The 41,317-nt window shown below is 64.1% G+C and carries 42 protein-coding genes; 7 read left to right on the top strand and 35 right to left on the bottom strand.

The features are described 5' to 3' along the window. Together ACSSV4_RS20280 and ACSSV4_RS20285 are read right to left on the bottom strand one after the other, a co-directional pair. The coding region (locus tag ACSSV4_RS20280; protein WP_133357806.1) for a GTP-binding protein at window positions 1–87 on the bottom strand (87 nt) is incomplete at its 3' end. 139 nt (window positions 88–226) lie between these two features. Beyond that, window positions 227–898: a hypothetical protein gene (locus ACSSV4_RS20285; protein WP_454276902.1), complete on the bottom strand. Its 672-nt coding sequence runs from the start codon at window positions 896–898 to the stop codon at window positions 227–229. A 120-nt stretch (window positions 899–1,018) separates the two neighbouring features. On the opposite strand from ACSSV4_RS20285, the gene ACSSV4_RS20290 reads away from it, so the two are divergent. After that, a complete protein-coding gene (locus ACSSV4_RS20290) occupies window positions 1,019–2,389 on the top strand; it encodes a cytochrome P450 (RefSeq protein ID WP_454276903.1) in 1,371 nt (456 codons plus the stop codon). A gap of 258 nt (window positions 2,390–2,647) precedes the next feature. Here the strand turns inward: ACSSV4_RS20290 and ACSSV4_RS20295 are convergent, their stop codons facing one another. After that, on the bottom strand, window positions 2,648–3,523 hold the full coding sequence (locus ACSSV4_RS20295) for a 3-hydroxybutyryl-CoA dehydrogenase (RefSeq protein WP_454276904.1): 876 nt from the start codon (window positions 3,521–3,523) through the stop codon (window positions 2,648–2,650). Window positions 3,524–3,685: 162 nt separating this feature from the next. On the opposite strand from ACSSV4_RS20295, the gene ACSSV4_RS20300 reads away from it, so the two are divergent. Beyond that, window positions 3,686–4,519, top strand: a complete 834-nt coding sequence (locus ACSSV4_RS20300; protein WP_454276905.1) for a DUF6473 family protein — start codon at window positions 3,686–3,688, stop codon at window positions 4,517–4,519. A gap of 49 nt (window positions 4,520–4,568) precedes the next feature. On the opposite strand, the gene ACSSV4_RS20305 is transcribed toward ACSSV4_RS20300, so the two are convergent. The 6 genes from ACSSV4_RS20305 to ACSSV4_RS20330 all read right to left on the bottom strand — a co-directional run bounded on the left by ACSSV4_RS20305 (window position 4,569) and on the right by ACSSV4_RS20330 (window position 8,838). Continuing rightward, the gene (locus ACSSV4_RS20305; protein ID WP_454276906.1) at window positions 4,569–5,495 is read right to left on the bottom strand and encodes an electron transfer flavoprotein subunit alpha/FixB family protein; all 927 of its coding nucleotides are present in this window, start codon (window positions 5,493–5,495) and stop codon (window positions 4,569–4,571) included. Then, window positions 5,495–6,253 carry an electron transfer flavoprotein subunit beta/FixA family protein gene (locus ACSSV4_RS20310; RefSeq protein WP_454276907.1) on the bottom strand — a complete coding sequence of 253 codons (759 nt, stop codon included), beginning with the start codon at window positions 6,251–6,253 and terminating at the stop codon, window positions 5,495–5,497. The genes ACSSV4_RS20305 and ACSSV4_RS20310 overlap by 1 nt, the downstream gene beginning before the upstream one ends. 168 nt (window positions 6,254–6,421) lie before the next feature. Next, on the bottom strand, window positions 6,422–6,994 hold the full coding sequence (locus ACSSV4_RS20315; protein WP_454276908.1) for a cob(I)yrinic acid a,c-diamide adenosyltransferase: 573 nt from the start codon (window positions 6,992–6,994) through the stop codon (window positions 6,422–6,424). A gap of 4 nt (window positions 6,995–6,998) precedes the next feature. Continuing rightward, on the bottom strand, window positions 6,999–7,205 hold the full coding sequence (locus ACSSV4_RS20320) for a twin transmembrane helix small protein (protein ID WP_050664271.1): 207 nt from the start codon (window positions 7,203–7,205) through the stop codon (window positions 6,999–7,001). 98 nt (window positions 7,206–7,303) lie between these two features. Beyond that, complete coding sequence (locus ACSSV4_RS20325) at window positions 7,304–8,134, bottom strand: SDR family NAD(P)-dependent oxidoreductase (protein WP_454276909.1); 831 nt, start codon at window positions 8,132–8,134, stop codon at window positions 7,304–7,306. A 38-nt stretch (window positions 8,135–8,172) separates the two neighbouring features. Beyond that, window positions 8,173–8,838 (bottom strand): SH3 domain-containing protein, encoded by a 666-nt coding sequence (locus ACSSV4_RS20330; protein WP_454276910.1) that lies wholly within the window; start codon window positions 8,836–8,838, stop codon window positions 8,173–8,175. Window positions 8,839–8,995: 157 nt separating this feature from the next. Between ACSSV4_RS20330 and parC the strand changes: the two genes are divergently transcribed. Beyond that, the gene (gene parC / locus ACSSV4_RS20335; RefSeq protein WP_454276911.1) at window positions 8,996–11,302 is read left to right on the top strand and encodes a DNA topoisomerase IV subunit A; all 2,307 of its coding nucleotides are present in this window, start codon (window positions 8,996–8,998) and stop codon (window positions 11,300–11,302) included. A gap of 51 nt (window positions 11,303–11,353) precedes the next feature. On the opposite strand, the gene ACSSV4_RS20340 is transcribed toward parC, so the two are convergent. Genes ACSSV4_RS20340 through ACSSV4_RS20370 form a run of 7 tightly spaced genes read right to left on the bottom strand, consistent with a single transcriptional unit; the run spans window position 11,354 to window position 16,787 of the window. Beyond that, a complete protein-coding gene (locus ACSSV4_RS20340) occupies window positions 11,354–12,241 on the bottom strand; it encodes a lysophospholipid acyltransferase family protein (RefSeq protein ID WP_454276912.1) in 888 nt (295 codons plus the stop codon). 52 nt (window positions 12,242–12,293) lie between these two features. Beyond that, a complete protein-coding gene (locus ACSSV4_RS20345) occupies window positions 12,294–12,572 on the bottom strand; it encodes an HPr family phosphocarrier protein (protein ID WP_454276913.1) in 279 nt (92 codons plus the stop codon). A gap of 14 nt (window positions 12,573–12,586) precedes the next feature. Continuing rightward, on the bottom strand, window positions 12,587–12,979 hold the full coding sequence (locus ACSSV4_RS20350; RefSeq protein ID WP_454276914.1) for a PTS sugar transporter subunit IIA: 393 nt from the start codon (window positions 12,977–12,979) through the stop codon (window positions 12,587–12,589). Window positions 12,980–12,986: 7 nt separating this feature from the next. Further along, a complete protein-coding gene (gene rapZ, locus ACSSV4_RS20355; RefSeq protein ID WP_454276915.1) occupies window positions 12,987–13,928 on the bottom strand; it encodes an RNase adapter RapZ in 942 nt (313 codons plus the stop codon). A gap of 3 nt (window positions 13,929–13,931) precedes the next feature. Next, window positions 13,932–14,369, bottom strand: coding sequence for an HPr kinase/phosphorylase (locus tag ACSSV4_RS20360; RefSeq protein WP_454276916.1), 438 nt, complete (start codon window positions 14,367–14,369; stop codon window positions 13,932–13,934). Between the two features lie 4 nt (window positions 14,370–14,373). Next, entirely contained in the window at window positions 14,374–16,086 is a 1,713-nt protein-coding gene (locus ACSSV4_RS20365; protein ID WP_454276917.1) for a sensor histidine kinase, read from the bottom strand. Then, entirely contained in the window at window positions 16,086–16,787 is a 702-nt protein-coding gene (locus tag ACSSV4_RS20370) for a response regulator transcription factor (protein ID WP_454276918.1), read from the bottom strand. Before ACSSV4_RS20370 ends, ACSSV4_RS20365 begins: the two co-directional genes overlap by 1 nt. A gap of 367 nt (window positions 16,788–17,154) precedes the next feature. Here ACSSV4_RS20370 and ACSSV4_RS20375 point away from each other — a divergent pair, with 367 nt between their 5' ends. Next, on the top strand, window positions 17,155–18,753 hold the full coding sequence (locus ACSSV4_RS20375) for a phosphoenolpyruvate carboxykinase (protein WP_454276919.1): 1,599 nt from the start codon (window positions 17,155–17,157) through the stop codon (window positions 18,751–18,753). A 274-nt stretch (window positions 18,754–19,027) separates the two neighbouring features. Here ACSSV4_RS20375 and ACSSV4_RS20380 read toward each other — a convergent pair whose 3' ends face one another. From ACSSV4_RS20380 to ACSSV4_RS20390, 3 genes are all read right to left on the bottom strand, one after another. Beyond that, window positions 19,028–19,387 carry a hypothetical protein gene (locus ACSSV4_RS20380; protein ID WP_454276920.1) on the bottom strand — a complete coding sequence of 120 codons (360 nt, stop codon included), beginning with the start codon at window positions 19,385–19,387 and terminating at the stop codon, window positions 19,028–19,030. Continuing rightward, entirely contained in the window at window positions 19,380–20,120 is a 741-nt protein-coding gene (locus ACSSV4_RS20385) for a hypothetical protein (RefSeq protein WP_454276921.1), read from the bottom strand. Before ACSSV4_RS20385 ends, ACSSV4_RS20380 begins: the two co-directional genes overlap by 8 nt. Window positions 20,121–20,993: 873 nt before the next feature. Continuing rightward, window positions 20,994–21,767, bottom strand: coding sequence for a sulfite exporter TauE/SafE family protein (locus ACSSV4_RS20390; RefSeq protein WP_454276922.1), 774 nt, complete (start codon window positions 21,765–21,767; stop codon window positions 20,994–20,996). Window positions 21,768–21,912: 145 nt separating this feature from the next. Here ACSSV4_RS20390 and ACSSV4_RS20395 point away from each other — a divergent pair, with 145 nt between their 5' ends. Then, a complete protein-coding gene (locus ACSSV4_RS20395) occupies window positions 21,913–23,601 on the top strand; it encodes an acyl-CoA dehydrogenase family protein (RefSeq protein ID WP_454276923.1) in 1,689 nt (562 codons plus the stop codon). A 333-nt stretch (window positions 23,602–23,934) separates the two neighbouring features. On the opposite strand, the gene ACSSV4_RS20400 is transcribed toward ACSSV4_RS20395, so the two are convergent. From ACSSV4_RS20400 to ACSSV4_RS20460, 13 genes are all read right to left on the bottom strand, one after another. Continuing rightward, window positions 23,935–24,312 carry a hypothetical protein gene (locus ACSSV4_RS20400; RefSeq protein ID WP_454276924.1) on the bottom strand — a complete coding sequence of 126 codons (378 nt, stop codon included), beginning with the start codon at window positions 24,310–24,312 and terminating at the stop codon, window positions 23,935–23,937. Window positions 24,313–24,720: 408 nt separating this feature from the next. After that, complete coding sequence (locus ACSSV4_RS20405; protein WP_454276925.1) at window positions 24,721–25,182, bottom strand: M23 family metallopeptidase; 462 nt, start codon at window positions 25,180–25,182, stop codon at window positions 24,721–24,723. 394 nt (window positions 25,183–25,576) lie between these two features. Continuing rightward, window positions 25,577–26,416 (bottom strand): DUF6544 family protein, encoded by an 840-nt coding sequence (locus ACSSV4_RS20410; protein ID WP_454276926.1) that lies wholly within the window; start codon window positions 26,414–26,416, stop codon window positions 25,577–25,579. Between the two features lie 612 nt (window positions 26,417–27,028). Beyond that, window positions 27,029–27,730, bottom strand: a complete 702-nt coding sequence (locus ACSSV4_RS20415; RefSeq protein ID WP_454276927.1) for a VIT1/CCC1 transporter family protein — start codon at window positions 27,728–27,730, stop codon at window positions 27,029–27,031. Further along, entirely contained in the window at window positions 27,727–29,643 is a 1,917-nt protein-coding gene (locus tag ACSSV4_RS20420; RefSeq protein ID WP_454276928.1) for a heavy metal translocating P-type ATPase, read from the bottom strand. The genes ACSSV4_RS20415 and ACSSV4_RS20420 overlap by 4 nt, the downstream gene beginning before the upstream one ends. A gap of 10 nt (window positions 29,644–29,653) precedes the next feature. After that, window positions 29,654–30,622: an FAD:protein FMN transferase gene (locus tag ACSSV4_RS20425; RefSeq protein ID WP_454276929.1), complete on the bottom strand. Its 969-nt coding sequence runs from the start codon at window positions 30,620–30,622 to the stop codon at window positions 29,654–29,656. Beyond that, a complete protein-coding gene (locus tag ACSSV4_RS20430) occupies window positions 30,603–32,810 on the bottom strand; it encodes a PepSY domain-containing protein (RefSeq protein ID WP_454276930.1) in 2,208 nt (735 codons plus the stop codon). Before ACSSV4_RS20430 ends, ACSSV4_RS20425 begins: the two co-directional genes overlap by 20 nt. Window positions 32,811–32,821: 11 nt before the next feature. Further along, on the bottom strand, window positions 32,822–33,292 hold the full coding sequence (locus ACSSV4_RS20435; protein WP_454276931.1) for a DUF2271 domain-containing protein: 471 nt from the start codon (window positions 33,290–33,292) through the stop codon (window positions 32,822–32,824). A 37-nt stretch (window positions 33,293–33,329) separates the two neighbouring features. Further along, window positions 33,330–33,707, bottom strand: coding sequence for a hypothetical protein (locus ACSSV4_RS20440; RefSeq protein ID WP_454276932.1), 378 nt, complete (start codon window positions 33,705–33,707; stop codon window positions 33,330–33,332). 182 nt (window positions 33,708–33,889) lie between these two features. Continuing rightward, window positions 33,890–35,281 (bottom strand): ferredoxin reductase family protein, encoded by a 1,392-nt coding sequence (locus ACSSV4_RS20445; protein WP_454276933.1) that lies wholly within the window; start codon window positions 35,279–35,281, stop codon window positions 33,890–33,892. Further along, a complete protein-coding gene (locus ACSSV4_RS20450; protein ID WP_454276934.1) occupies window positions 35,238–35,564 on the bottom strand; it encodes a PepSY domain-containing protein in 327 nt (108 codons plus the stop codon). Before ACSSV4_RS20450 ends, ACSSV4_RS20445 begins: the two co-directional genes overlap by 44 nt. 149 nt (window positions 35,565–35,713) lie before the next feature. Next, window positions 35,714–36,268, bottom strand: a complete 555-nt coding sequence (locus ACSSV4_RS20455; protein WP_454276935.1) for a hypothetical protein — start codon at window positions 36,266–36,268, stop codon at window positions 35,714–35,716. Between the two features lie 2 nt (window positions 36,269–36,270). Beyond that, the gene (locus ACSSV4_RS20460; RefSeq protein WP_454276936.1) at window positions 36,271–37,644 is read right to left on the bottom strand and encodes an ethylbenzene dehydrogenase-related protein; all 1,374 of its coding nucleotides are present in this window, start codon (window positions 37,642–37,644) and stop codon (window positions 36,271–36,273) included. A gap of 255 nt (window positions 37,645–37,899) precedes the next feature. Between ACSSV4_RS20460 and ACSSV4_RS20465 the strand changes: the two genes are divergently transcribed. After that, window positions 37,900–38,559, top strand: coding sequence for a response regulator transcription factor (locus tag ACSSV4_RS20465; protein WP_454276941.1), 660 nt, complete (start codon window positions 37,900–37,902; stop codon window positions 38,557–38,559). Beyond that, entirely contained in the window at window positions 38,556–39,920 is a 1,365-nt protein-coding gene (locus ACSSV4_RS20470; protein WP_454276937.1) for an ATP-binding protein, read from the top strand. The genes ACSSV4_RS20465 and ACSSV4_RS20470 overlap by 4 nt, the downstream gene beginning before the upstream one ends. Window positions 39,921–39,934: 14 nt before the next feature. Here the strand turns inward: ACSSV4_RS20470 and ACSSV4_RS20475 are convergent, their stop codons facing one another. The 3 genes from ACSSV4_RS20475 to ACSSV4_RS20485 form a co-directional block, all read right to left on the bottom strand. Next, entirely contained in the window at window positions 39,935–40,447 is a 513-nt protein-coding gene (locus ACSSV4_RS20475) for a transglutaminase N-terminal domain-containing protein (RefSeq protein ID WP_454276938.1), read from the bottom strand. After that, the gene (locus ACSSV4_RS20480; protein WP_454276939.1) at window positions 40,353–40,886 is read right to left on the bottom strand and encodes a hypothetical protein; all 534 of its coding nucleotides are present in this window, start codon (window positions 40,884–40,886) and stop codon (window positions 40,353–40,355) included. Before ACSSV4_RS20480 ends, ACSSV4_RS20475 begins: the two co-directional genes overlap by 95 nt. A gap of 85 nt (window positions 40,887–40,971) precedes the next feature. Next, window positions 40,972–41,142 carry a hypothetical protein gene (locus tag ACSSV4_RS20485; protein ID WP_454276940.1) on the bottom strand — a complete coding sequence of 57 codons (171 nt, stop codon included), beginning with the start codon at window positions 41,140–41,142 and terminating at the stop codon, window positions 40,972–40,974. Window positions 41,143–41,317: the final 175 nt, after the last annotated feature.

Consider the following 41,317-nt stretch of genomic DNA (forward strand, 5'->3'; position numbering starts at 1 on the left):
CGTCAGCGTCGTCTTGCCGTGGTCCACATGCCCGATCGTGCCGATGTTCACATGCGGCTTCGTGCGGTCAAACTTTTCCTTTGCCATGGTCGTGGGCGCCTTGTCAGTTGGGGGGCCACCGCGGCCCGTTTGTCACTCCGCGCGCCGTTTATTGAGTTCGCGCGGGAAAATCAAGCCAAACCTCGCAGGGACGCGCGCGGCTGCCGCTCATCGGCCTGTCCACGTTTCATTCGACCGCGTCCTCGGCCGTGTCGGACGACCCGTCCGGTGGCGGATCCTGCGGGTCGGCCCCCTCCTCCTCTGTCGGAGGAGCGGCGCTCAGCGCCTTCTCCGCCTCGGTCTTCTCATGCGCCGGCCTGCCATCCGCCTCGAACCAGCCAAACTCGTCATTCTGGCGCGCCATCCAGTTCTGGATCTGCTTGGCGGCGTTGCGGCTCAGATTCTCGAGCTGGATCTCCTTGCTCTGCGTCAACCCGGAACTAAGGAAGGTCTGCGGCGAAATCGTCTCCACCACGGTCACCATATGGGGCTTTTCGTTGAGCTTCTTTCCGGCGGCATCGTCCCAGACGGTGACATGCAGGATCAGCGCGGATTTCGGCGCGGCGACCAGCGGGATGCCCGGAATCGCCAGCACATAGCCCTCGATACTGATGCCGAGATGGTAATACCTGCTGCCCTCGTAACGCGAAAAGCGATCCTCGATCGCCTTTGTCATACCGGCGATCCATTCCTCGGCACTCGCCTCGCGCGAGGCCGGGCCCTTGGTCAGGTTGGGGGCGACCACGACGTTATGCCCAAGACGGAAATTTCCCAGATAGGCCGGGGCCTCGTCGAGATCGTTGGCATTGGTGCAGGCCGTTGCGACAAGCAGGCCGAGCAGGGCCAGGAAACGCGTCATCCGAGATCACCTGAAGTAAGATTTGGTTCGGGCCCGCATATCCCACCCGCCCGGCAGGTGCAACGATTTGCCCAACGGCAGCCGAAACCTATATCAGAGGCGTGCCCCGAGGATCTGCCCATGCCGTCTCCCGACCCATTCGAAGACCGTGCCGCGCCGGTGCGCGTGCCGCTCGTCACAGAGCCGCTCGGCGTGTTGGGCTCGCTGCGCGCGGCGCGCGCCAACGTGCTGTCGATCATCCCCGAGATCGCGACCCGACAGCCGATGGTCTCGGGCCGCACCGGCAAGCGCTGGCACATGGTGACGGACCCGGATGCGATCCGCCGGATGCTGCTGGAGAACCTCGACAATTACCCCAAGTCGCTGGTCACCAAGAACCTGCTGCGCCCGGCCATCGGCGAGTCGCTCTTCATCGCCGAGGGCGCGCATTGGCGTTGGCAGCGGCGCACTGCGGCCCCCGTGTTCTCGCATCGCAACGTGATGAACCTCGCCCCCGTCATGACCGCCGCCGCCGAACGCAGCGCCGCGCGTGTCGCCGCGACCGGCCCGCGGGCCATCGACATGGCCGCCGATATGGTGCGCACCACCTTCGACGTGATCGCCGATGTGACCTTTTCGGGCGACGGCGGGTTCGATCTCGACAGGGTGCATCGCGGCATCGACGCCTATATCGCCGAGGCGGGCCGGCTCTCGCTCTTCGACATCCTCGGCCTGCCCGACTGGGTGCCGCGCCCGGCGCGGGTGATGTCGGGCGGCGCGATGGCCGAGATGAAGCGCATGGCCGACGCGGCGGTCGAGGCGCGCCGCGCGCGCGGCCCCCGCGAGATGCCCGACCTGCTCGACCTGCTGCTCGACGGCGAGGACCCCGAGACCCGGCGCCGGATGAGCACGCCGGAACTGCGCGACAACCTGCTGACCTTCATCGTGGCGGGCCACGAGACGACCGCCCTCGCGCTCGGCTGGTCGCTCTACCTCTGCGCCTATGACCCTTGCGTGCAGGACCGCGCCCGCGCCGAGGCGCAAGCGGTGCTAGAGGGCCGCGCGGCCACCGGCGCGGACGTGGCCCACCTGCCACGCGTCCGCCAGATCATCGACGAGGCGCTGCGGCTTTATCCGCCTGCGGGCATGGTGTCGCGCACGGCGCAGGCGGCGGATACGCTCTGCGGGCGTGCGATCGGCCCCGGCGACACGGTGATGATCCCGATCTACGCGCTGCACCGCAACCACCTGCTCTGGGAGGCCCCCGATGCCTTCTGCCCGGAGCGATTTGCCGACCGCAAAGGCATCCCGCGCTACGCCTACCTGCCCTTCGGCGACGGGCCGCGCATCTGCATCGGCGCGAGCTTTGCGCTGCAAGAGGCGGTGATCGTGCTCGCCACGCTGCTCGCGCGCTTCCGCTTCACGCCCGTGCCGGGGCGCGACCCAAAGCCGGTGATGATCCTGACGCTGCGCCCTCAGGGTGGCGTGTGGCTGATGGCCGAGGCGGTGTGAGTGGCGGCAGGGGTGGCCTGAAGCGGTCGTTGACGATTTCAGAGACAAGCCGCGCGGTGCCCGACCGCCGGGTGGGCGCTGCGTCCTTTCAGGAAGGCACTTTATCTCAGCCCAATACGTCCACGTTTTCAAGAATTTGATACGTCGCAAAAGCGCCCGCCCGGTGGGGCGGTCGGGCGCTGCGCGGCGGTGCCTACGGCACCTTGATTCCGCGCATTGGTACGAGAGGCGAACGACCCCTTCAGTCCACCCCTGCCCTCACCGCGTCGGCACCGGCTCCTCGCCGCGATAGTCGTAGAACCCGCGTCCGGTTTTGCGCCCCAGCCAGCCCGCCTCGACATACTTGGTCAACAGCGGACAGGGCCGGTATTTCGTGTCCGCCAGCCCGTCATGCAGCACGTTCATGATCGCCAGACAGGTATCGAGTCCGATGAAATCCGCCAGTTCCAGCGGCCCCATCGGATGGTTGGCCCCCAGCTTCAGCGACTGGTCGATGGACTGCACGTTGCCTACCCCCTCATAGAGCGTATAGACCGCCTCGTTGATCATCGGCATCAGGATGCGGTTGACGATGAAGGCCGGGAAATCCTCGGCGCTGGCCGCCGTCTTGCCCAGTTTGTCCACCACCGCGCGGCAGGCGGCGAAGGTCTCCTTGTCGGTGGCGATGCCCCGGATCAGTTCCACCAGCTGCATCACCGGCACCGGGTTCATGAAATGAAACCCCATGAATTTCTCGGGCCGGTCGGTGCGGCTCGCCAGCCGGGTGATCGAGATCGACGAGGTGTTCGAGGTCAGGATCGTCTGCGGCGCGAGATGCGGCAGCAACTCGTCGAAAATCGCCTGTTTCACGGCCTCGCGCTCGGTCGCGGCCTCGATGATCAGGTCGCTCTGGCCCAGATCGGTCAGGGTCTGCGTCGTGGTGATCCGCGCCAGCGCCGCCTCGAGTTCGTCCTGGGTTATCTTTTCCCGGCTCACCTGCCGATCAAGGTTCTTGCGGATCGTCGCCATCGCCTTGTCGAGCGCCTCGCGGCTGATATCGTTCAGCGCCACCTCATAGCCCGCCAGCGCCATGACATGCGCGATCCCGTTGCCCATCTGCCCCGCACCGACAACGCCGATTGTCCTGATATCCATTGCCCGATCCTCGTGGTTTTGCCGCGCCAGCATAGGCCCCGGCAGGGCCGGGCCGCAAGGGTCGTGGGTATCTAAACTTATCCACGAATGCGACCTTTAAGGGAATGGAAACGGGAATCGGACAATCCTGCCTCAGGGTGATGTAAACAGGGGGTGGGATCCATGGTATTCGAACGCTTGGGGCGCGCGCCCCTTGACTATAGGCCTGTCCGATACGGCACGTCGAAACTGACATTCCGCGGACCGGCGCGCGACCTTTCGAGCGCGTATATCGCCTGTCTGGGCGGCACTGAAACGCATGGCCGGTTCCTCGACCGGCCTTGGCCCGCGCGGCTTGAGGCCGCGCTTGGCCTGCCTTGCGTCAATCTCGGCCTGCCCAATGCCGGGCCGGACGTGTTTCTGCGAGACAAGGGCCTGCTCGATCTTGCGCGCGGGGCCTCGGCCGTCATCTTGCAGGTGCCCTGCGCGATGAACCTCTCGAACCCCTATTACGACGTGCATCCGCGCCGCAATGACCGGTTTCTCCGCGCCAGCACCCGGCTGCGTCGGCTGTATCCTGAGGTGGATTTCACCGAATTCCACTTCACCCGCCACATGATGTGGCGGCTCGCCTCTCTCGCGCCCGAGCGGTTTGCGCTCCTGCGCACCAGCGTGCAGGATGTCTGGGTCGACAGGATGCAACGCCTGATGGCCAGTATCGGCCGTCCCGTCTTTCTGTTGTGGCTGGCCAATCACGCCCCCGGGCCAGACCCGAACTCCACAGAGATCCACGACGACCCGGCCTTCGTGAGCCTCGCGATGATCCGCGCCATCCGTCCCCGCGCCACCCATCTGGCGCAGGTCGTGATCAGCAAGACCGCCCGCGACCAGGGCACGCGCGGCATGCGGTTCTCTCCGATGGAGGAAAGTGCCGCCGCCGACCTGCCCGGCCCGCTCGCCCATGCCGAGGCGGCGCAGGCCTTGCTGCCCGCCCTGCGCGCGCTGACCGAGGCATGAAAAAACCCGCGCCGGTCGGGCGCGGGCCTTGGTCCGGTTCTCAACTGCCTCAGAGCTTTTCGGTCAGTTCCGGCAGCGCGGTGAAGAGGTCGGCCACCAGCCCGTAATCGGCGACCTGAAAGATCGGCGCCTCTTCGTCCTTGTTGATCGCGACGATGATCTTGCTGTCCTTCATCCCCGCCAGATGCTGGATCGCACCCGAGATGCCGACCGCGACATAGAGATCGGGGGCCACCACCTTGCCGGTCTGCCCGACCTGCCAGTCATTCGGCGCATAGCCCGAATCGACCGCAGCACGGCTTGCGCCCACGGCAGCGCCCAGCTTGTCGGCCAGTTTCTCGATCAGCGCGAAATCGTCCTTGGAGCCAACGCCGCGACCGCCAGAGACAACCACGCCCGCCGAGGTCAGTTCCGGGCGATCGCTTGCCGCCACCTTGTCCTCGACCCATTCGCTCAGGCCCGGATTATCCGCCGCCGAGATGGTCTCGACCGGGGCCGCCGCCTGTTCGCCCGCCGCATCAAACGTCGAGGTGCGGAAGCTGATGACCTTCTTGGCATCGCGCGATTTCACCGTCTGGATCGCATTGCCCGCATAGATCGGGCGCTCGAACGTATCGGCATCCACCACGCCCGAGGCGTCCGAGATCACCATCACATCCAGAAGGGCGGCGACCCGCGGCAGCACGTTCTTGGCGTCGGTCGTGGCAGGCGCCACGATATGCGAGTAATCGCCAGCCAGCGACACGATCAGCGCCGCCGTCGGCTCCGCCAGGCGATGCCCGAGCGAGGCATCCTCGGCCACCAGTACCTTGGCGACACCGGCGATCTTGGCCGCCGCCTCGCCCGCCGCCGCAGCAGACGCCCCGGCGCAGAGCACCGTCACATCGCCCAGTTTCGCAGAGGCGGTCACCGCCTTCGAGGTCGCGTCGAGATTGAGTTCACCATCGGTGACTTCGGCAAGAAGAAGTACAGACATCACACGGCCCCCGCTTCCTTGAGTTTCGCAACAAGCTCATCGACCGAGCCCACGATTTCGCCGGCCTTGCGGGCCTCGGGCTCTGCCGTGCCGGTGATGTCCAGACGCGGTGTGACGTCCACGCCGTAATCGGCGGCGGTCTTCTCATCGAGGGGCTTTTTCTTCGCCTTCATGATGTTGGGCAGGCTCGCATAACGCGGCTCGTTGAGGCGCAGATCGACCGTGACGATGGCGGGCATGCCCACCTTGATCGTCTGCAAGCCGCCATCGACCTCGCGGGTCACCAGCGCGCTGTCGCCCTCGATCTCCAGTTTTGAGGCAAACGTCGCCTGCGACCAGCCCAGAAGCGCCGAGAGCATCTGCCCGGTAGCGTTCATGTCATTGTCGATTGCCTGCTTGCCGCAAAGCACGAGGCCCGGCTGCTCTTCCTCGACGATCTTGGCGAGGATCTTGGCCACGCTCAGCGGCTCGATATCCTGATGCACATCGTCGGCGGCGACCACGAGGATCGCGCGATCCGCGCCCATGGCCAATGCGGTGCGCAGCGTTTCCTGCGCCTGCTTCACGCCGATGGAGACGGCGATCACCTCGTCGGCCTTGCCCGCCTCTTTCAGGCGAATCGCCTCTTCGACGGCGATCTCGTCGAACGGGTTCATCGACATCTTCACATTGGCAAGATCGACACCGCTTCCGTCCGCCTTGACGCGAACCTTCACGTTATAGTCGATCACGCGTTTGACAGGCACTAGAACCTTCATTGGCATGGTCTCCCTTAAAGTGGTGAAGAGCCGGTCCGACTCCTCGTCTCAATCATCTCGCGCGTTGATACCGGGTCAGGACGCGACAAAACAGGGTAAAATCGTCACGTCAGCGCCCGGCGACGTCGCGTTTCGGGCTTTTCACGACAGGATCGTTGCAGGAGTGTTTCAGCGGTTCGCGCCCGGAACCCACAGCACATCGTCCTTGCCGCCGTCATTGGCCATGCGCGCGGCGACAAAGAACCAGTCGCTCAGCCGGTTGAGATAACGCACGGCCGCCTCGTTGACATGCTCCAGCGCCGACAGCTCCACCGTCAGTCGCTCGGCCCGGCGCGACACGGTACGGCAGAGATGCAGATGCGCCGACAGCGCACTGCCACCGGGCAGGATGAAACTGCGCAGCGGCTCCAGATGCTTGTTCATCGCGTCGATCTCGGCCTCCAGCCGATCGACCTGCGCGGGCACCATGCGCAGGACCGGATATTCGGCCTCCGCGTCCTTTTCCATATCCGGGCGGCACAGATCGGCCCCCAGATCGAACAGATCGTTCTGAATCCGCGCCAGCGCCGCGTCGGTCTCGCCCGTGGCGTGCAACCGCGCAAGGCCGAGCGTGGCGTTCAGCTCATCCACCGTGCCATAGGCCGTTACCCGCGCCGAATGCTTGGCCACCCGTGTGCCATTGCCCAGCGCGGTCTCGCCCGCGTCCCCGGTGCGCGTGTAAATCTTGTTGAGAACCACCATCGGCTCAGCCTCCCTGTCTGCGGAAATAGACGAAAATCAGAATGAGAACGATGGCCACGAATTGCGCGATCAGCCGCCACCGCATGTATTTGTTGGACCGCTTGGCATTCTCCACACCCTCCTTGCCGAAGGTGGCAATGCCGCGAATAAGGATGATCGCCACGACGGCACAGCCCGCAGCCACCAGCAGGAATAACGGGTCTTTCCACATAAGGCGTCCTTTCCGAGTCGGTCACGTGGGGCACATCTAGGCGGCAGCAGTGCAAAAGCGAAAGGGAAAATGTGCCGCAGCGCCCGCCGGGGTCGCGCTCAGCCCTTGGAAATCACCCAATCAAGCGCGCGGGTCGGCAGGATGCGGCGCAGCGTGCCGGCGAAATAGGTGGGCGTGGTGACATAATAGCGGGCGCGCGGGCGCGGCGCCTCGACCGCATGGATCAGCTTTTTCGTCACCGCATCGGGCAAAAGCTCGAACTTGTCCTTCTTGCGCTGACTGTAAAGACGCGGCCGCAGCTTGTCGCGATAGTCAGCCATGCGCACCGAATTCTCCCAGTCGATCCAGCGTTCGAACGGCGCGCGGGCATTCTCGCGGATCTTCGTCTTCACCGGGCCGGGCTCGATCAGGCTGACATGGATGCCGGTGCCGCGCATCTCGACGCGCAGCGTGTCGGTCAGCCCCTCGATGGCGAATTTCGTGCTGACATAGGCCCCGCGCCAGCCAATCGCCACCAGCCCCAGAACCGACGAATTCTGCACGATCCGGCCATGGCCCTGCCTCCGCATCGCCGGGATCACCTGCCGCGTCAGATCGTGCCAGCCAAAGACATTGGCCTCGAAAATCTCGCGCAGCGCGCCGCGCGGCAGATCCTCGACCAGCCCGGGGCAGGCATAGGCTCCGTTGTTGAACAGCGCATCGAGCCGCCCGCCGGTGGCCTCCAACACCTCGGCCACACCCGCCGCGATGCTCGCCTCGTCGGCATAGTCGATGCGCGGGGCGTCGAACCCCTCGCCGCGCAGCCGGTCGCAATCGGCCTGCGCGCGGCACGCGGCAAACACCCGCCAGCCGCGCGCCCGCAGCCCGTGCGCCGCGTCATATCCGATGCCCGACGAGCATCCGGTGATCAGGATCGTTTTCTCGCTCATGGCGAGGTTTGTGACCGGTCCCCGCCCGCAACGCAAGCCTAGTCGGACGCCACCGTCAACAGCCGGTCCGCCATCCAGCCGATGCGCCCCGTCTCGGGCACCCGCAGCTTGATCCAGCCGGTGCCCGGATCGCGCAGCACGATCACCTCGGTACCGCGCGCAAGACTGGTGATCGCGCCAAAGGCGGTGCCGGGCCCGGTGCGCAGGTTGACGGAATTGCCCGCAACGCGGCGCGTCTCGACCACCGGCGCAAAGGGCTGCGCCGGGTCGTCGGGGGGTGTCCCGCTCAACGGCACCCCGCTGCGCGCCGCCGCCACGGTCGGCACCGTGATCTCGGAGATTTCGGGAATTTCGGCTTTGGCCGGTTTGACCGCGGCGGAGGGCCGGGACACATCGCCCTCCGCCGCCGAGGCGAGTGTTACGTCCACCCGCTTTCCCGTTGTCAGGCCCGTTGTCAGACCCATTGTCAGGCCCAGATCGACCAAGGAGGTGACTGTGCGCGTCGCCCGGGGTTCGGGCCGCGCCGCATCATCCTGCGCGATCTCGATCACGTTCACCCGCAGCGGGCGTGCCTTCGGTCTCTGATTGTCGAGCGTCGCCCGCATCTGAATGGAGTTGGCCGAGGGACGATACTCCGCCCCGCCACTCATCTCGTAGAATGACCATCCCAGAAAAACGAAGCTCAGCAAAATAAAGCGCCACATCGCGCACCCCCCTACACATACATAACTGAAAAACCTGGCAGCGGTTCCATGATACCCGATTCGCACGGTGCGGCGACGGGGAAAATCGGGAAAGTTTGCGCGCCCCTGCCCCGATCCCCGCTTTACGGTGCATCCCGGCGGCGATATCACCACATCCATGAGTGATTTGATCGACGACCCCAACATGATGCCCGAAGCGACGTCAGAGCCGCTGCGCCGCGCCATCGGCGACCGCTATCTGACCTATGCGCTCTCGACGATCATGCACCGCGCCCTGCCCGATGCCCGCGACGGTCTCAAACCCGTGCACCGCCGCATCCTTTACGCGATGCGCGAACTCAGGCTCTCCAGCTCCGGCGGCTTCCGCAAATCCGCCAAGATCTCGGGCGACGTGATGGGCAACTATCACCCGCATGGCGATGCCGCGATCTATGACGCGATGGCCCGCCTCGCGCAGGATTTCGCGGTGCGCTACCCGCTGGTGGACGGGCAGGGCAATTTCGGCAATATCGACGGCGATAACCCGGCCGCCTCGCGCTACACCGAGGCGCGGATGACCGTGTTTGCCGAGGCGCTGCTCGACGGCCTCGCCGAGGATGCGGTCGATTATCGCGACAATTACGACGGCACCCTGCGCGAACCCATCGTGCTGCCCGCCGCCTTTCCCAACCTGCTGGCCAATGGCTCCTCGGGCATCGCCGTGGGCATGGCCACCAATATCCCGCCGCATAACATCGCCGAACTGATCGACGCCTGTATCCATCTGATCAAGACGCCCGACGCGCGCGACGACACGTTGCTGAACTACATCCCCGGCCCCGATTTTCCCACCGGCGGCGTCATCGTCGAGCCGCCCGAGAGCATCGCGCAGGCCTACCGCACCGGGCGCGGCGCGTTCCGCCTGCGCTGCAAATGGGAGGTCGAGGATCTGGGCCGCGGCGGCTGGCAGATCGTCGTCACCGAGATCCCCTATCAGGTGCAGAAATCCAAGCTGATCGAACGCATCGCCGAACTGATCCAGACCCGCAAGATCCCCGTGCTCGCCGATGTCCGCGACGAAAGCACCGATGACGTGCGCCTGATCCTCGAGCCGCGCTCCAGGAATGTCGATCCAGAGGTCCTGATGGGGCTTATGTACCGCAATTCCGATCTGGAACTGCGTTTTTCGCTCAACATGAACGTGCTGGTCGACGGGGTCACGCCGCGCGTCTGCTCGCTCAAGGAAGTGCTGCGCGCCTTCCTCGATTTCCGGCAAGAGGTGCTGCTGCGCCGCTCAAGGCACCGGATGGAAAAGATCGACCACCGGCTTGAGGTGCTGGAAGGGCTGATCGTCGCCTTCCTCAATCTCGACCGGGTGATCGACATCATCCGCTATGACGACGAGCCAAAGGCGGCGCTGATGCGCGAGGATTGGGGCCGCACGTTCATCCGCGCCACCTCCGAGGCCGATTATGTATCTCCCGCCCCCAGCGATGAGGACGGGCTGTCGGAGGTGCAGACCGAGGCCATTCTCAACATGCGCCTGCGCTCCTTGCGTCGGCTGGAGGAAATGGAGCTCAAGCGCGAGCGCGACGCGCTGATGGAGGAACGCGCCGGGCTCGAGGATCTGCTCGACGACGTGTCGCTGCAATGGGCCGCAGTCGCCGACCAGCTGCGCGAGGTGAAAAAGACCTTCGGCAAGACCCACCCGATCGGCGCGCGCCGCACCCAATTCGCCGAGGCAGGCAAGATCGAGGAGGTGCCGCTCGAGGCGATGATCGACCGCGAGCCGATCACCGTGGTCTGTAGCCAGATGGGCTGGATTCGCGCGCTCACCGGACATCTTGACCTGAATCGCGCGTTGAAATTCAAGGATGGCGACGCCCCGCGCTTCATGTTCCACGCCGAGACCACCGACCGTATCCTCGTCTTCGGCAGCAACGGCCGGTTCTACACGCTGTCGGCGGCCAATCTGCCCGGCGGGCGCGGCATGGGCGAGCCGCTGCGCCTGATCGTCGATCTGCCCAACGAGGCGGGCATCGTCGATCTGCTCATCCACAAGCCGGGGCGCAAGCTGCTCGTGGCCTCTTCTGCCGGAGACGGCTTTGTCGTGCCCGAGGACGAGATCGTCGCCCAGACCCGCAGCGGCAAGCAGGTGCTCAACCTGCGCGCGCCCGCTCAGGCACAGGTGTGTCGCCCGGTCGCAGGCGATCACGTGGCCTGCGTCGGCGAAAACCGCAAGGTTCTGGTCTTCCCGCTCGACGAATTGCCGGAACTGACGCGCGGCAAGGGCGTGCGGTTGCAGAAATACAAGGATGGCGGGCTGTCGGATGCCACCACCTTCACCCTCTCCGAGGGCCTCAGCTGGCGTGATCCTGCGGGGCGCACCCGCACCGAGACCGATCTGACCGAATGGACCGGAAAGCGCGCAGGCTCCGGCCGCATGGCCCCGCGCGGCTTTCCGCGCGACAACCGCTTTAATTGAACGCGCCGTCGGCGCGGTCGCGCAACGCCGCCTGCGCGCGCCTTTTGCGCGCTACCTGTGCCCCTCGCCCAGCGCCAGGGTATGTGCCCGCAGCCATTCCATGAAGCCGCGCGGATCACTTTCGAGCAACTTCATCTTCTCGTCGCTCACCGGCGCGCCGACGATCGGCCTTTGCGGGCGGTTGCAGCTATGCACCACCTCGTGCAGCAAGAGCCCCTGCCGCAACGTGGCCGAGATCCGGTTGGCGATCTGGTACCAGCGGGAATTCGATCCGGGAAAGTAGACCGGCACCACGCGCGCGCCCGATCGGCGGATCATCTGCGCGGTGAACACGTTCCACTCACGCTCCACCGCCGGACCAAAGAGCGTGTCCGACGACGCCACCACGCCCGAGGGAAACACGCTGATCACCCCGCCTTCCTTGAGATGCGCCATCGCCTTGGCGCGCATTTCCACCGATTTGCGCTGCGCATCCGGCTCATGCGGAAACGGCACGGAAATCATGTAGGACGCGGCCACCTCATCGATGCCGGTCAGCAACGCGCGGGTCAGGATCTTGTAATCGCTGCGCCGCCGACCGATCAGGTCGGCCAGGATCATCCCGTCCACCAGCCCGTGCGGATGGTTCGCCACCACCACCACCGGGCCGTCAGCCGGGATGTGCAGCACTTCCGCGTCGGGGGTCAGCAGCGGTATGCCCATTATGTCGAGCGCCGCCCGCCAGAAGGCCTGCCCCGTCGGCGCGCCGCGCTTCTCGAATTTTCGGATCATGCGGACGATGGTAAGCTTGCCGGTGACCCATTCCATCACGCGGATGATCGCCGCCGTCATCGGCGAGTCGAAACTGTTGGCATAGGTCAGACTGCGACGGTCATACTTGGTGAATACGACCGTTTCGCGCGCCGTGCCGCCGGTCTCGTCCTGCGCGTTGGTGCTCACTGGCCCGTCCCTGCTCCGCTTTTCTTCCCCGCCAGGGGGGTCGTCCGCGCGCTCACATCTCTTCGCCGAACCGATCCGCCACCAGTGCCGCCATCGCATTGGCGAGCGGCTCGGCGTCGGAGCCCGCGATTTCGACGTCAATAGTGCTTCCTTTGGCCGCTGCCAACATCAAAAGCCCCATGATGCTGTCGCCCGATGCCGATTGTCCGTTATGCGACACCTCGACGGTTGCGTCAAATCCCTCGACCACCTCGACCAGCTTGGCGGCGGCGCGGGCATGCAGCCCTTTTTCGTTCACGATCTCCAGTTGCCGCGTGACCTTTTCCGTCATCTGGCCGCCCCCTCTCATTCCGTGGTCACATTGTGACTGTCGATATATTTGCGCCCCGCATCCAGCGCGGCGCGTACCGCCTCGGATACGCTCAGATGGCGGCTCTTGGCCAGCTTGATCAGCATCGGCAGGTTTGCCCCGTAGAGAATCCGCCGATCGTCCGGGCGACAGGCGCGCAATGACAGGTTGGACGGCGAGCCGCCGAAAATATCGGTGACCAGAACCACCCCGCCCCCGGTATCGACGGAATCGGCGGCGGCGCAAATCTCGTCCTGCTTGAGCGCGCGGTCGTGATCCCCCTCGATGGAGATCGCCACGATACCGGATTGGCGCCCGACCACATGTTCGACCGCCCTCAGATATTCGCGGGCCAGCCCGCCATGCGCCACGATCACGATGCCGATCACGACAGGGTCACTCCTCAGATCGCGGGGGCACGGCCATGCCGGGGCCGTGCCGCTCCAGTTCGCGATGCCTTATAGACACTTGCCAGCCATCCTGTGCAAGGGTGGCAGCCAGGGTTTCTGCCATCGCCACGCTGCGATGCTTGCCGCCGGTACAGCCGAACCCGATGGCGAGATAGGCCTTGCCCTCTTGCTCATAGGCGGGCAGCAATTCCTCGACCAACGCCGTCACCTTGGCGCGAAAGCTCTCGAAGCGCGGATCGGCGCGCACGAAATCCGCCACCTCGGGCGCACGCCCGTCAAAGCCGCGCAGCGACGGCTCCCAGTAGGGGTTGTTGAGAAACCGGCAATCCAGCGCCATGTCGAGCCCGCGCGGCAAGCCGCGCTTGTAGGAGAACGAATGCACCGACACCGCCAGCCGCATCGCGCCCTGCGGGGCGAACCAGCGTTCCAGATCGGCGCGCAGATCATGCGGCGACATGTCCGAGGTGTCGATCACCAGATCGGCCCGCGCCCGCACCGGCCCCAGCAGATCGAATTCCCGGGCGATGCCCGCTTCGGCACTCTCCGCCGGGGCCAGCGGATGCCGCCTGCGGGTTTCCGAAAACCGCTGTTGCAGAACCTCCGGTCGACAATCGAGATACAGCACCTGCAACGGCAAACCGGCCTGCCACTCGCGCCCGTCGATCAGCGCGATCAGCGCATTGGTCGAGAAATCGCGATTGCGCACATCAAGCCCGAGCGCCAGCGGCTTTTCGGGCGGCGTGCTGCCCTCAAGCAGCCGCGGCAGCAGGCTGAGCGGCATGTTGTCGATCGCCTCGAAGCCCATATCCTCCAGCGCACGGATCGCCGTGCTCCGCCCGGCCCCCGACGGGCCGGTGACCAGCACCAGACGCGGGCGCGCCCGGTCGCTCTGCGCGGCGTCGGGCGTGATGGACAGATTGGCTCCCATGGATCAACTTACCTTTCCATGCCTTAGATATAGCAGAATCGCGGCAGGAAAATGGGCCTTCGTTGTTTTTGCAAAAACCGGCAGCGACAGGCCCATCACGCTCGCCTGAGCCAGCGGCGGCAGCCGCGCATCCGCGTCGCGGTCCATGTCGATCACGCAGGCCACCGGGGTGGGTCCGGCGGCAGGCAGATGCAGGATCCCCATTCCGCGCGCCTCGATCCGGCCGCGGATCGTGTCGGGCGCATCGGCCATCAGCCGCGCGCCGTCGCGCCAGAGCCGGGTGCGGTCGTCGGCGACCAGCATCGCGCCCAGCGCGATGAGCTGCAGGGCCAACCCCGACTTGCCCTGCCCCGAGGCGCCGCGGATCAGCGCCGCCCGCCCCTCCAGCGTGACGCAGCTGGCATGCTGAACCTGCTCGGCAGACGTGGCGTCAGTTGTCACGATCTCAGACCGGCAGGCCCACGACAAAGCGCGCGCCCAGGGGGTCGGATGTGGCATCGGCATGGGTCGGACGGATATTCTCCGCCCAGATCACCCCATCATGCGCCTCCACGATCTGCTTTGATATGGCCAGACCAAGGCCGGAATTGTTGCCGAAATCACCTTCGGGGCGCTGCGAGTAGAAACGCTGAAACACCTTCTCCAGCGCCTGTTCGGGGATGCCCGGCCCGGTATCCTCGACCACCACAAGCACCCGGTCGGCGCGCCGCCGCGCCCATATCCGGATCGCGTCACCCTCTTCGCAAAAGCTGATCGCATTGGTGATCAGGTTGACGAAGACCTGCGCCAGCCGCGCCTCAAGCCCGGTGATGACGATGGGCTGTTCGGGGAAATCGGTGATGAAATCGACACCCTTCTTTTGCGCCTCTTCGCTCAGATAGGTCCCGAGATTGCGCAGCATCGTGAGCAGGTCGAACGACTCCTGCTCTTCCTTCACCAACTCGCTGTCCAGCCGCGAGGCATTGGAGATGTCGCTCACCAACCGGTCGAGACGGCGCACATCATGCTCGATCACCTCCAGCAGGCGTTCGCGCTGATCGTCGCGCTTGGCGATGCGCATGGTCCCCACCGCCGAGCGCAGGCTGGCGAGCGGATTCTTGATTTCATGCGCCACGTCGGCGGCGAACTGCTCGTTGCTCTCGATCCGGTGATAGAGCGCCCCCACCATGCCGCGCAGAGCACCCGAGAGCCGCCCGATCTCGTCGGGCCGCGCGGTGAGGTCGGGAATGCGGATGCGCCCGCGCGCACCCTTGCCGCGATTGCGTTCCCGCCCGATCTCGGCCGCCGCCGCCAGATCGGCCAGCGGGTTCGAGATCGTCGAGGCAAGGATCAGGCTCAGCCCGACCGAAATCAGCGTGGCGATCAGGAACATCTGCAACACGCGCTCGCGCTCCACCCGCGCCAGCTTGTCGATCTCGCCCGAGGCATTGGCCAGCGCCACCACCGCCACCGGCGTATTGCCCTGCAGGACGGGGGCCGCCGCCGACAGGATGGTGCCGCGCGGCCCTTCGGCACTGCGTACCTGCACGCCCTCGGTCACTGCCGCGTCGACCATGTCGCGGGTCATGTCTTCGAGGCTCTGCATCGCCGTGCCCCGCGCGTCGCCCGCGAAGGGTATCGAGATCATATCCCAGAACCGACCCAGAAAATCCGTCATCGGCGTATTTGGCAGCGCGCGCGCGGCATCGGACCCATCCGCAGCCGCCGCCTTGCGCCCGAGAAGCAGCCCGGTCCGGTCGAACAACAGAAGTTCCGTGCCCGCCTCCACGTTCAGCCGCGTCAGCGTCTCCTCGACATCGAGCCCGTCGCCGGTGGCGATGCTGACCGGTGCCGTGGTGGGCAGCCGCGCCTCGACCACGTCCGAAATCAGCGCGGCATTCTGCGTCAGGCTGTCGACGCGCTGCTGAACCAGCGTGTCATGCGAGCCGCTGAGATAGAGGATGCCCACCACAAGCACGTTGAGGGCGATCAGGTTGAAGGTCACGATCTTGCGGGTCAGCGAGGATTCGCGCAGCGAGAATCGGCCACGCCGGGCACGCCGGGCGGTCATTTCCGCCTCGTCCACGCGGTCCGGAACGACGAAATCGTCCCCCAGAACGAGGTCGCTATCCTTTCGCGGCACCAGATCGCGCACGTCTATCCCCTCGGCAAGGGTCATTATTCTTCGTTATACCTGTACCCGATACCATAAAGCGTCTCGATCGCCGAGAATTCGGGATCGACCACGCGCAGTTTCTTGCGCAGGCGCTTGATATGGCTGTCGATGGTGCGGTCGTCGACATAGACCTGATCGTCATAGGCCACATCCATCAGCTGGTCGCGGCTCTTGACGAAGCCGGGGCGCTGCGCGAGGGCCTGCAACAGCAGGAATTCGGTCACCGTGAGCGATACGTCCAGACCTTTCCAGCTGACCGCGTGGCGCAGCGGGTCCATCCGCAGATAACCGCGCTCGATCACCTTGGTCTCTTCGGTCTCGGGCACCACGGCGCCGTTCTGCGCGTCCTGCCGCCGCAAGAGCGCGCGGATGCGTTCCACCAGAAGCCGCTGAGAGAACGGCTTTTTCACGTAATCGTCCGCGCCCATCCGCAGCCCCAGAACCTCGTCGATCTCGTCATCCTTCGAGGTCAGGAAGATCACCGGCATCTGCGATTTCTGGCGCAGACGCTGCAACAGGTCCATCCCGTCCATCCGCGGCATCTTGATGTCGAGCACCGCCATGTCGGGCAATCTCTTGCTGAAGGCATCAAATGCCTGCTGCCCGTCGTTATACGTTTCCACCTCGAACCCTTCGGCCTCGAGCGTCATGGCGACCGATGTCAGAATGTTTCTGTCATCGTCCACAAGGGCGATCCTGGACATTGCTCAATTCCTTATGCTGCTCAGATTACCTGTTTTTTTGTGTCATTATGCGCTCTTTCCCGCCGCCTTATCAATCCAAAACTGCGAATCACCGGTTTCCCGTCCCCCCATTGACGCAAAAAATTGTTTCGAATGGCTAAATTGACTCACTTTTCACGACATGGGCGATCGGCGTTTTCGCTAACATCCATCTGGTTGCGCTAACTTGACCGTGGTTGCGCTAACTGCGTGAAACCGCCCTGTTATTTTACGGAAACGTCATGCTAAGACGCGCGCAGCCGGGCAAGGTGCCCGACCGGCGCCGCCCGCCGGCGCCCCCTCTCTGATCCCGCATGCAGGCGGATTTCGTGAACAGGAGCAAGGCAACATGACATTCGGACGGGTCAACCCGCAATTCCGGCTGGAGGATCAAGGCATCACCGGGCTGGGCAATGTCTATTACAACCTCGTCGAACCGGCGCTGATCGAGGCCGCGCTCAAGCGCGGCGAAGGCACCCTCGGACGGGGCGGCACGTTCCTGGTGACCACCGGCACCTTCACCGGCCGCTCGCCCAAGGACAAGCATATCGTCAGGACCGACAACGTCTCGGGCAGCATCTGGTGGGAGAACAACGCCGAGATGTCGCCGCAGGGCTTCGACGCGCTCTACGAGGACATGCTGGCCTACATGAAGGACGGCGACTATTTCGTGCAGGATCTCGTCGGCGGCGCCGATCCGGCCTATTCGATCAACATGCGGATGATCTCGGAACTGGCCTGGCACAGCCTCTTCAACCGCACCATGCTGCGCCGCCCCGAACGCGACACGCTCGACAGCTTCACCGCCGATTTCACCCTGATCAACTGCCCCGGCTTCAAGGCCGACCCGGCGCGTCACGGCTGCCGCTCCGAGACCGTGATCGCGATGAATTTCGAGCGCAAGCTGATCCTCGTCGCCAATACCGGATATGCCGGCGAGAACAAGAAATCGGTGTTCAGCCTGCTCAACTACCTGCTGCCCGAAAAGGGCATCATGCCGATGCATTGCTCGGCCAACCACGCGCAGGGCAACCCGGTCGACACCGCCGTCTTCTTCGGCCTCTCGGGCACCGGCAAGACCACCCTCTCCGCCGATCCCGCGCGCACGCTTCTGGGCGATGACGAACATGGCTGGTCGGATCGCGGCACCTTCAATTTCGAGGGCGGCTGCTACGCCAAGACCATCAGCCTCGACCCCGATGCAGAGCCCGAGATCTACGCCACCACCTCGAAATTCGGCACCATCATCGAGAACATGGTGTTCGACCCCGAGACGCTGGAACTCGATTTCGAGGATGATTCACTCACCGCCAACATGCGCTGCGCCTACCCGCTGCACTATATCTCCAACGCCTCCGAGACCGCCCTTGGCGGGCACCCCAAGAACATCATCATGCTGACCTGCGATGCCTTCGGCGTGCTGCCCCCCATCGCGCGGCTGACGCCCGCTCAGGCGATGTATCACTTCCTGTCGGGCTTCACCGCCAAGGTCGCGGGCACCGAGCGTGGCGTGACCGAGCCGCAGCCCACCTTCTCCACCTGCTTCGGCGCGCCCTTCATGCCGCGCCGCCCCGAGGTCTATGGCAACCTGCTGAAAGCCAAGATCGCCAAGCACGGCGCGACCTGCTGGCTGGTCAATACCGGCTGGACGGGGGGCGCCTACGGCACCGGCTCGCGCATGCCCATTCAGGCGACGCGCGCCCTGCTGACGGCGGCGCTCGACGGCTCGCTCGGCGATGCCGAGTTCCGCAAGGACGAGAATTTCGGCTTCGACGTGCCGGTCGCGGTGCCGGACGTGGCCGAAGTCCTGCTCGACCCGCGCCGCACCTGGGACGACCCCGAGGCCTATGACCGCCAGGCCGCCAAGCTGGTCGGCATGTTCGCCGACAACTTCGCGCAATACGTCCCCTATATCGACGAGGACGTGAAGGCCGCGGCGCTCGGCTGAGGATGTGGGCGGGGCATCCTCTCTGGCCTGCGCCGTTGGCCGTGGGCCCCTACGCCCCGGAACGCCCGGGCGCGGGCCTTGCAAACTCGCGCCTTGCGGTTGCCCGTTGTGACGCGTGCAGCGGGTGACGGAAACCAGCCCGGAGCGTACATGATGCGAAAAGGTGGAATTGGTCAAAAGCAGACCTTCGCCCAAAGTCAGGTGAAGGGATTCTGTGCGGGACAAACCTGGCACTCTATCGACGCAAATTCGTCATGCATTCACCCCGCACGTGCTATTTAGTGTGCGGCTCCCCGTCGGAAGTTGCTATTTTTCTTTTCCGAACAACATCTGCAGACGAAGGATCAATCGAATCTGACAATTCGGCGTCACGATCAACCTTTACACTGTCACTTTCTGCAGACGTCTCTTGGTTTGCTACCCCCGTCTCGCCGTGGGGAGTGGAGGCCTCCGCCTTTTGCTTGAGAAATTCAAAGAGCTTTGCTGCTTCTCCTTCCGGAACGACACCGCGAAAGGCAGGAATGAATTCAGCCTTGCCGCTCTGACCAGGCGCCATCTCACCAAGAACAAAATGAAAGACACCTTGTTCGACTCTTACATTCATCACGGCATTTATAAATGTTGCGTTACTCAAGATCGTCTTCTCTAGCAGGCGAAATTAAACGTTTTGGACGCCGCCGCGCCGCTTCATTCATGACAGAGAATGTGTTCGCAGTGAACTTTGGCATGCCGTCGATGCCTTTTCGAAACTGTCGCACGTCTTCGGTATTCTTTGCGGGCACCAAAGATACCGGCCTATCAGGGTTCTCGCCTTCGAACATAAAGTAACAAAGTTCCTGCCCCCTCCTGAGCTCAAGACAATTGGACAAATCCGAGAATTCAAAAGCAAAATTCATGATCCTCGGCCAGTTTGTGATCTCGAATCTCCCCGAAATCAAAGAACCGGGCCATTTTCGAACATGATCGTCCAAAAAAGGCGGTAACTGGTTTAGATAACACTTCTCGTCGCACAGAAACACGTAGGGGAGAAGTATCTGGACAACTGGTTTTGCAGGATTTCGCCAAAGCTTCTGCGGCATGAAGGTGACGAAGCGTGCAACAACATCTGGATCTATTCTCGTGCGCTCTTCATCGTAAAAAAGCTCATAGCCACCACCGTTTTTATCTACGCCCATCTTGATTTCAAATGGACACTTAACAACAAAAAGGCGTTTCTCGAGTTCGTTTACTGCCGGGCAGGCTTGCACCGCTCTCCCCGAGAGCGCTGAGGCCCTGTCTTTTCTTTTTGGAGCCGGAGCTTCAAAAAGAAAATCTCCATATGGTGCATCAACGATCCACCCAACTTTCAAAGAACTCGCCACTGCCATGGCCCTTAGTTTGACCAGCTACCGTAGATTGAGTTTCCCGTCCCGTAGGCGCTGAAACCGTCATTGCCATACACTGAGTTTCCCATCCCATATGCTGAGAACCCATCGTTACCGTATACGGAATTACCCATGCCGTAGGAACTGTACCCGTCATTCCCATAAGTTGAATTTCCCATTGAGTACGACGAGTAGCCATCATTGCCATAGACAGAATTTCCCATACTATAGGCAGAGGAGCCATCACTGCAATAAATAGAATTGCCCATGGTATAGCACGACTGAGCGAAGCTGCTCGTTGCAGGCAATGAAACGATGCAAGTAGTGGCAAGAGCCGTTGCAATTATACGCTTTGTTGTCATGGGCTTTTCACCAAATCTTTCCAGTTAGTTGTCCGATGAGAGTGGCAGCCCAGTTTACGAAAAGCAAGGGCTACATCAATCTAAATTCGATCACATGAATCCCGCTATCACCTAGCTTTGACCAAGTGCCTGAATAGGTATCGAACCGGCTGTTGGCTGCACTCCACACGAGTGGCCGCTGTCGGAAAATGGCCCAACTTTGCAAACCCCACTTTCTGCGGGTTGCCGCCCTTCGTGAACGGCACAGCAAAACTCCGCTCCCCGCCCAACCTCACCGCACCACCGAGAACGTCAAGCATCCCGACGACCGACCGCAAGGCGGTGTCCCTCCCCTCTCGCACCCGCAGCATCCTGACGAGGAATGAACGGCCCGTCCGGCCCCTGCCTCCGGCCGGTGCGATCAGAAAGGGTTAACCCATGGCCAGCCCCCCGGGTCTGCCCTGCCGGGCGCGCGGCACCGACGCAATACCGACAGAATACCGACGCGATACCGCCCCCCGGTTCAGACCCTCACCTAGAGCAGCATCACCCCCCGCCGGATCAGGTTGACCCCCGCGATCAGCAGCACCCAGAGCGTGACCTTGCGAAACGTCTCCTGATCGAAACGGTCCTGCAACCAGAACCCCAGCCCGATCCCCAACAGCGCCGGCGGCACCAGCCCGAGCGACAGCGGCAGCGTCTCCGCCCGCAGCACGCCCGAGCCCAGATGCGACACCAGCAGCAGCACCGCGCCCAGCCCGTAGATCACCCCCTGCACGCGCATCTGTTCGCGCTTTTCCGTACCGCGCGCCATCAGCATCGCCACCGTGGGCGGCCCCCAAATCCCTGATAATCCACCGAAAAGCCCCGCCAGCGCGCCCATCCCCGCCTCGCCCTTCGCGCCCCCTTCGGGCGACAGGCGCAGGCCCCGACCCATGAGGGTAGACAGCGCATAGGCGGTGATCAGCGGCCCGATAAAAAGGAACATCGCCGCAGGCGGCAGGCGCGGCACCGCCTGTGCGGCCAGCACCATCACCGCCCCGCCCGCCAGCAAAAACACCCGGAACCGCGCCACCGAGGCCAGCGCCGCCCCCACCCCCTGCCGCAACGCCTGCCACAGATTTGTCGCCAGCGTCGGCAGGATCAACCCCGCCAACGCCAGATCCGGCGGCATCATCGTGCTCAGCCCCGCGATCAAAACCGTCGGCATGGCAAACCCCACCACCCCCTTGACCAACCCCGCGCAAATCGCCACGAGGAAGGCTAGGCTCCAGCCCCAGATCGGGCCGATATCGAAAAACATATCCATACCCGTGTGTTAGCATGGCTTTAGCGCCGCAGTGCAAAAAATCAACACGCAACTTTAGATCAAAAACCTGCGACAATTGGCATAATAGTTGCGCTGCACCTGCATAATGGATAAAAGGCACCAGATCAGGAAAAGGATGCGATTCATGGCTCATGACGGACAGGATATTCCGATGGCCCAGCCGACAATTCTGAGCGACCTGCTGGCGCTGACCGCTGCGGCAATTGCCCCGGTCGAGACCGTGCTGGAGCGTGCAAGATCCTCCGTGGCCAACCTGGTCACCGTCGATGGCCGGGTCTCCGGGGACGAGATCGAGACGCATCAGACGGCCGCGCATGGCCTCGCCTGGCTGGCCACCTATGTCGAATCCCTGCGCCAGATGCAGAACTGGGCCACCCGGCTGCAGGAGCAGGGCCAGTTCGGCGAGGTCGAGCAGATGATTCACCAGATCGCATTTGGCGAATACCTGCATCAGATCGCCGGTGGTATCCAGATGAACCAGGGCGAGATGGTGCGCCTGCAGGATTTGGGCCTTGGCTGGGATGCCCTCAGCGGTTTCCAATGTGCCGAGGTGCAAACTCTGATGGCGCGTGGCAACAGCCAGGCCGCGCGTACCCGGCTGGTGGAGTTGATGCAGGAACGCACCGCCGAGATCACTGTCGGGCGCAGCGGGCTTGATGACGAGCTTGAGATGATCCGCGAACAGTTCCGCCGCTTTGCCGTGGAAAAGGTCGAACCGTTTGCCCATGAGTGGCACCTCAGGGATGAGCTGATCCCGATGGAGATCATCGAGGAATTGGCCGAAATGGGCGTGTTCGGCCTGACCATCCCCGAGGAATTCGGCGGGCTTGGCCTGTCGAAAGCGTCGATGTGCGTGGTCTCCGAGGAACTCAGCCGTGGTTACATCGGGGTGGGCAGCCTTGGCACCCGCTCGGAAATCGCCGCTGAGTTGATCCTTGCCGGGGGCACGCAGGAGCAGAAGGAAAATTGGCTGCCGCGTCTGGCCAGTGCCGAGACATTGCCGACGGCCGTTTTCACCGAACCCAACACCGGCTCTGACCTCGGCGCCCTGCGCACCCGGGCGGTGCGTGACGAGAATGGCGACTGGAAAGTGACCGGCAACAAGACCTGGATCACCCATGCCGCGCGTACCCATGTGATGACGCTTCTGGCGCGCACGGTGCCCGACACGACCGATCACCGGGGCCTGTCGATGTTCCTCGCCGAGAAGGAGCCGGGCACCGATGAACACCCCTTCCCCACCCCCGGCATGACCGGCGGTGAGATCGAGGTGCTGGGCTATCGCGGCATGAAGGAATACGAGCTTGGCTTCGACAATTTCCACGTCAAGGGCGAGAACCTGCTCGGCAGCGAAGAGGGCAAGGGCTTCAAGCAGTTGATGGAGACGTTTGAATCCGCCCGCATCCAGACCGCCGCGCGGGCCATTGGCGTGGCGCAATCGGCGCTCGATGTGGCGATGAAATACGCGATGGATCGCAAGCAGTTCGGCAAGCCGCTGATCGCCTTCCCGCGCGTCTCCGGCAAGCTGGCGATGATGGCGGTGGAGATCATGGTGGCCCGACAACTGACCTATTTCTCGGCCTGGGAAAAGGACAACGGCCGCCGCTGCGACCTTGAAGCCGGGATGGCCAAGCTCTTGGGCGCACGCGTCGCCTGGGCAGCGGCGGATAACGGCCTGCAGATCCATGGCGGCAACGGCTTCGCGCTGGAATACACGATCAGTCGGATCCTGTGCGATGCGCGCATCCTCAACATCTTCGAAGGTGCGGCGGAGATCCAGGCACAGGTGATTGCGCGACGGTTGCTGGCATAGAGCCGATGTGTCCGTCAGGCTCGTTGACAACGTAAGTGCGAATCCGGCGCACTTGGTCGGGCATTTCTCCTCGTTCCCGATCCTGGCCGACTTCGCGCCGACGGCCTCAAGCTTCTGAAGGTTCGTCCAAGCGATCGGGCGTCGGATGACGTAAAGGTTCATGGTGGGTCCTCATCTGGTTGCCAGCGGCCCCGGACAGTCCCGAAGCCGATGGGGAGCGTCCTTAGAGTGCGGCACTCGAGGCTTCGTAAGGCCAAGTAGAGATCAGACGAGGCAGTAACATATTCAGGCCAGGGCCGCTCTGTAGCGACCCCGGCCCCGTCATCTGCCTCACTACTCGTGGCAGGCTTGAAAGCTCTCGATCGCAGTTGAGAGCAGGCAGGCGATGGTTTCCAGCGTTGCGCCATCACGCGGGATGCGCCAGCGCAGTCCGTAGGGGTCTATCGGACGCTGGCGCGCATAGGTGGCTTCGCCTTCAAGGCGTTCAGCCTCTATGCGGCGGCACACTTGCTGATGCATGCCACGGCAGGCTGCGAGCCGCGCGGCATCAGTGGCGGCCGGATCCAGCATGTCGTGATACGTGGACATGCTCGGCGAGAAGGGCTCGGCCGCGGCATGTGCGCGAAAGTTAATCAGGTCGAGCCATTGGGCGGCGCGGCGCGTGAGGGCGCGCGCCTGGGCAAGCGTCGCCGTTTGCGTTTCGCACATCATGCGGCCCCCCGTATGCCGACAATACCGGCAAGGTGAAGCGCCTCGAGTGCGCGCACTCTGCGGCCCAGTGCCTCCGCGCAGCGCCGCGCGATATCCGCCCGGGGATCATCCGGGTGAGGGCACGAACCCGATGACCTAACCTTTCGGAATGACAAGACTTTCGAAACCTCCTTGTGAGCATGCGAATGCCATTCTTTGCAACCCAACAGATTCTTGGTCGCGATCGGCCCAAATCGAACCCTCAGCACCCAGCTGGCTTTCTGCGGTCGCAGCTCGCATAGCTGTGCCTGCTGCGACAGAAGAGCCCGTATGGACAGCACGCCACGCGCCAACCAGTGGAAGCGTTCAACGTACGGGTCTCACGTGTCCAGGCGGCGAGCTTATCGGCGGTGAACGCTGCAGGCTGCCTTACCTCCCACCGAGCCGGTCGCCACGGACGAGAAAGCGACCCTCGATCTGCAATGCCAGCGGCTCGCCCGAGATCGGCGGCGCCCCTTCGACGGCGGGATGCTGCGCGTGGATATGCAGATGCGGCTCTGTGCTCGCTCCGGAATTGCCGACCTCGCCCAATCGATCGCCCTCGACGACGATGTCCCCGGATGCGACGCTCAAGCCTCCATGGCGCATATGGGCAAAGACGATCTCGATCTCGCCGCAACGCAGGATGACATGGTTGCCAAGGCGATTGACCGGGTCCTGTTCCGGTACTTCGAAGTCCGGCATGTTGCCCTCAGCGGCAACAACTGTCCCCGCACAGGGCGCGCGCAGCCCCCACGGTCCGGTCCCGAAGAAATCGAGCGCATAGGATTGCCCTCGCCAGGGGCGGAACCGCGCGACGCTGGAATCCAGCGTCTTCAGGTGGGCGTTCACAACAGCGTTGGACCCGCCGTTTCCGACGAGATAGCGGCCAAGGCCAAAGGGGTTGGCGATCCACGACCTCTACCGTCGGCAAGCTGCGCCCCATCAGCGCCCGTACCCCGTACCAGCCCCCGAGAGCGCATAACAGGACCGCCAGCGCAAACCCCTTCCATCCCCAAGTCCCTTCAGGTCGCACAGGCCGGTCATCAAGACGCGTTCCCGCAGCCCGGAAAACAACCACGCACAGGCACAGCGACCCATAGATCCACGCGCGCCAGCGCAAACAGCATTGCGCCCGTTCCAGCCGACTGAATCGCGAACCCCACGAGGCTTCCCGTCGGCAGAAACAACAGCCATGCGAGCAGTGCCAGCGGAAGCAAAACTTGAATGCCGAGGACCATAGCTGTCATGGCTGTCCGTCCGGGAATCGGATCTCAGTGATATCGGCCATAAAGAACGGGAAGTAGTCGTCCGTCCCGAACATGTTGCCCGCCTCAACGTGGAACGGCAGGCGATATCCCCCGACCTCGCGGAAGTCCGAGACCACCGCGCCGAAGGGCTGCAAGCGGTAGGCCTTGTCGGGGTTCGCGTTGGTCCATCGTTCGAATAACACGACTTCCGGTCGGCCTTGTGCGTCGACAGTCACGTCCACCACCTGGCTCATGTCTCCGCGGCGTACCGTGACACGTGCGGTGTCATCGTCCACCTCTGCCCAAGACACACTCGGACCTGGCAACATGGCCGCCGGCGACCAGATCAACGCCTCTGACACATAGCGTCCAAAGGCAGAGCGGGCATGATCCGGATCGCCGCCAGAGCGGGCGACCGGGATCGAGCCAAAGATCCGGAACCGCGTCCAGAGACCGGAATCCGACCCCGCGATGGGCATGCCGCCAGTCGTCTTCATAGCCCAGACGAATCCTTCTGGAGCCGCGAGCACCTGGCGCGCTTCCATCGGCTGGTAGCGCGGGTTGTCCTTGGTCTCGAGGCTGAATTGCCCCGTCATCTCGATCTCGACGACCGGAAGGAGAGGTGTGTCCGGCTGGATGACATAGGTGAAATAGCGGCGCGCAGGATCGGGAAGGTCCGCCACCAACTGTTCGTCGAAGACCGGCGGGTCGTCCGGCTGGAGCGTTGCGAGCCGGTCCCACTCCGAGCGATCCGCGCGCCGGTCCAAAAAAACAATGACGGCCAGCCCTAAAAAGACGATCGCAAGGACGATCGGAATCGCGAAGACGATTTTCATTTTGGCCACTCAGTCAGATGTGTTGGTCCGCGCTACCGCTCGGGCATCTATAGGACGATGACCCAGATCAATTCTCGAAATTTTGACAGCTTCCCTGTCATAGTGAAACAAGGGCGCTTGTCCATTTCCGTGATTCCTCGCACCAGACTCTGCCGAAGTTCGATACGAACGAGTCATTGCATCGTAGGGAATTGAACCAGACATTCAGGCTCGCCGCAGATAATGTCCATCCGCCCGCTCGAGTCGGCGGGTCAAATCAGGCACGAACGGCCCAATCCCCGGCCATGGCCGATGTCGTCAATTGCTGCGCTTCAGCTTCACCAGACCAGACTTTCACTACAGATGCATGATGTCGGTGCCCTCTAACTCACAGTTTGCGGAAAAGCCTACCGTTCGAGCAACGGCCATGAAGGCCTGCTTCAACCCGTTTGCGGACTTTAGGAGGCGCTTGCAAACAAAAACGCACACTGGACGCCATAAACCCTTGGCGGCGCATCCAAATCGCTTCGTAGGTTAAATTCAAGACCGACGCGATTGCCGAAAGGAGTGACCGCCCCCCGGGGAGGGGTGACCCTGATATCCAACTTCTCCACCCTCTGCTGCCATCATTCCCTACCCGACAGTCACACCAAAGATTGTGCCGACTGCCGCTGTCGCGGCCATCGCGAGGGCACCCCAGAGCGTGACCCTGGCGGCCCCACGAACGAGTCCTGCGCCGCCAGCGGATGCCCCCAGGCCGCCAAGAGCAGCGAGACCAACGATCGTCGATACCGCCACCAGAACAGCGATCTGCGCCTCTGGCACGAGCAGCACCACGATCAGCGGAACCACCGCGCCGACGGCGAAGGTGAGCGCGGAAATCAGCGCCGCCTGGATCGGGCGGGCCGTCACGGTCTCGGAGATGCCGAGTTCATCGCGCGCATGCGATCCGAGACCATCGCGCTCGGTCAGCTGAACCGCGACCTTCTCGGCCAGGTCGCGGTCAAGACCGCGATCGACATAGATCAGCGTTAGTTCCTCAAGCTCGGCCTCGGGCGTTTCCTTGAGTTCGCGCATCTCGCGCGCAAGGTCGGCTTGCTCAGCGTCGGTCTGGGAACTGACCGACACGTACTCGCCTGCAGCCATCGACATCGCACCGGCCACGAGCCCTGCGAGACCAGCGATCAGCACTTCTGGCTTTCCGGACCCGGCCACGGCCACGCCGACGACGAGGCTTGCGGTCGACACGAGACCGTCATTGGCACCAAGAACAGCGGCGCGGAGCCAGCCGATGCGATGAACCATGTGGACTTCTAAATGCGAAAGGCGGCTCACGGCGTTGCTCCTTCGGGGATGTCGGCCTGCCCGTTGGAGACAGCCTGCGGTTTCTGTGTTGCTGCTTCGTGCGGCGCAATCCGGAGGGCGCGCAATGCGTTCAGGATCACGGCGACGTCGATCACCTCCTGCAGGAGCGCGCCCTGCACCGGGGACAGGTAGCCGAAGGCCGCAGCGATCATGCCCAAGACCGAGAGACCAATCCCGGCAGCGACGCTCTCGAGGGCGATGCGGCGGGACCGTTGCGCGATCTCGATCCCCGGAAGAAGGCGATCGAGGTGATCGACCAGCAGCACGACATCCGCCGCTTCGGCCGAAGCCGCCGCCCCACGCGCGCCCATCGCGACACCGATGTCGGCGGCAGCCAGCGCGGGCGCGTCGTTGACACCGTCGCCCACCATCATGACCGGGCCGTTCTTGCGCTCGGTCAGGACCAGCAGCACCTTCTGGTCGGGGGTCAGCTCGGCCCGGACGGCGTCGAGCCCCAGCCCCTCGGTCACGGCTTCGGCAACGGCGCGGCGATCTCCTGTCGCCAGCAGGATGCGGGCAAGGCCCAACCTGCGCAGTCCGGCCAGCAGGTCGGCCGTGCCGCCGCGCAGCGCATCGGCCATCACGAGATGGCCAATCAGCTGTTTGTCCACGGCAAGCGACACGACCACCGATCCCGCCTCGACGACCGCGACTTCCGGGTCGGCAACGCCGGCCTGAGCGGCGACGAATCCTGCACCTCCCACGACGACGCGCCGGCCGTCGACGGTTCCCGCAACGCCTTCGCCCGGCGTCTCGACCACGTCTTCGGGGACCGGCAAGGCGATGCCGCGCAACCGCGCCGCCGCGACGATCGCCTGTGCTATCGGGTGTTTCGATGCCTGATCGAGCGCCGCGGCGAAATACAGGACCTCGTCTTCGGAGAGGTCACCCTGCGTGTCGATCGACACGATCTGCGGGCGCCCCTCCGTCAACGTGCCGGTCTTGTCGAGGATCAGCGTGGTAATTCGGGCCAGCGCCTCGAGCGGTTTCGCGCCCTTGATCAGCACCCCGAAATGCGCCGCCCGCGACAGTCCGGCCACCAGCGCCACCGGCACGGCGAGGATCAGCGGGCAGGGGGTCGCGACCACCAGCACCGCGACCGCGCGGATCGGATCGCCCGTGAACCACCACGCGGAGGTCGCCAGCACGACCGTCACGGTGAGAAATGCCAGCGAATAGCGGTCGGCCATCCGGGCCATCGGCGCCTTGGACTTCTGCGCGGCTTCCACCAGCCGGACGATCCCGGCATAGGTGCTGTCGGAGGCCCGCCGCGTTACTCGAAGATCGAAGGCTTCGCCCGCGTTTGTCGAGCCGCTCATCACGTCCTGCCCGCGGGACAACCGGACGGGCATCGACTCGCCCGTCAGCGCCGATTGGTCGAGCATGGCGCGCTCGCTTTTGACGGTTCCATCCACCGGCGCCACGTCACCCTGCCGGATCAGCAGCAGGTCGTCCGGTTCGATATCCTCCAGAGGCACCTCATCGAGCGCGCCGTCCCGGTGGCGCGTGGCCGTCCGGGGCACGCGGGACAGAAGATCGCTCATCTCGCGCCGGGCGCGACCTTGCGCGAAGCTCTCGAGGAAGGTGCCGCCCGAATACATCAGCGCGACCACCGCCGCCGCCAGCGTTTCCCCGAAGAACAGAGCAGCCGACATCGACAGAGCCGCCACGATGTCGAGCCCGACCTCGCCTTTCCACAGACTTCGGACGATCTCAATGCAGAGGGCTGCGAGCACAGGGATGACGCCTGCCGCCCAGGCAATTTCGGCAAGGTCCGGCTGCCCTGAAAGCCAAAGGACGCCGCCGGACACCAGACCAAGAAGCGCCATGCCCAGCAGGGCGACGTTCAGGCGATCCTCAAACAAAGCCGTCATCTTGTGCATATCCCCGGTGTCACATCACGCGCCCGTGGTCCGGACGGCTCTCGAACAGCCGTCCCACGCGCGTTTCGCGAAGACGATCACCGTCGCGGTCGATGAATAGGGCGTTCAGACCAAGTGTACGCGCCAATGTCGCGCCTACCAAGCGTCCTCTGACCATCAGCGCCGTCGCCCATGCATCCGCAGCCATGCAGGTTTCGGCCACGACCGTGACCGAGGCAGGTGAGTGTGCCAGCGGCCCGCCACGGTCCGGGTCCATGGTGTGCGACAGGCGGCGGCCCTGCACCTCGACCCAGTGGCGGTAATCGCCCGAGGTCGCCACGGCGGCGTCCTGCAAGGCGAGGATGGAATGGGGTGCGCGGCGCTCGGGGTCCGGGGCCTCTACCGCGATGGTCCAGGCCTGCCCGTCGGGCCGCAGGCCCAGCGCGCGCATCTCGCCATCGATCCCCACGAGGGCATCCGTGATCGCGTGGGTTCGAAGGGTCTCGGCCAGCCGATCGACCCCGTAGCCCTTGGCGATACCGTTCAGATCAAGCGCGATGGGCGCGGATTTGCGGACATGATGGTCGCCGATCTCGAGCGCCGCGTGCGCGGGCACGCGGTCCGCGGAAATAGCGGCGCGGATACGGTCGGGCGCGGCGGCCTCTGGCCCGAAACCCCAGGCCGTCACCGCATCGCCCATGCCGATATCGAAGGCGCCGTCCGAGGCGCGCCCGATCTCGAGCCCGCGCGCGAGAACCTCCCGCAGCCGATCCGGCACCTGCACCCATGCGCCCACGGGCGCCATGTTGAGGCGCATGAGGTCGCTGTCGGGCTTCCAGGTGGACATCTGCGCGTCGACTTCGTCGACGGCCGCCTGCAGCGCGGCTCGGACGGTCGCCGGATCAAAGCCCGGCCCCGCGAAGAACAGCGCCGACCAGCACGTGCCCATGGTCGGGCCATTCAGGGCATGGCGCACCACGTCAGTAGACATCTTCGACATAACGTCCCTCCGCTTTCAGCGTTGCGGGCGTCAGTCCGGCGGGCGCAAGGATCTCTGCCATCGCGTCGGCCACGCCTGCCGCCATGTCGCGCCCGCCGCAGACCATCACGCGCGCGCCGTCACGGATGAGCCGGGCGACCTCTGGCGCATCGTTGCGCAGCACGTCCTGCACGTAGCGGGGCTGCCGCTCGCGCGAGGCCGCCGTGACGAGCCGGGCAAGGCGGCCCGCATCCTGCCAGCCGGGCATCTCCTCATCATAGAAGAAATCGCTATCGGGGTGGCGCATCCCGAAGAATAGGTGGATGGGCCGCCGCCGCGCATTGCCGCGCACGAAGCCAGCCAGCGGTCCGATGCCGGTGCCCGCACCGATCAGGATCAGCGGCGTTCGCCCCCGGCCGGGCTGGAAGCCGGGATTGCGGCGCAGGAATGCGCGGACCGTGCCGCCCGGCTCCAGCGCCGTAAGCTGGCCGGAACTCAGGCCACCGGGATGCTTCTTCACCACGATCTCGACGAACCCGTCGCGGCGCGCGGAGGCCAGCGAATAGAGCCGCGGCACGGGCGATCCGTCGGGGACAATGCCGATCAGGTCGCCGGCGTTGAAGCGTGCGAAGCCCGCCCCGGTCAGCCGCTGCCACCATGTCGTGCGCGGCAGGGCGAAGCGCAGGATCGCGCTTGGTGCCTGCACGTCCGCGCCGTAGTCGCGGCGCGAGACCAGTGTCAGCGTCTCGGTCGTGGGCAGAACCGGCGTGTGGGCCAGTTCCAGGTCGATCCCCAGGGCCTGCCCGAGCGGCCGCCCCCAGCGCGCGAAATCCTGGGGCGACTGGCGGTCGACCGTGTCAAGGGCCATGAGTTCGGGCCAGTTCTTCGCCTTTGCCGCGTCCGAGACGTTCCGGGCAAAAGCGCAATAGGCTGGGAAACTGCGGTCGCCGAACCCCAGAACGGCCAGCGGTATGTTGGGCGCAGTGTCCAGTGCCTGCAATCGCTCCAGAAAGCCCTTGGCCGAGCTCGGGGCATCGCCGTCGCCGTAAGTTGCGGCCAGCACGACGATCCGGTCTGCATGTGCGTAGCGCTGTGGCGCGAAGGCCGACATGGGGGCTGCGTGCACGCTGTGCTCCGCCTCGGTCAGCGCGGCGTGAAGCGTGGCTGTAAAGCCCCAGGTGCTGCCGCCCTCGCTGCCCACAAGCAGAATGGTGTCGGCGCGGGATGCGGGCCGGTTGCTGCGGATGCGCGGTCGCCCACGCCACCCGGCCAGCCAGATCAGCACGCCGGTGACGCCCATCATGGGCACACCAAGCGCCATGATACCGAGTATTAGCCCCAGCGGCGCGGCGCCCTGTCCGGTATGCAGCATGTAGATGGTTTCCGAAACGCGCTCCCACCCGGTCAGGTCGGCCCAGCTCAGCAGCGCGCCGGTGCCCTGATCAAGATAGCCGGAGCCTCGGTCGGTCTTCAGGGTGAAGACGTCCGTGGCGTCGTCGGGATAGGGGAAGCTCAGCTCGCGCAGATCTGCCACCGGCGTGTCGCCGAGCATCGCAAGATCGCCAAGCGCCACGCCGGTCTCGCCGCTCACCTCGGCCGGGACGGCCGGTGGGGCGCCGCCATCGGGCAGCAGATCGAAGGTGGAGGCCGTCATCCACAATGCGGTAGTGGAGGACAGGACAAGCCCCGTGACTGCGATCCGCGCGATTTCTACGTGCAGCCGTCCGGCAAGTGGCCCGCGCAAACGTGCGAACCAGTGCCGCCAACCGCCCGCGCGCCGCGCAACCAGCATCATGCCGCTGAGCGAAAGGATCAGCATCGCCACAGCACCGACAGCAGAGGCAATTCGCCCGCCATCCCCCAAAAACAGCGACCGGTGCAGGTTGGTCAGCCAGCGTTGCGTCTGGTTCGGGTCGGCGGTGGCCACGCCCTGTCCGGTCGCAGGGTCGATCACGGCGGCGCCGGGCGTGCCCTGATCGAACCAATAGGCGATAATCCGCCCCGAGGGCGCCCGACGGATCTGCTCGACGCCCGGATAAGCCGCCTGAATGCGCGTCGCCAGCGTTCCGACAGTCAGGCTCGTCGCTGCTTGCGGCGCAGTCAGACGCTCGGCCGCCGGAAAGACGGACAGTGCCGCGCCGCTGAGCGTCAGGACGGTCAGAAGCGCGAGGGCCAGAAGACCCGGCCAGCGGTGGAATGCGCGGATCATGACCTGTTCCCTCACATGTCGTAGGCGAAGCTGGCGATATAGCGACGCCCGGCCACCGGCGTGCCCGCGCCGGTCGTCGTCAGCGGCACCGCGACCTCGTTGGGGCTGTCGCGCATGTCCTCGACGGCGGCGTCGATGTGCAGGGTGTAGCCCGCGTCGAACAGCGCATCGGCGAGATCGAGCGTGATCTCAAGAGTCCGCCCCGCGCCCACGCTGGCCCCGGTGATGCCGTTGACCTCGCCCGTGTCGCCGCCGGTTGCGCGGTACCAGTCAGTCAGGTGCTCGTAGTACTTCGACTTTGTTCCGGCCATCCAGAGGCTGCCCATGTAGGCGCCGGAGGCATCGGTGACGTAGAGCGCGAGATAGGCTCCATCGCCACCGTAGCTGTTGAGAGTCGTGGTCAGCGTCACCGGGCGCGCCATGGCGAGGCCGGGAAGGGTCAGCGCCGTGGTCAGCGCGAGTGTTGCAAGAAGCGATTTCATCGGGTTTGTCCTTGTTTATGCGGTGCGTCGAAGTGGCTCAGTTCACCTTGACCTGCGGTGGGGCGCCATTTCCGAAAAGCCCGTTCTGCGGTGGGGGGATAGTGCCGGCGGGCGCTGGATTACGAGCGCCGCCGCGGCAGTCGTCATCATCGTCTTCGTCGTCGCAGTCATCATCGTCATCGTCGTCATCGTCGTCGTGATCACGCCGTGAACCGCGGTATTCATCATCATCATCGTCGTCGTCATCGTCACCACTGGCGAGGATGAGAGGCAATGACTGCGTCGCATCCTGCCAGATCGCCGCGAAGGGCCGAGGGCTCCCGTCGGCGGGGGCGTGCATCGCACTCCAGGCGGTGGTGCCAACCACGGCGGTCAGCGCGGTGGAGGCGACAAGAATGGTAAGGGTCTTTCGCATCGGAGGGTGTCCTTTTTCGTTTGACGAGACCGATATGCAGACCCGACCTGAGGCCTTCCTGACGCCTTCGCGATTCCTGCTTCAGCTTGCCGTCAGGAAGAAAAATGCCCCGCCGACCTGGCGGGGCGGAAAACTTGGCACTGGCACCACATGGTGCGCGTGCAGATCCGATCTTCAGCGCGTCACGCGAACTCGAAATGTTCGAAGCGGACCCGTCGCGGCGTCTGCTCCAGCGACTTCAAACCCTTCAGTATCCCGTTCTTCAGGCCCTCAGGGCCACAGAACCACAGATCGGCATCCCGGACCGCGAAGGGCGCCATACCGGTCAGACGCTCGGCCGTCAGGCGTCCGTCACGTGCGGTTGCGACCACCTGAAAGCTGAACCGCGGGTTTCGCGCCGCCGCTGCTTGAAGGATCTCCACCCCGAGCGCCTCTTCGGGAGTGCGGACACAATGAACGAGGTGAATGTTTCGCTGCTCCGCCTCGGTCAGGCTTTCCGCCCATGCAAGGAACGGCGTGATGCCAATGCCCCCCGCCAGCCAGATCTGGCGCGCGCCACTCTTGCGGAAGTCGAACCGGCCATAGGGCCCCTCGACCTGCACGCTCATTCCGGTCCGAAGGGCGTCAGGCAAGCGCCGGGTCCAGCCTCCCAGCCCCTTGATGGACAGGGTCATTGCGCCGTCAGAGCGTGGGGCGCTGGCGATCGTGAACGGGTGCGGTTCGGAAAGGCCCGCTTCCGGCGCGCGAAAGAAGGCGAACTGCCCGGGCCGCCAGCGCATCGCCCGCCCTTTAGGGCTGAGCGTCAACGCAGCGGTGTCGCCATGTCGGCTGATGTCGCTGACCGTGTACTCCCTGCGCCGCAGGCGCGGTGCGAAGAACTCGGTGTAGACCCAGGCAATCACTCCACCAAGCCCGAAGGTGTTCAGCATCACCGACAGCGACGGATCGACCCCGGTCGGCAGGTCCACGAAAAACTGATGGAACACGATGATGGCAAAAAGGACGCCCATGAACCGATGGCTGAACCGCCATAGTTGATAGGGAATCTCCAGTGGGATGAATGGCAGTCGCCGGAACCAGCTGATCGCGATCAGCACGAGCAGCGCATTGAAGGCGAACTCCCCTGCCTCCTCGGCCAGCTCCCCCAACCCGGTCTCGCGCACCGTCCGCTCGAAATCCGGCTCGATCTGCTGGTGCAGGATCATCAGGACCATCGCGGAGATACCCAGCCACTTGTGGACTCGGTACATGCGGTCGAGCCCACCGAACAGCGGCTCCAGCAGACGCGGTCTTGCGGCAAGGATCAGGGTCTGGCTCATGGCGACCACCGCTGCGGCCCCGACCGCAACCCCGATGGCTGCCTCCAAACCGTAGGCGGCATACGTCGTGAAGCCGAGCAGCCCCGCAAGACCGCACAGCAGGGCGACCAGCACAGGGCCAGACAGAGTCAGACCGTTGCCAACAGCTGTCGTCAAGAAATTGGACGCCCGAACTGGCCCCAAGCTGACATTCTTTGCGACCTGCGCCAGATCAGTCATCTTTCTCTCTCTCGCGATCGCGGCGGCGGCGATCATCGTCGTCCTCGTCCTCGTCCTCGTATTCGAACTCGATGACCTCCAGCGTCGCGGGATGCACCGTCACCTCGATCCGGCGCCCCTCGGCGTCGCGGCCGTCGATCTCGTAGCAGCCGTCGTCGATCTTGATCCGGCGCATGGTCCAGCCATTCGCCTCGGCCAGTCGCGCCACGGCGTCGCGCGGTTGCCAATCGGCCATCGGCACGAAACAGTCGTCATCCGCCAGCGCGGCCCCGGCCGGAAAGACCGCGAGAACGCCAAGAATTGTCAATGTTGTCTTCATGGGTCACACTCCTAACGGCATCCCTCTTGGGGCAAGATATGCGCGGCGAAGCTGACGGCAGGCTGAAGGCATATGGCTTTCCGCGTCAGATTGCCTTCAGCCTCGGTTCGGAAACGGGGCCACCTCGCAAGGCCGCCCCGTGGCCCGGATCAGGCCGGCGCCTTGCGCCCGACCATCACGCCAAGCAGCGCCATGACGATACCAAGCCCGATCAGCACGCCGACCGTGAGGTTGGGCACATAATAGGTGGTATAGATTTCCCACCCGAGCAGGCGCAGGACTTGCCCGACCTCGGTATAGACCCCGATCAGATGCCCCCCGAGTGTGCCGGTAACCCCGACCAGAACGACGCCCACACCAGACAGGACAAGCATCACAAGCCTGGGGAACCCATGCCACAGCGCATCGCCCTGCAGCAGGCGGGTGATCGCCAGCAGCGTGAAATAGGCCAGCGACCAGCTTGCCGTCAGCATGTGGTTACGGCCCATCGGACTGGACGACAGCGCCTGCCAATCCCAGACCATCAGCCCGACCACAAAGGTCACTGCGCCGAACAGGACGCCGAGCACCAGAAACACCGGCAAGGCGCGGTCCGCCGCGTGACCTACCGGACCGTTATTGATGACCCGCAGAAAGATCAGCAAGGCCGAGGCCAGCCAAAGGGCCGTTGGGAAGTGAACGAGAACAACGTGATAAGCGGCCATTTTCAGGCTCCTTTCGTGGCAGAGATGGAGCGGTTCAGTGCGATACCAAAGCCCGCGATCAGGACGACACCGGCCAGAATGGTCAGCAGCCATTGCCGCCGGATCTGATCGGTGAATTCGACCTCGATGCCGTAATTGGTCAACTGCTCCGGGGTATGGCGGAACCGAACCGGCACGCCCTCAGCGATCTTCTCTGCCCCGGCATGGGCCTCCGAGTTGAGCAAGGGCCAGGTCACCTGTCCCGGGTAGAACAGCGTGATATCGGTCCAGGCGTCGCCCCATTGCGGTTGGCGACCGGTGAACTGCTCGGCCGTGATGTCGGCCTGGCGGCCAAGGCCCAGGCTTTGCGGCAGCGAGACATAGTGCCAACGCCCACCTGTCGCGTTGCGGTGGATCGCGAAAGCAACGTCATAAACCCCCAGATCATGCAGGATCTTGTCGTCCTGCGGTGCGCCCGTATCCAGCGCGCGAGCGAGCGTGACATCCCAATACCCATCTGCCCAATGCCCCTTGCCAGGGGCGGTAATGTCGGCGCGCGATCCATCAGGCCGACGCAGGGTACGGCGCGGGATCACATCGCCATTCTGCCAGACGCGATCCGGATCGAACGGAACCGAAACCTCGGGTGTCAGGGCATAGGCCTGATCCTGCGTGACCAGACCAGCCATGATGTCCTCCCAACGCAGCACGGCATAGCCTGCCGCCTGCGGATCGAACATCACCTTCGGCTGCGACGTCTCCTTGTCCCAGTTGGTCGAATAGGTCGACGTTCCGTCATCGCCGTCGCGTCCCGCGCCAACATTCTGGTCATCGGCAAAGCCAACCGCATTCGACCGCCCCCCGCGCCAATGCCAAAGGTCGAGGAAATATCCGGCCTTGCGCAGTCGCGCCTGCACATCCTCGGGTGCCGTATCGTCCCACGCACCCAGCCTGTTGCGCGTGGCGGGCAGGTACTTCGTGACTTCCTCGGGGGCCTCATCGGTCAAGCCGGCCAGACCGGCCCCGATCGTGATATATCCGCCATACCGACCGAATTCCGGCACCGATCCGTCATCGAGCATCATGGCAACACGATCTTCGTGCAGGCCATCGGCGTTCGATCCCGGCACGGCGTTGCCGCGGTGCTGCCACTCGCCGTCCTGATAGACCAGAACGTCATGGAAGATGCCGGGCCGGTCCGACGGCCAGCGGTAGCGGAAGAACATCGTTTCGTCGTTATAGGCCGCCTGCACCTGCAAGGGCACGGTCAGCGTTTCGGGGATGCTGATATTGCGTTCCGGGTCATTAACCACGACGCCTGTCCCGTGGGTGACCCAACTGACGAGCAACCCTCCGAGAAAAAGCGCCGAGGCAACCGGCAAGACAAGTTTGTTCATCTTTTGTTCCTTTTGTTTCTCCGGAGATTGCAAATCAAACCGGCAAAATGAGTATATTCTTGTGCGGCGCGCAGTTCGTTGATTTCAATCAGTGACAAACGTTATTCACCCGACGGATAAGCCGTGGTGTTCCGAATTCGGGCATCTGGAGGGGCAACCTGCAAACCTGACGCGAACCTGAAGCGATTGCCCCGAACCGGTCAGCATTGCGTAAGCCAGGCCGATGACTGAAGAATGGCCGAAGAGGAAACGACCATGCGCATCCTGCTGATAGAGGACGACACCACGCTCGGTGCCGCCGTACGAGACCAGATCGCCGCCGACGGCCAGTCGGTGGACTGGGTCTTGCGTCTTGATGCGGCGGGCGATGCGCTCAGCGCAACCTCCTACGACCTGATCCTGCTCGATCTCATGCTACCGGACGGGCGCGGTATCGGGTTTCTAAAGTCCTTGCGGGCGCGGGGCGATGTGACGCCGGTCATCATCCTGACCGCACTCGACCAGATCTCGGACCGGATTGAGGGCTTGAACGCGGGCGCCGACGATTACCTCGTCAAACCCTTCGACCTGGCGGAACTCTCGGCCCGGATCGGCTCGGTCGCGCGGCGCTACAGCGGCAACCCGAACCCCATCGTCAGCCACGGGCTGCTGGACATCGACCTCGCCGCGCGCAGTATCCACAAGGGCGGCAAGCTGGTGCAGCTGACGGCGCGTGAATGGGCGCTCTTCGAGGCATTCCTGTCGCGCCCAGGTCAGCTGCTGTCCAAGGCGCAGCTGGAGGAAAAGCTCTACGCTTTCAACTCGGAAGTGGAGAGCAACACCATCGAGGTCCATGTCAGCCGCCTGAGAAAAAAGCTGGGCGCGCAGATCATCGAGACCGAGCGCGGCATGGGCTACCGCCTGGGCAGTCCATGAGGCGGCCCGCCAGCCTTCAGGCGCGACTGGGTCTGTCGCTCGGCCTCGTGCTGACGGTGCTGTGGCTCATGGCCGCAGCGGTCACGGCGGTGATCGTTCGGGGCGAGATGGACGAGGTCTTCGACAGTGCCCTGCGCGAGACGGCAGAGCGCATCTTGCCGCTGGCCGTGACCGACATCGTCGGACGTGAGGACCAGGGGGCGACGCAGCGGATCGCGCAGATCCGAGAGCATGACGAGTTCTTCACCTACCTCGTTCGCGACGCCGAAGGGCGCATCCTCCTGCAATCCCATGCCGCCGACCCTGGGGTGTTCCCGCCTTACGATCCGGGGTTTCGTGAGACCGCCACCCATCGCCTCTATAGCGACGCCGCGCTGCAAGGAACGATCCGCATCACCGTTGCCGAACCACTGGCGCATCGCGCTTTGGTTGCGCGGGAAATCCAGATGGGCCTTGGCCTGCCCCTGCTGATCGTGCTTCCCGTCGCGTTGGCGGCGATCGTCTTGGCAGTCCGCTTCAGCCTCGCTCCTCTACACCGGTTTCGCACGCGGCTCGAGGCGCGCGGTGCCCGTGACCTGTCCGAGGTCCCCGCGGACGACCTGCCGACTGAGATTGACCCACTGGCCAACACGCTGAATAGCCTGCTGGCCAGGTTGCGCGATGCATTCGAGGCCGAGCGCAGCTTTGCTGCGAATGCCGCGCACGAGCTTCGAACGCCGCTCGCGGGTGCCATTGCGCAGGCGCAGCGGCTCCGCTCGGAGACGAGCGACCCGGCCACTGACGCCCGGGCAGCCGATATCGAGGCGTCCCTAAAGCGGCTAACGCGGCTTTCCGAACGGCTCATGCAACTTGCGCGGGCCGAAGGCGGACGCCTGCGGGTGGACCAAAACGCGGATCTTCGCTCGGTCGTGCGGATCGTGGTGGACGATATTGGACGCGCGGGCACGCCGGGCCGCATCGTGCTGACACTGCCGGAAACGGCCGTCATGTCGGACATCGACCCCGACGCCTTCGCCATCGTCTGCCGGAACCTTCTGGAAAACGCGCTTCGCCACGGCGATGAAAATGCTCCGGTTGACATGACGCTGACGGCGGAGGGGCGGCTTGTCATCGCGAATGATGGTCCTGTTCTCTCCCGCGACACCCTTGACCGCCTCACCGCCCGTTTTGAGCGCGCAAGTGCAAGCACCGAAGGCAGCGGACTGGGCCTCGCCATCGTCGCCGCCATCGCAAAACGGATCGGTAGTCCGCTCAGCTTGGCATCTCCGCGTCCGGGCGCGTCTTCCGGTTTTGAGGCCTCCATCAAGCTACCGGCAGCCCCGGCCGGAGACCTCGCGCAACCCACGATGCGAAGGGAGTGACAATTCGAGGAGCATCAGCAGCTTCGCGCGCGCTGGCTTGTTGCGGCATAATTGCTCAAGAAAAGACGCAAGTCCCGCGTTTCGTGCGGACGCAGAATCAACCTGTGCGGTCCGAGAGAGACCGGCTGACGGTATCGATAGGTTGTGGTGTGAACGATGTCGAGGCGGCCCAAAATGGGGGTCCAGTGTGGTTCGAGGAATACAGCATGCGCGCCAATGCGGATCAGCGGCGGCGCGATGCGTTCGGGCTGAAGGGCACGGCGCTTCGCCAGGCATTCAACCCCTTGCAACGGCGGCATATACGCTCTCCGAAACCTTCGCTCCAAAACAACGCGCTGCATCGCAGGCATCGCCGTTCTTGCGCTACGTCGCCCAAGGCCCTCGCAGTCGAGATGTCCGGCGCTGCACCTTCGGGGATAGCCTTGTGCGCCATCACGTTTGTCCCGCCACATGGCGGATGTGCGATCGCGATAGTGTTTCCGGTTGTGAAGGCATGCCTTCGTTTTCGGCGGCCCGGATTGACACATCGTCCCGCGTCCGTTGAGTGGTCGTCGTCGGCGCCGACACATTCAGATAGGGATCAGGCGTACTGCGCCCCGAGTAGAGATGCCGCAGATGCGCCGCGGAGACACCGTCGGCCTCCATCACGAGACGTACCATCGGATCAGCCAGCATTTCCTCCAAGCAGAAGTCCGACAATGCCCTGCCCGTCAGCTTGTCCCTTGCCCGCGCATGGTCCAGGTCGGCAAGGGAAACAGTCAGAGTCCTCGCAAGTCCGGGATGCGAAATCCGGGGATGAAGCTTCAGCAGCACGGAGGCTTTCGATGCTTCGGGGTCCTGTAGATCAGGGGGGGAAACCAATTCCGTTTCAATTTCGTACTCTCCCGCGGGGAGCGTTTCGGCAAAACCCGGAACGGTGAACGGCCGGGAAAGAACTGCAACGGTCTTGCTGGTCAGATCGTCCATTGGCGTGATGCACTACCTTGTTGCTGCGAGTGGTCCGCGCCCCCTTCGAGAATGGGGCGCGTAGCCTGTGTACGCCTCAAGAGGTCTAGGATTTCGCTGGTGCTTCGGTGTCGGCGGCCTTGGGCTCGTTCTCGTTTGCAGGAGGCTTCGCGGTCTCCGCAGGCTTCGGCTTCATTGCGGCCGCAGCCTTGGCTGTCAGGTCCTTGAAGGACATGTCATCGATCCTTTGATTGGCCAGTGCCAACTCCTCGTCCATGCCGGACCGGGATGCTTGGCACCAGTAGTACCTATATAGTGATTGATGACCCGATTTACGATGACGCGTCGAAATGAACCGTAAGCGGCGGCCACGCCCCATTGAATTGAAGTGTTCCTGACGCCTGCGGCGCCTGCGATAGGATCTGCTTGAGCAGATGGAGGTTGCGCATGGC

The sequence above is a fragment of the Roseovarius sp. MBR-154 genome (assembly GCF_053628595.1).

Coding starts and splice junctions, on each gene's coding strand:
- ACSSV4_RS20285 (WP_454276902.1), bottom strand. CDS start 898: ATGACGCGTTTCCTGGCCCTGCTCGGCCTGCTTGTCGCAACGGCCTGC.
- ACSSV4_RS20290 (WP_454276903.1), top strand. CDS start 1,019: ATGCCGTCTCCCGACCCATTCGAAGACCGTGCCGCGCCGGTGCGCGTG.
- ACSSV4_RS20295 (WP_454276904.1), bottom strand. CDS start 3,523: ATGGATATCAGGACAATCGGCGTTGTCGGTGCGGGGCAGATGGGCAAC.
- ACSSV4_RS20300 (WP_454276905.1), top strand. CDS start 3,686: ATGGTATTCGAACGCTTGGGGCGCGCGCCCCTTGACTATAGGCCTGTC.
- ACSSV4_RS20305 (WP_454276906.1), bottom strand. CDS start 5,495: ATGTCTGTACTTCTTCTTGCCGAAGTCACCGATGGTGAACTCAATCTC.
- ACSSV4_RS20310 (WP_454276907.1), bottom strand. CDS start 6,253: ATGAAGGTTCTAGTGCCTGTCAAACGCGTGATCGACTATAACGTGAAG.
- ACSSV4_RS20315 (WP_454276908.1), bottom strand. CDS start 6,994: ATGGTGGTTCTCAACAAGATTTACACGCGCACCGGGGACGCGGGCGAG.
- ACSSV4_RS20320 (WP_050664271.1), bottom strand. CDS start 7,205: ATGTGGAAAGACCCGTTATTCCTGCTGGTGGCTGCGGGCTGTGCCGTC.
- ACSSV4_RS20325 (WP_454276909.1), bottom strand. CDS start 8,134: ATGAGCGAGAAAACGATCCTGATCACCGGATGCTCGTCGGGCATCGGA.
- ACSSV4_RS20330 (WP_454276910.1), bottom strand. CDS start 8,838: ATGTGGCGCTTTATTTTGCTGAGCTTCGTTTTTCTGGGATGGTCATTC.
- parC (WP_454276911.1), top strand. CDS start 8,996: ATGAGTGATTTGATCGACGACCCCAACATGATGCCCGAAGCGACGTCA.
- ACSSV4_RS20345 (WP_454276913.1), bottom strand. CDS start 12,572: ATGACGGAAAAGGTCACGCGGCAACTGGAGATCGTGAACGAAAAAGGG.
- rapZ (WP_454276915.1), bottom strand. CDS start 13,928: ATGGGAGCCAATCTGTCCATCACGCCCGACGCCGCGCAGAGCGACCGG.
- ACSSV4_RS20365 (WP_454276917.1), bottom strand. CDS start 16,086: ATGACCCTTGCCGAGGGGATAGACGTGCGCGATCTGGTGCCGCGAAAG.
- ACSSV4_RS20370 (WP_454276918.1), bottom strand. CDS start 16,787: ATGTCCAGGATCGCCCTTGTGGACGATGACAGAAACATTCTGACATCG.
- ACSSV4_RS20375 (WP_454276919.1), top strand. CDS start 17,155: ATGACATTCGGACGGGTCAACCCGCAATTCCGGCTGGAGGATCAAGGC.
- ACSSV4_RS20385 (WP_454276921.1), bottom strand. CDS start 20,120: ATGGCAGTGGCGAGTTCTTTGAAAGTTGGGTGGATCGTTGATGCACCA.
- ACSSV4_RS20390 (WP_454276922.1), bottom strand. CDS start 21,767: ATGGATATGTTTTTCGATATCGGCCCGATCTGGGGCTGGAGCCTAGCC.
- ACSSV4_RS20395 (WP_454276923.1), top strand. CDS start 21,913: ATGGCTCATGACGGACAGGATATTCCGATGGCCCAGCCGACAATTCTG.
- ACSSV4_RS20400 (WP_454276924.1), bottom strand. CDS start 24,312: ATGATGTGCGAAACGCAAACGGCGACGCTTGCCCAGGCGCGCGCCCTC.
- ACSSV4_RS20410 (WP_454276926.1), bottom strand. CDS start 26,416: ATGAAAATCGTCTTCGCGATTCCGATCGTCCTTGCGATCGTCTTTTTA.
- ACSSV4_RS20420 (WP_454276928.1), bottom strand. CDS start 29,643: ATGCACAAGATGACGGCTTTGTTTGAGGATCGCCTGAACGTCGCCCTG.
- ACSSV4_RS20425 (WP_454276929.1), bottom strand. CDS start 30,622: ATGTCGAAGATGTCTACTGACGTGGTGCGCCATGCCCTGAATGGCCCG.
- ACSSV4_RS20430 (WP_454276930.1), bottom strand. CDS start 32,810: ATGATCCGCGCATTCCACCGCTGGCCGGGTCTTCTGGCCCTCGCGCTT.
- ACSSV4_RS20435 (WP_454276931.1), bottom strand. CDS start 33,292: ATGAAATCGCTTCTTGCAACACTCGCGCTGACCACGGCGCTGACCCTT.
- ACSSV4_RS20440 (WP_454276932.1), bottom strand. CDS start 33,707: ATGCGAAAGACCCTTACCATTCTTGTCGCCTCCACCGCGCTGACCGCC.
- ACSSV4_RS20445 (WP_454276933.1), bottom strand. CDS start 35,281: ATGATCGCCGCCGCCGCGATCGCGAGAGAGAGAAAGATGACTGATCTG.
- ACSSV4_RS20450 (WP_454276934.1), bottom strand. CDS start 35,564: ATGAAGACAACATTGACAATTCTTGGCGTTCTCGCGGTCTTTCCGGCC.
- ACSSV4_RS20455 (WP_454276935.1), bottom strand. CDS start 36,268: ATGGCCGCTTATCACGTTGTTCTCGTTCACTTCCCAACGGCCCTTTGG.
- ACSSV4_RS20460 (WP_454276936.1), bottom strand. CDS start 37,644: ATGAACAAACTTGTCTTGCCGGTTGCCTCGGCGCTTTTTCTCGGAGGG.
- ACSSV4_RS20465 (WP_454276941.1), top strand. CDS start 37,900: ATGCGCATCCTGCTGATAGAGGACGACACCACGCTCGGTGCCGCCGTA.
- ACSSV4_RS20470 (WP_454276937.1), top strand. CDS start 38,556: ATGAGGCGGCCCGCCAGCCTTCAGGCGCGACTGGGTCTGTCGCTCGGC.
- ACSSV4_RS20475 (WP_454276938.1), bottom strand. CDS start 40,447: ATGTGTCAATCCGGGCCGCCGAAAACGAAGGCATGCCTTCACAACCGG.
- ACSSV4_RS20480 (WP_454276939.1), bottom strand. CDS start 40,886: ATGGACGATCTGACCAGCAAGACCGTTGCAGTTCTTTCCCGGCCGTTC.
- ACSSV4_RS20485 (WP_454276940.1), bottom strand. CDS start 41,142: ATGGACGAGGAGTTGGCACTGGCCAATCAAAGGATCGATGACATGTCC.